Here is a 50,073-nt window from a genome sequence, read left to right as displayed (position 1 = left end):
CTGAACAATCGTCCCCGAAAATGTCTTGGCATTAAAACGCCCAATCAAGTATTTTTCGGGATTAACCCATCCGTTGCACTAGTGAGTTGAATCCGCGAACAGCAATAGCCAGTAGTGTTGTAGATAGAAGTCTTTTCATCAGAGAATCACCCCTACACATATTATAGAATGTCCGTTTCTGGCCGAAAGTAGTCATTCACGATTCGTGGTGAGATGTTGGATGGATTGAGATGCGATCCGTACATCAATCCGTACATTGGCGGGCGCTTAAAAAGAAAAAACGCCTATGCATCAAAAGCATAGACGTTATATATGGCGGAGAGTGAGGGATTCGAACCCTCGATGGAATTTCTCCCATACGCCCTTAGCAGGGGCGCGCCTTCAGCCACTCGGCCAACTCTCCGTAATTCTCTCTATTGTTTGCTCCTGTTCAATGACCCTTCGGGCCATGCAGGGACGCGCGTATATTCGGGACTTCGTCCCTCACCCCTTCGGGGCCAAGCTTCGCCTGCGGCTTCGCTGTTCTTCGCAGCCTTTGGCTGCTTCGTCAGCCACTCGGCCAACTCTCCGGTATTCGGTATTTTTTGATTTCCCGAATTGAAAAACCGGAGGAGTTTGTGACCCCTGTCCGGTTCAACGGGTGCGGATTATCGCATTAATCTTCGTCCTGCGCTACCTCTTCATCACCATCATGTTCACGCTGGATACGATCGTAAATTTCTTCGCGATGTACTGAGACGTCGCGTGGTGCATTGATGCCGATTCTGACCTGGTTGCCCTTGACACCAAGTACGGTTACGCTGATTTCATCGCCAATCATAAGCGTTTCGCCGACACGTCGAGTGAGTATTAACATTTCCTTAGTCCCTGTTACTTTATTATCTAAATTGATCTTCTGATGAAGATCACCACCAATTTGTCCCCGACTATCCGGGAGAGCGCCACCCATTGTATGTCGCCGGGTAAAGTCTAGCACAATTCCAAGTGCTTTTAGACAGCCGGGTCAATTCATCCAACCGTTGCAACTTCATCCTGTGCGAGGTTAAACGCCTCGTGCAGTGAGCGCACTGCTAGTTCGAGGTATTTTTCATCAACGACTACCGACACCTTGATCTCAGAGGTCGAAATCAACCTGATATTGATCCCCTCCCGGGCGAGTGTTTCGAACATGGTGCTGGCAATGCCCGCATGCGAACGCATGCCGACTCCTACCAGTGAAACCTTGACGATTTTGTCATCGCCGTCAATCTCTTCACCGCCCAGCGTACTTGTCAGCTCAGTCAGGATTGCAGCCGCACGCTCATAATCATTTCGATGAACGGTGAATGTGAAGTCGGTTGTGCCATCTTTAGAGATGTTCTGCACGATCATGTCGACCTCGATATTGGCGTCCGCAATCGGGCCAAGAATCTTATACGCCACGCCCGGTTCGTCAGGAACGCCCTTGATGGTCAACTTAGCTTCATCGCGACTAAACGCTATACCGGAAATTTTCGCCTGTTCCACGCCTGTATCCTCAAAGGTAATCAGGGTGCCTTCACCCTCTTCAAAACTGGATAGTACCCGTAAAGGGACATTGTATTTGCCAGCAAACTCTACTGACCGGATCTGCAGCACCTTGGAACCGAGGCTTGCCATCTCGAGCATCTCCTCGAAGGTGATGCGATCGAGTTTGCGCGCCTTTGGCTCAACTCGCGGATCAGTCGTATAGACACCGTCAACATCTGTATAGATCTGGCACTCGTCTGCCTTCAGCGCAGCAGCCAGTGCAACTGCCGTGGTATCGGAACCACCGCGACCGAGTGTAGTGATATTTCCATCTGTGTCGACACCCTGAAAACCGGCGACCACAACCACACGTCCTGCATCAAGGTCCTTGCGAATACGTTCGTCGTCGATACGCTTGATGCGCGCCTTCATGTGCGAATGATCCGTGAGAATACGAACCTGGCTGCCGGTATAGGAACGCGCGTCCACACCGATCTTGTGCAAAGCCATGCTCAGCAATGCAATGGTGACCTGCTCACCGGTCGTAACCAGCACGTCCATCTCACGCGGGCTGGGCGAAGTTTCATCGACTTCAGCGGCAAGGCCAAGCAAGCGGTTGGTCTCGCCCGACATGGCCGAAACGACGACAATCACCTGGTCGCCGTTAGCCTGAAAGCGTTTGACCTTCTCAGCTACCGTCTTGATTTTTTCGACAGTACCAACCGAGGTGCCGCCATATTTCTGGACAATCAGTGCCATTGTTAATATTCAATCCACAAATTAAAGTGCCCGGAGGCTTTCCGGGCAAGAACGTTGAATTTTATCAGGTATTTACAATTACTGGAATGAGAAATCGATGCTAGTGCCTGTTAAATCGCGGCGAGGCCGTAGCCGTTCCAGACGCCTCCCGGCATTCCCGCCATCCCTGGCGGTCAGGCGCCGCTCCTACAAGAGGCATAGGATCAGTTAATAGTTTCAGCCACCCAGGTTTCAGCCATCGCAAGTGCGTCTGGAATTCCGGCAGGGTTACTACCACCCGCTTGTGCCATGTCGGGTCTGCCACCGCCCTTGCCGCCAACTTTCTCCGCAGCAATACGAACCAGGTCACCGGCACGCAAACGATCAGTCAGATCCTTGGTCACGCCTGCAATCAGGTTAACCTTTTCGCCGTTACTTGCAGCAAGCAGTACAACACCACTGCCAAGCTTATCCTTGAGCTGATCAAGCGTGTCACGCAGACTCTTGGGCTCAACACCCTCGAGGTTAGCTGCCAGTACCTTAATACCGCCAATCTCCACGGCCTGGCTGACAAGGTCAGATCCGGCGGATGCAGCCATTTTTGATTTCAGCCTGTCGAGCTCTTTTTCCAATTCACGGTTACGTGTAAGTAACTGCTCCACCTTGTCTGACACAGTATCAGTGGATGCCTTGAGCATCCCCGAGATTGCCGTGAGCTGGTTCTCCTGCGATTCGGTCAAATCGATTGCAGCCTCACCAGTAACAGCTTCGATACGACGCACACCGGATGCGACACCGCTCTCCGAGGTAATTCGGAACAGACCGATATCACCGGCCGCATCAACATGCGTACCACCGCACAGTTCGACAGAGAAATCACCGATACGCAATACGCGTACCTCATCGTCATACTTTTCACCAAACAGCGCCATGGCACCGGATTGCTTGGCATCCTCAAGTGTCATCAAACGTGTTTCAGTCGTGGCGTTGTCACGTATCTGTGCATTGACAAGGCGCTCAATCGCGGTCAACTCTTCACGCGTTACAGGCTCAAAGTGCGAGAAGTCGAAACGTAAGCGTTCGGGATCGACCAGTGAACCTTTCTGCTGTACGTGGTCACCCAGAATCTCTCTCAGCGCGGCATGCATCAGGTGCGTTGCGGAGTGGTTGAGCTCGGTTGCCATCCTTGCCTGCTTGTCGACATTTGTTACGACCATGTCGCCAAGTGACAGTCCGCCCTCAGCCAGCACACCGATATGACCGAATATATCTCCGTTCTGCTTGCGCGTATCGGTCACGGTGAAAGTCGCACCGCTCTCTGACTTGAGTTCACCGCTGTCGCCAACCTGACCACCTGATTCGGCATAGAAAGGTGTACGGTCGAGAATCACGACACCCTCCTCTCCCTTCTTCAAGCCCTCGACAGATTGACCATCTCGGTAGATCGCCATCACCGTACCCTTGTCTTCGAGCAGTTCATAACCACTGAAACTGGTTGATGAATCAACTTCCCATTTTTCGCCTGTGTCAGTAGCAGAGAAGTTACTCGCATCACGCGCACGCTGGCGCTGTGCTTCCATCTCTTTCTCGAAACCCTCGATATCAACCTGCATCTCCTTTTCACGGGCGACGTCTGCGGTAAGGTCAACGGGGAAACCATAAGTATCATAGAGACGAAAAGCTACCTCACCGGGTATCACTCCATCATTAACCTTCTCAGTCTCGTCTTCGAGAACTTTCATGCCATGCTCGAGCGTCTCTGCGAAACGTTCCTCTTCAAGCTTGAGTACCTTGGCAACCTGATCTTTCATCTTGCGCAGTTCAGGATAGGCTTCCCCCATGGCTTCATCCAGCGCCTCAACCAGGGTGTTGAAAAACGGTTGTGTCTGCCCAAGCTGGTAGCCGTGACGGATCGCACGACGAATAATTCTGCGCAGCACATAACCGCGTCCCTCATTACTTGGCAAGACACCGTCGACAATCATGAATGCCGTTGAACGAATATGGTCTGCTATGACACGCAACGACTTGTTCTCAAGATCAGTTGCGCCGGTTGCATTGGCAGCAGCCTTGATCAGCAACTGGAACAGGTCAATTTCGTAGTTGGAATGAACATGCTGTAGCACTGCCGCAAGACGCTCAAGACCCATGCCGGTATCAACAGACGGCTTCGGCAGTGGTGTCATCTGGCCATCAGCATCACGGTTGTACTGCATGAAAACCAGGTTCCAGATTTCGATGTAACGATCACCATCCTCTTCAGGTGTTCCTGGTGGTCCACCCCAGATTCCCTCACCATGATCGTAAAAGATTTCCGAACAGGGACCACACGGTCCTGTATCACCCATCGACCAGAAGTTATCGCTCTCGTATTGTTTACCACCCGGCTTGTCACCGATGCGTGAGAAAGAGTCCGGATTGACACCGATCTTCTTCAGCCAGATGTCGGCTGCCTCGTCATCATCTTCATAGACGGTAACCCAAAGCTTGTCTGCCGGCAGGCCGAGTGTTTCTGTGAGGAATTCCCATGCATAACGGATTGCATCTTCCTTGAAATAGTCACCGAAGCTGAAGTTACCCAGCATTTCGAAAAAAGTGTGGTGACGCGCGGTATAACCAACATTCTCCAGGTCATTGTGCTTACCACCGGCACGCACACAACGCTGCGAGGTCGTGGCTCGGTTGTAGTCACGTTTCTCCTTGCCGAGGAAAACATCCTTGAACTGCACCATGCCTGCATTCGTAAACAGCAGGGTCGGATCATTCGCCGGCACCAGTGGACTGGAATCAACGATCTGGTGACCGTGCTCGGCAAAATAGTCAAGAAATGCTTGTCGGATTTCTGCGCTGGTTTTCATGAAAATGGAATGTAATCAGAAACAAAGAGCGTATGTTATTCGGGTTGACGGAAGATGTCACGCCGGAAGCACACGAAAACAGCGATTCAATCGCGGCGAGATGCCGTTCCTACAGTACTTGGCGCATTTGTAGGAGCCCCGTCCCCGGGGCGATTCAATCGCGAGTCGGGCCAGGTGCGACAGTTAGAGGGACTAACCAGATCAGGAAAAAAGAAAATCACCAATTAGATAAGTGGGAAAACCGCGGTACTCGAGAAAACGTGCGCGCCGTCCCAGCTCTTTCTGTGTTCGCTCTGTCAGAACACCAAACTTCTGTAGCGCCACTTCTGCCATCTGTTCACGCCAGCGCGGGTCCCGATCATCAACCCAGTCACTGATAATGTCAGGGGCGATGCCTTTCTCGAGTAACTCCTGGCGTATCTTGCAGGGACCAAAACCCTTGCGGGCTCGCATCTCGAGGTAGAGTTCGGTGTAGCGATGATCGTCGAGGTAACCGGCCGTTTCAAACTGCTTCAGTAGCGCACTAATTTCCTCAGATGGAAAGTCACGTGATTCGAGTTTACGAGCAAGTTCTGCCTTGCTGTGTTCACGCACTGCGAGCAGGCGAATGGCCGCCTGCTCGATGTCGTCAGTGACTGGAGTTGATGCTTCTGAAACTTCCGTCATTAGCTACTGCTGCAAAATCAGGCCTCTGCCTCATCCTTGTCGGCGACTTCTGCCTTCACCTCGTCAGAAGCCTCTGGCTTTGGAAAAACGATATCTCTTATTTTAGATTCGATTTCCTGTGCAAGCCCTGGATTTTCCTTGAAATATTTCCTTACATTTTCCTTTCCCTGGCCAATACGTTCACCATTGTAGCTGTACCAGGCACCCGACTTCTCGACGATGTTGTGCTGGACGCCAAGGTTCATTATTTCACCTTCACGCGAGATACCCTCCCCGTAGAGAATCTCGAATTCTACCTGCTTGAAAGGAGGTGCCACCTTGTTCTTGACCACCTTGACGCGGGTGTCGTTACCGACCACTTCGTCACCTCGCTTGATTGCGCCTATACGGCGAATATCGAGTCGTACCGAGGAGTAGAACTTCAGCGCGTTACCACCTGTAGTCGTCTCGGGGCTGCCGAACATGACGCCGATTTTCATACGAATCTGGTTGATAAAAATGACAATACAGTTGGAACGCTTGATGTTCGCTGTCAGCTTACGCAGTGCCTGTGACATCAGGCGTGCCTGCAGGCCAACATGCGAGTCGCCCATATCACCCTCGATCTCCGCCCTTGGCGTCAGAGCCGCAACCGAGTCGATAACCACAACATCAACAGCACCGGAGCGTACCAGCATGTCGGTAATCTCGAGCGCCTGCTCACCGGTATCCGGCTGTGATACCAGCAACTCTTCCATGTTGACGCCAAGCTTTTCTGCATAGGCAGGGTCTAGTGCGTGCTCGGCATCGACAAACGCGGCTGTTCCGCCGGTCTTCTGCACCTCTGCAACTGCGTGCAGTGTCAGCGTGGTTTTACCTGATGATTCCGGACCGTAGATTTCGACCACGCGTCCCTTCGGGATGCCGCCGATACCGAGCACTATGTCCAGACCCAGCGAACCAGTCGATACCGCCTCAACATTATTGATGACGCTACCGTCACCCATGCGCATGACAGAGCCCTTGCCGAACTGCTTTTCAATCTGTGTAAGTGCTGCAGATAGTGCCTTTTTGCGGTTATCGTCCATCTTGGTCATCCCCCTGATGCGTTCAGAATCTGAAGAAATGCTTCAAATCCGTAAATAAGTACAGTGTTCTATTGATGTTCTATATTATGGCATAGCATAGAACTCAATCCGTGAGTCCGTCAATCTTTTTTTCATGAGAATTTATTAATTATTAGAATTCAGCTGCCAGGTCTTTACTCTTCTGTAGCGAGGAACTTCACCATTACCGCTGGATTCAGCCAGTGAGAAGCTCTCCAACTGCCACCTGATGGGCGTTATCTTCTGCTCAGAAGTTAAGCGTGCCTTGCGCTGCAGTGTGACATGCGGTCTGTAGCGGCGCACTTCACGTGCAAGACCACACCCTTCCGCTCCCGTCCATATCTGGTCGACAAGCTGTAACAATCCGTCTGGCGTGGCACTCGGCTCTGCCAGCAGAATACGCGGCCCTTTCCAGTAGCCTATCCTGTCCAGCAGGAGTTCAAATCCCTCCAGGGCAATCTGATCACCCACCTTTTCAAAACAGGATTTCCGGTCACCAGGCTGGATCCCGAGGAAAGCGAGCGTCATGTGCAGATCGAGTGGATGATGTGGTCGCGACAGCAGTTGCTTGTGATCTTGCGACAGTGCAGCCAGCTGCTTGCTTACAGACTCATCCGGAAAGGCGGCAAAGAAGAGTCGGGATTTAGTCGAGGGCATGGCGTATCAGGCCCTCAAGCGCATGAAGAACAGCCGCTTTTCGAATTGCATCACGATCACCATCAAACTGCTCACGTGCAGTAAAAATTTTTTTACCCGAAGCCCACGCAAAACAGACAGTACCGACGGGCTTCTCTTTACTACCGCCACCCGGGCCTGCAATCCCGCTAATAGCCACCGCGAGGTCAGCAGGACTATGCATCAAGGCTCCCGCTGCCATCTCCGCCACAACGGCTTCACTGACCGCACCATTGGCCTTCAGTGTCTCACTGCTAACGCCGAGCATCTGCTGTTTGGCATTATTACTATAGGTGACAAAACCCCTCTCGAACCATTCGCTCGAACCGGCAATATCGGTACAGCTCTTTGCAATCCAGCCGCCGGTACAGGACTCGGCAGCCACCAGCATGCACTTCTGTGCCTTGAGAACCTCTGCCAGCTGCTCAGCCAGTTGTGTACACTTCACATCAAAATCGGTCATAAGAGCATTATCCATAAAATGCGCCGCTTCTGGAATCGGTTACAATAGCACTCTGTTTAATATTAGTAGTTGAAGAAAATGAGTCACGATCAAATCCTGTGCGAAAAACACGCTTCGCCGATGAAAATTGAAGTTCTCGGTGCCTACGACTGGCCGATCTGGAAAAAAGAGATCTCCACTTTTCCGTGGACCTATGCGGAACAGGAGACCTGCTATTTCATTCGCGGCAAGGCTATCGTCACGCCCGATGGCGGTGAGCCGGTCGAGATGGGGCGCGGCGACCTGGTAACTTTCCCGAAGGGTATGTCATGTACCTGGGAGATTCTCAAGGATGTCGAGAAGCACTACCAGCTGGGCTAGAAGGCGAGACACAAGGTACGTCTCGCGATGAAATCTCTATCGCCCCGAGGACGGGGCTCCTACACATTCAAGCTCTTCAGACTCCCTAAGGCACTCCAAACAACCTTCGCTGAAGCATTGCCTCGTACAGGGTAATCGGATAGAAATTAACACTCGCCCCCGGTCCACGCTGAGACAACTGCGCAGCACCGAGTGCGGTGAGGCTGCCAATCTTCGGATAACCGCCAATCGTCTGGCGGTCTTTCATTAATATAATCGGTTGCCCATCTCCCGGCACCTGGATTGCCCCGTAGCAAATGCCTTCTGAAATTATACCGTCCAGACCTGAATCGATTGCCGCGCCACTGAGTCGGTAGCCCATGCGGTCGATGTTTTTCGTCACCTCGTAACTGGAAGAGAAAAACTTCTCCAGTTCGTCATCAGGAAATTGCGCTGCCTGGTAACCGGGAACCACGCCCAACGCCAGTTGAGCATCATAATCGGGTATCGCCCATGTTGGCACAGTTGCACGGGACCTGTGTGCATGCGGATCAAAATTCAGCCTGTCACCTTTCGTCAGATAATCACCCTGCCCCGTGATGCCACCGATACCCTCACGAGCAACAGTCGCACAACTGCCCAGCTTATGTGTGGCACTGAAACCACCAACGACGGCAAGATAGGCACGCAAGCCACTCAGCGGCGTATTAAATTCAAGCCGGTCACCAGCTGCAACGGAATAGCTGAACCAGGGCGCTACATGAATGTCGTTAATGCGCGCGTCGAGATCAGCACCGGTGATTGCAATCATGGCGTCCGTTTCGGCAAGCAAGCTCAGTACACCGTATGTAATTTCAACCTGTGCAACATTCGGAGAGTTTCCAAGCAGGCGGTTTGCCCATGAGAACGCGTGTTCATCCATCGGTCCGCCCGTGGTGATCCCAAGATGCTGGTAACCGACACGACCCAGATCCTGAATACAGGAGAAGTGACCTGGCTTGAGCACCTCAAAGCTCATTTTCACCCTCCTCCAGCTTTCCGCCAAGGTCGAGATACTCCTGCCTGTCGATTGGACGAAAGCGAACCTCTGCACCCACCACAATTTGCGTCAGTGAATCACTCTCCCAGTCAATCATCTGCATTGGTGTTCTGCCGATAATGCGCCAGCCACCTGGCGTTGCTGCCGGATAGACTGCGGTCTGTGCGTCGGCAATTGCGACACTGCCAGCCGGAATCCTGAGCCTCGGCTTTTGCATGCGCGGCATCGCGATGCGTTCATCCACCTTGCCGAGGTAGGCAAAGCCCGGAGCAAATCCAATCGCATAGACACGATAGGAACTGTCACTGTGAATCGAGATAACCTCATCAGGTGATAGTCCGGCATATTCACTTAATAGTTGCAGGTCGGGAGCAACCTCCTCACCGTAATAGACCGGCACTTCAAGCTGTGTGCTGGTAATACTCTCCTGCGTGTTTGCAGTATCACTATCAAGCAGTTCCACAAGACGCTGACGCAACTGATCATGATCAATGCGGTCGGGATCATAATAGAGCAGCAGCGAGGTATAGGATGGGACCAGGTCTATCAGCAGATGACCAAGCGACTGCCGTACGAGAGCCACGGCACGACCAACCCGGGCAGAAACCTCGTCACTGATTTCATCACCCAGGTAAATAATCGAACTGTTTTCGTTAAGTGCCTCGATTCTCATGAAGAGGAGATAATGTCACGAATATGCCTTGCTGAATCGAGCGCATGCTGGCTGTCGCCGTGAACACAGATGGTGTCTGCCTGTATCGGGATGCGTTTACCGCTCAGCGTGGTGACAGACTGTTCATTAATTATCTGCTGTACCTGCTGCCCGATCGTTTCAATATCCTGATGTACTGCGCCTGGTTGCGAACGGTTAACAAGACGACCTTCGTCGTCATAGGCACGATCAGAAAACGCCTCGAACCAGACCTCGATGTCATACTCCCTGCCCTTCGCACTGATCTCTTCAGATCCCGGCGTTGCCAGAACAACCAACGGGCAGTCAGGCGCAAAATCTCTGACCGCCTCCATGATGATCGTCATGGTGGCTTCGTCACGCATCATCTTGTTGTACAGGGCGCCATGCGGTTTCACATACTCAACACGCGTACCGTTGACACGACAAATGCCATCAAGGGCAGCTAACTGGTAAACCAGTCCCGCCTTGAGTTCCTGCGGATGCAACGAAAGGTCGCGACGCCCGAAACCGGCAAGATCCGGATAACCGGGATGTGCACCGATAACCACATCCTCGGCGAGCGCCATCTGCACTGTGTGCTCCATGATGAGTGGATCGGAGGCATGAAAACCACAGGCAATGCTGGCCATGTCGATCAAGGGCATGACTTCTTCATCCATGCCCATGGTCCAGCTGCCGAAACTCTCGCCCATGTCACAATTGATTTTCATTCTTTGCTACTGTCACTATTACTGATCAATAACAGGCTACCGCACCACCGCAGGGACCGCAATCGACAGACACATGTCACTTGAATGAGAGCGCTGCCTTGACAAATACCACACCCATGTAGATACAGCTGACCGCCATCTCCCTCAGAACAGGATTATCTACAAGGCTCGGGACAATCTCTCCCCAGAAGTACCAGGCACACAAGCCAATGATTGCGGCAGAAAGCGCAATTGTGACAAACCACAGCTCGTCCCAAATGATAAGTGCCAAAATAACCCCGAGGACGGCTGGCCATAAATCACCGGTTATATACCAATACAGGAATGCCAGAACTCCCACGGCAATGTTGAACATCTCTCTTCTCCGGTCAGGCCGTTGTTGTCACCCAGGTTCTGAAGACACGCCCATCACGGGACATGCCCACACCCGCATATTGCATGGGCTGCCCACCTCCTGGTGTTACCCAGCGCCAGAACTCGTCACCATCTCTGATTAGATCACGCACAATCCCCCCATTCCGGGTGTCCGCTACCCAGTTCAGCATCCATCTCTGCAAAGCTCAGGTGCTCACACTTCTCCCCACTGAAAGACTGGGCAAACTCGCCGGCATCAAAGGCTTTCAGTTCATCAAGCAGAATCTCCTCGGGCGATTGAATGCAGGGGCCTTTGAGTTGCTGCTCAAACGGATCGTTTATGCTTTCGTCTTTGTCTCTATCTTTATTTGGCATGGTGTCTTATGTCACCTTTTATGCTTCGCCTTCTGCCTGCGAATCTCTTTTCTCTCTTTCTTGCTCGGCACATGTTCACGTGTCGCAAGCACAGATTTCAGTTCAGCGTATGCCTGTTTCCACTCGGGCGTGTCCTTGAACTCGATGTAAGCAGAAGCGATCGGGGGGATAACTGATTGATCGGACAGCTTAAATGATTCATCGCACTTGAGCAGTGCATCCCGACGCTTCATCAAGGATCCGGTATGCATCGCCTCAAGTTGCTCGCGCGTCTTGAATTCTACTCGTGAAGACACCTACCCCTACCTCGCGATTATTTTTTTGATTGAAGTGATTCCAGTATCGCATTCAACGCCTTCAGTGGCGTGTTCTCCCATGCATCCCACTCGTCTTGCTTTTCACCTCCGATCATCCAGTAACAGCCGTAAAAATCTGAAGCGACAATCTGAACGGGGTGCTTGAGATCATCCCGCATGGACTCAATCCAGGCAACAATTCTATCAGCAACATCAAAGGCGGCTGAAATATCAGCTACCGCCTTTTCGTTATTTGTATAGACACCGCCCCATTTCAAATGCAGGAACAGACCCAGGCCTTGCTGTACCAGGTAATACTGGATGGCATATGAATTTATCCCGTGTCCATCATGCGACAGGATGACGTAATCAGTAACCTGCCCGCTTTCGAACTCCTCGGCGTACTGCTGGAGAAAGTAAGGAGGGACCTCGATCTTGCGCGTGGAGAAAAGCCATTTATCACGATGCTCTAATTTCGCTGCCAACGGCTCCGGGATAGTCGGAAACGGAAGCCCGGCAGACTTGAACAGGCTACGCGCTGACTTGGGGCCGGAGGGTGTTAACCACCGTTTGATTATTTCAAGCTGTGCTTTCAAGTTCCCTCGATAAGAAAGTCTCAGGGAACTGTAGATTACCTGACCAGCATCCCCTTGTGTTCAATAAATTCAATAATCTCGGGTAATCCATCCCCGGTTTTCATGTTGGTAAAGACAAACGGGCTGTTCGGGCGCATTTTCAGCGTGTCCTTCTCCATCACCTTGAGGGAGGCACCGACATAGGGTGCAAGATCGGTCTTGTTGATAATCAGCAGATCCGAGCGCGTGATTCCCGGCCCACCCTTGCGCGGCATTTTTTCACCTTCCGCGACATCAAGTACATAGATGGTTAAATCTGCGAGTTCTGGACTGAAAGTCGCACTCAGGTTGTCACCACCGCTCTCGATAAAGACGATGTCGAGATCATTAAACCTGTTGCACAGATCTTCAACTGCCGCGAGGTTCATCGAAGCATCTTCACGTATCGCCGTGTGCGGACAACCACCTGTCTCAACACCGATAATACGGTCCTCATCAAGCGCCTTGCTGCTGATCAGAAAACGGGCGTCTTCCTGGGTGTATATGTCGTTTGTGACAACGGCGAGTTGATACTTGTCGCGCAGCGCCTTGCAGATAGCATCCAGCAAGGCTGTTTTACCGGATCCAACCGGACCGCCAACGCCAACTCGAAGTGGTGAAGCTTTGTTCATAATAATTACTCTCAGGATCTGTATATTCGCGTGTATTGTGTTTCGTGCCTGCTGCTCGCAATCGCTTGCGCCATGCATGAGGCACCAATTTCATCATCAATGCATTCCAGTCCGCGGGTGACTATTGCAGGAATCATGGGCGTGATCTCGGCAAGGATTTGCTGTCCGGCTGTCTGCCCCAACGGTATGATTTTGACACCGGCAAGCGTGATATTTTCACACCAGCCCCAGATGTAACCGGCAGCGGTCTCATTCATCGGGATGTTCCAGTGCTGTGCCGCATGGGCAAACCCGGTCAACTGGCAGGATTCAAAACAGATTCGCTCATCAACAGCGACAGGAATCTCCAGTTTCGGCAGTAGTGCCATCAGGGCTCTTGCCCTGTTCTTCTCCTCTTGACGAAGTTCCATTGTCTCGCGGCTCGCAACCAGGTAATCGCTCCAATAGGCGAGTGACTCTGCATCTTTCTCTTCGCAGGCACGATAGAGACGTGCCAAAACGGGAATTTCGAGACCGGCGAGGTTCGTCAGTGCAATATCCCTGATCCACTCGGCAAGCGATTCCTTGTCGGTTACCCAACCACATTCAACAGCCCACTCCAGTCCCTGTGAGTAGCTGTAAGCCCCCACGGGGAGAGAAGGACTGATCAAGTGCATCAGTCGCAGTTGCGGCAGCATAGTGTCAATGATGGTGATGGCCATGGCTGTGTGAGTGCGCCTTGTCTGCACTGCCGCCATAGGCGCCAGGCTCTGGTTCAAACGGGCTCTGCGATACCGTCACTTCAAGTCCAAGCCCTCTTAGCATATCGTCGAGCACGTGGTCATGCAGATAGCTGACACGATCACGTTCGATCTGTATAGAGACGTGCCGATTACCGAGATGGTAGCAGGCACGAGCTAGCAGATGCGGATCGTCACTAATGACATTCGAGACAGTCTCTTCTGCTGCCTTCACAAGAATTATCCGGCCATCTGCAGTTGAAAGCCGGTCACCATCCTTGAGTGTTGTACCCCGCGGCAAAAACAGGCCTGCATCAGAGCCGTCATCAAGCGTTACCCTTAAACGGCACTTGATACGTTTGTCGAGTGGAAGCGTTAAGGTTGTTATCGGCTCATCTGCCGTGTCAACTTTTTGCGTCAGTTCAATCATGATCAGAAGAGGAAATATCTTTGCGCCATTGGCAGTACAGTGGCTGGCTCGCAGGTCAGCAATTCACCATCGGCACGTACTTCGTAGGTTTGTGAATCCACCTCGATCGTCGGCTGATAGCTGTTCAGAACCATATCAGCCTTTTTTACGCTGCGGCAGTTTTTCACCTCGCCAATCATATTTCTCAGGCCAAGCTGACCTGCAATTCCGGCCTGGATCGCTGCATTCGACATGAAGGTCATGGTAGTTGCAGACCTGGCACCACCGAGTGCGCCGAACATGTTTCGGTAATGCACCGGCTGCGGTGTCGGAATCGATGCATTGGGATCACCCATGGGTGCAGCCGAAATCATACCGCCCTTGATGATCAGGCTCGGTTTGGTGCCGAAAAACGCCGGTTTCCACAGTACCAGGTCAGCCAGCTTGCCAACCTCGACCGAACCAACCTCGTGGGCAATACCGTGCGTAATCGCAGGATTGATCGTGTACTTTGCGATATATCGCTTTGCCCTGAAGTTGTCATGTTCTGCCGGATCCGATTCCAGCGAACCACGCTGCTCTTTCATCTTGTGAGCTGTCTGCCATGTACGGCAGATGACCTCGCCTACACGCCCCATCGCCTGCGAGTCTGATGCAATCATCGAGAAGGCCCCAAGGTCGTGCAATATATCTTCCGCCGCGATGGTCTCACGACGAATGCGTGATTCCGCAAATGCAACATCCTCGGGAATCGCAGGATCAAGATGGTGACACACCATCAACATATCGAGATGCTCATCGACCGTGTTGACAGTATAGGGGCGTGTGGGATTTGTTGATGAAGGCAAAATATTGGCAAAACCGGCTGCCTTGATAATATCAGGCGCATGCCCGCCACCGGCACCTTCCGTATGGTATGTATGAATGGTGCGATCTTTCATTGCAGCAAGCGTGTCTTCGACGAAACCTGACTCGTTGAGCGTGTCAGTATGAATAGCAACCTGCACATCCATCTCTTCTGCGACAGAGAGACAGTTATCAATTGCAGCAGGCGTTGTGCCCCAATCCTCGTGCAGCTTGAGACCGATTGCCCCGGCAGCAACTTGCTCGCTGACAGCATCCGGCAGGCTGGCATTACCCTTGCCGAGAAAACCGAGGTTCATCGGCAGTTCATCCGCTGCCTGCAGCATGCGATGGATGTTCCATGGCCCGGGCGTACAGGTGGTTGCATTGGTTCCGGTTGCCGGTCCGGTTCCTCCACCGAGCATGGTGGTAACACCTGACATCAGTGCTTCCTCAACTTGCTGGGGACAGATGAAGTGGATATGTGAGTCAATGCCGCCGGCTGTCAGTATCTGGCCTTCACCGGCAATTGCCTCGGTTCCCGGCCCGACAATAATCGTCACCCCAGGCTGTACATCCGGATTTCCGGCCTTGCCGATGCCGATGATGCGTCCATCCTTGATTCCGATATCGGCTTTAACAACACCCCAGTGGTCAAGAATCGTCGCATTGGTAATGACGACATCTGCAACCTGTTCAGAAGTGAGCTGACACTGTCCCATACCATCACGGATAACCTTGCCACCGCCAAATTTGACCTCGTCACCATAGATGGTGTGATCCTTCTCTACCTGGATCCACAAGTCGGAATCGCCAAGTCGAACCCTGTCACCTGTTGTCGGGCCGTACATCTCCGCGTAAGCCTGCCTGCTGATTGTTGCCATTACTCTTCTCCCAGGGCGCCCATGACATCGCCCCTGAATCCATACACCTCGCGCTTGCCATCATAGGCGACCAGTTCCACCTCACGCGTCTGCCCGGGCTCAAATCGCACCGCCGTTCCCGCGGGGATATTCAGACGGAAACCACGACTGGCCTCCCTGTCGAATTGCAGGGCGCTGTTGGTTTCATAAAAGTGGTAGTGCGAACCGACCTGTATGGGTCGATCACCATTGTTGGAGACCTGCACGGTAACAGTCTCGCGCCCGACGTTGAGTTCGATTTCACCCTCAGCTGCAATCAATTCACCTGGAATCATCTCAATCCCCTCCTGTTACACAATCGGTTGATGAACAGTGACAAGCTTGGTTCCATCCGGGAATGTCGCTTCGACCTGCACCTCGTGAATCATCTCCGCAACACCTTCCATAACATCGTCCAGTGTCAGAATCGTTCGTCCATAGTCCATTAGCTCTGCAACACTTTTACCGTCACGTGCGCCTTCCATTATTTCGGCACTGATGATTGCCATCGCTTCCGGATAATTAAGCTTGAGCCCACGCGCTTTTCTGCGTTCAGCAACCAGGGCGGCTGTAAACAGCAGCAGTTTGTCTTTTTCTCTTGGTGTCAGTTCCATAGTGAAATCTCTGGTTTAACGGGCATCATGTTGCCCAGATTCTTGGCGCGACAGCATCACGTCCGAGTATCGATGGCCGTATCGCCATCCATGTTTGTATAAAGAGGTTACGAGCTTTCTCGGTACTTTCGCCAAGATAGCGTCCAACAAGAAGTCCATCAACCAGTGTGAAGCCAAGATTTGCATCCGGGTTTTCCTGTGCGATCTTTCTTGCAAGCTCGAGTTCGTCACTTGTCGCGGTGGTCGCAAGCATTGTTGCTACCACGGGGCAGTCTCTCAACGTTGCCGTGCCCTGCTGAGATTCGATGTCGGTAATCACAAGTCGATCAATCAACAGGGGACGCTGGTCTCTGTTGATACGCAGACGCAGGTCAACTTCACCCTGTTCAAAACGCTCGCCAACTGTTGGCCGCCCCAGTGAATTGATTTCCCAGCCAATGAAATGCGCGTCTCCATTCAAATGAATAGTTGTACTCAATTGAATGCGCGCACCGGGAAAAAAGATATTCTCCTGCGGAAACCACTCCATCGAGCCACTATCAATAGCCAGGTTCTGAATTTGCTTTGCTTGTGCACCGGCACTGCGGTAGAACTTGGTCGCACCCGGAGTTGTGATCAAGGCAGCGCTTTTATCAGTAAGATTCGCCTCGATTTCGAGTCGGTCGCCACCGACAACACCACCAGGGGGATGCAGAAGATAGAGATGACAGACATCACCCTCAGGGTGAAAAGTCCTCTGTACCGCGAGTGGTCCGCGTTGTTCACGATGACGCAGGACAGTTTTCCCGCGCGCATGCTCAAAGCCGAGCCTGAGCGATGCAGCCCAGCCGGTTTCATTGACGGATGTTGTTGCAGCTTGTGAGCCCAACTTGCTTGTTCGCGCCGTTAGTGAATTCGACGAATAATCGTTTGCGATGATTTGCCGGAACGCAATCGCTTAATCAACTGCCCCACTCTTGCGGCGACCAGGATGAATGCAACCAGTCCTCCCCCGACAGCAAACAGGTGCTGATTATTCGTGATGGCATGGAGTATCTGTTCCATGGTGGTGAAATATGCATGGCCACCATGCGCCAACAATGGGGATGTCGTCAGAATTGCTCCAATTGCAGTTAATAGCTTCACACTGTTTCGCATTTGTTTCTCCCGGGTCTCATCAATTGTTGAAATGACAGGTCAGACTGTCAGGTATTGTTGAATAATTTCATCGTTGAGATCATCAATCTCACCAGTTGCAACGCTGCGTCCGCGGTCAAGAATTGTGAAGCGGTCAGCAACCTTGCGCGCAAACGGCAATTTCTGTTCTACAAGAATAACAGTCAGGCCGATTTCCCGGTTGAGTTTTCTGATGATATCTCCTATTTCAGCCACCACGTTCGGCTGTATGCCTTCTGTCGGCTCATCCAGTATTAACAGCTTCGGGTCAATCACGAGCGCACGTCCGATTGCCAGCTGCTGCTGTTGTCCACCGGAGAGGTCTCCACCGCGTCTGCCGAGCATCTCCTTCAGGACAGGAAACAGCTCAAAGATAAAGGATGGAACCTCCTTTTTCCTGTCAGAGCGCACGGGCAAACCGATCTGCAAATTCTCCTCAACGCTCAGCAAAGGAAAAATCTGCCGTCCCTGTGGTACATAGCCGATGCCTATCTCTGCGCGTTTTTCTGCATTCGCTGAAGCAATGTCATTACCGAGGTAGTTGATTGCTCCGGATTCCACAGGCAGCAGCCCCATAATGCACTGAAGCAGGGTTGTCTTGCCGACACCATTTCTTCCCATGATGCAGGTGCATTCCCCTTCGGGCGCCTCGAAATCCAGGTCCCACAAGGTGTGGCTCTCGCCATAGTACTGATTGAGTTTTTCGATTTTCAGCATGATTACTCTCCCAGGTAGACTTCGATCACGCGCTGATCGTTTTGTACGTCATCCATGCTGCCCTCTGCGAGGACGCTGCCCTGGTGTAATACAGTCACTTTTCTGGCAATCGATCTGACAAAATCCATGTCGTGCTCTACCACCACGACAGAGCGTTTTCCGGCGAGGGATGTCAACAACTCAGCTGTCCTGTCCATCTCCCGGTGGGTCATGCCCGCGACCGGTTCATCCACCAGCAGCAGGTGTGGCTGCTGTACAAGCAACATGCCGATTTCGAGCCACTGCTTCTGTCCATGTGAAAGAGAACCTGCGAGCTGTTTTGAAAGATCCTGCAAACCGATAATTTCGAGCGCTTCCTCGATGTGATCACGCTGCTCACCGGAAAGATCGGCAAAAAGTGTCGGCCAGACTCTTTTGTCAGACTTGATCGCCAGTTCGAGGTTTTCGAACACGGTATGAAATTCAAACACCGTTGGCTTCTGGAATTTTCTTCCGATACCGGCTTCTGCAATCTCAGGCTCGCTCAGTTTCAGCAGGTCGATTTTCTGGCCAAACCATGCCTGACCTGAATCCGGCGTGGTCTTGCCCGTGATGATATCCATCATGGTTGTCTTACCTGCGCCATTTGGTCCGATAATGCATCTCAACTCACCCGTCTCGATATAGAGAGTCAGGTCATTGATTGCCTTGAAACCGTCAAAGCTGACATTCAGATCTTCGAGATAGAGAATCGGCCCGTGTGATGTATCAAGATCGAGCACTGGCGGCGGAGTCATGAAACTCCACACCTGGTCACGTTCCATAAAGGGGGAAACAATACTCATGCCTTCGCCTCCTTACGCTTCAGAAGCCCTGAGATGCCATACGGCAGGTAGAGCGTTACCAACACGAAGAGCGCACCAAGTGCGAACAGCCATGCATCCGGCATAATTCCGGTAAACACTGTCTTTGCATAGTTGACCAGGATGGCACCAATGACGGCTCCGTAGAGAGTGGCTCGCCCGCCAATGGCGACCCAGATGACAATCTCTATCGAGTTCAGGGGTGAGAACTCACCCGGGTTGATAATCCCGACCTGGGGAACATAAAGCGCACCGGCAACACCTGCCAGTACTGCTGAGAAAGTAAATACCCAGAGCTTGAATTTTTCTACCTTGTACCCGATAAATCGCGTGCGGTCTTCACTGTCTCGAATCGCAACGGTAACGCGTCCGAGTTTCGACGTGATGATAAATCGACACGCGAGGTAACCGATTGCCAATGCAACACTGGATGCAATAAAGAGCCCGATGCGTGTTTCGTCTGATTGCAGGTTAAAACCAAGAATATCCTTGAAATCGGTCAGGCCATTATTTCCGCCAAAACCCATCTCGTTGCGGAAAAATGCCAGCATCAGTGCATAGGTGAGTGCCTGGGTAATAATCGACAGGTAGACGCCGGTTACGCGTGAACGAAACGTCAGCCAGCCAAATACGAATGCGAGCAGTCCCGGTACCAGGCCTATCATGATCGCCGCAAACCAGAACATATCCAGACCCTGCCAGAACCATGGCAGTGAATCCCAGTTCAGGAAGACCATGAAATCGGGTAGAACCGGATCACCATAAACACCGCGGTCACCGATCTGGCGCATCAGGTACATACCCATGACGTAGCCACCGAGAGCAAAGAAAGCGCCGTGCCCGAGTGACAAAATACCGAGATAGCCCCAAACAAGGTCAACAGCAACAGCAAGCAGTGCATATGACAAATATCTACCAAACATCGTTACCGTGTAGGTCGGCACATGCATGGGGCTGTCAGCCGGTACCATCATGTTCAGAACCGGGATCAGAACCGTGATGACAGCAAGAAACAGGATCAGCAGTTGTCCGCCACGGTCATCCTTGAGAATACGATAAAAACCCATGACTTAATCTCCTGCCGCCCGGCCTTTCTGCGGAAAGAGTCCACGCGGGCGCTTCTGGATGAATAGAATGATAAAGACCAGCACCAGGATCTTGGCAAGTACTGCGCCTGACCATGGTTCCAGGATCTTGTTGGCAACGCCGAGTGACAGACCACCAACAAGTGTGCCCCACAAGTTACCGACTCCACCGAATACGACGACCATGAAGGAGTCGACGATATAGGCCTGGCCGAGGTTGGGACCGACATTGGTCAACTGGCTGAGTGCGACACCGGCAATACCGGCAATACCCGAACCCAGTCCGAATGTCAGTGCATCAACACGCTCTGAACGCACACCCATGGCTCTTGCCATGGAACGGTTTTGAGCAACCGCACGCACCTGCAGGCCAAGAGATGTCTTTTTCAGAATCATGAAGAGAACGGCAAAGACAACCAGGCAAAAGGCGATGATGTAGAGCCTGTTCATGGTTAACGAGAGAACACTGTTGATCTCAATCGAACCTGACATCCACTCCGGGTTGGATACCGGCACGTTCTGTGGAGATATCACCGTACGAACCAGCTGTTGCAGGATCAGGCTGACACCGAATGTGGCAAGCAGGGTTTCCAGCGGCCTGCCGTACAAATGGCGGATAATTCCGCGCTCAATGGCGATACCCATCGTGCCTGACACAAGAAAGGCTGCAGGAATCGATAGAATCAATGCAACCCCGGGGTAATCCGGCATCACCGTCTGGACCAGGTAGGTGGTGTAGGCGCCAAGCATGATGAGTTCGCCATGCGCCATGTTAATCACGCCCATGACACCAAAGGTTATGGCGAGGCCGATTGCGGCAAGTACCAGTACTGATCCGAGGCTGATACCGAAAAAGAGTGTTTCTGCCATACTCGACAGCTTGCGGCGATCTTCGATAATTTCGAGTGCCTTCAAAGCCTCTGTGCGGACGGACTCTTCACTATCCGACTCAGAAACTGTTTTAATCTTATTGTAGACATCTGTCTCAAGACTTCCTGACAGATAATCAATAGCATCCAAACGGGTCTGTTTATTATCGCTGTCCAGTTCGGACAAATTAATGGCGATATTGAGCATATCGCGAACATCTGCATTCTCTTCTGTCTCAATGTAGCTATTAAGAAGTGTTGCAGTTTCCGGGCTCACAGAGCCGAGCATTTCGCGTACGGATGCAAGGCGTATTTCTGCATCCGGGTTTTGAAGATTCAATGATGCGATCAGTGATCGCAGCTGGCTTCGCAGCGTATTGTTTATCGATACTTTTTTAACGGCGCGCTTCTTGACTGTTTCACCTTTATCACCTGTCAGCGCATCGAAAGTCAGGTATTTAGAACCCTCCTTCTCGACCAGCAGCAGCTGTTTGCTCTTCTTGTGATAAAAGAGAGAGCCATCAAACATCGACTGCAGAATAAAACTCGCCTTCTCATGCCCGCTACCTGCAATCGTATCGATTGCGCTGCCTTTGACCTTGTAGGATTTCTCCGAAAGCTGTGCAATAGCAGATTCAAAAGTTGGCGTCTCTTCTGCAAAGGCTGTCGAAACAGGAACCAGCAGTGCCAGTAAAAAGAAGATTAATAAAAGAAAAGAGAAACTGCCTGAACGGGCAAAATCTCTTCTCGTTGGTGAAAACCAGGCGTTAATATTCATTATTGTGCCAATTGGTAGTTAATCAGGTGCTGGCAGAGAGCCGGCGCACAAGGCGCCGGCTTCATTTCAGTTATGGGTCAGAAGTTCTGACCTGAACACTTGGCGGATTTAACGTTGTAATTTCCACAAGAGAGAGGCGCTCGCCAGTCAGAGATGATGTCTTTCGAACCTTCAAGGTAGTCAGACCATGCATCGCCAGCAACAAGACCGGAAGTTTCCCATACAACGTCGAACTGACCGTCATCCTGGATCTCACCGATCAGGACAGGCTTTGTGACATGATGGTTAGGCAACATTGCCGAGTAGCCACCAGTCAGGTTTGGAACAGTCACACCGATAATTGCATCCTGAACAGCAGCTGGCTCAGTTGTGCCGGCTTTCTTGACTGCTTCAGCCCACATGTTGAAACCGATATAGTGTGCTTCCATCGGATCATTGGTGACACGCTCTTCATTCTTGATGAAGCCCTGCCAGTTTTCGATGAAGCTGTCGTTCACTTCAGAATCAACACTCATGAAGTAGTTCCATGCAGCCAGGTGACCAACAAGAGGCTTGGTGTCGATACCGCTCAGCTCCTCTTCACCAACAGAGAATGCTACGACTGGAATATCTTCAGATGAAACGCCCTGGTTACCGAGTTCCTTATAGAAAGGTACGTTTGCATCACCATTGATTGTTGAAACAACAGCTGTCTTCTTGCCTGCAGAACCAAATTTCTTGATATCAGAAACAATTGACTGCCAGTCAGAGTGGCCAAAAGGTGTGTAGTTGATCATGATGTCTTCTGCTGCGACACCCTTCGCTTTCAGATAGGCCTCAAGAATTTTGTTGGTGGTACGTGGATAGACATAGTCAGTACCTGCAAGAACCCAGCGCTTAACACCAAGCTCGTTCATCAGGTAATCAACTGCGGGAACTGCCTGCTGGTTTGGCGCAGCACCAGTGTAGAAAACGTTCTTGGAAGACTCCTCGCCCTCGTACTGAACCGGGTAGAACAGCAGGCTGTCGAGTTCTTCAAATACAGGCAGGACTGATTTACGTGAAACAGAAGTCCAGCAGCCGAAGACCGCGTCAACTTTCTCTTTCTCGATCAGTTCACGTGCCTTTTCAGCAAACAGTGGCCAATCAGATGCAGGATCAACAACAACAGCTTCGAGCTGTTTTCCAAGCAAGCCGCCCTTTTTGTTCTGCTCATCAATCAGCATAAGCATAGTATCTTTCAGCGTGGTTTCACTGATTGCCATGGTGCCTGACAAGGAGTGCAGCACACCAACCTTGATAGTATCGGCTGCTTGAACAATAGAAGTTGCAGTTAATGCCATGGCAGCTGACAGGCCCAGCATCGAGAGTTTAAATTTGCTAGTCGGGGTACTCATATATGTGCTCCAGTGTTTCAGTTGAATAGTCGTAGCGACATATCCTGTAGCACGATGTATGCCAACTCCTGAAATCACTCTGTCACACTGAACTACACTGCAGTAATTCCTTCATCCTCACCCTTCACGCACTATCGTGACGCACAATTCCGCCCACCTCTGGTGTGCCCGTGCCAATCTGGTGCGACATGAAGTATACCCTGCACCATACCTTCAAAAAATATTCAGGTATCTGGCGGAACTTGACAGAGCTTCCGAAGGCAAGTCATAACACCCTTTCCTGTTTTAGCAACGAAAACTGAATTGCGGGATGATCAGATTCGCGTAATTTATTGTTATTCCAATAATAAATAAAATGTACTTATTTCAACTTGTTCTGACTAAACTCTTTATCTGGCATATAATTAGTATAGAGACTCAATATTCATTTATTGAGTGATAATTGTTTCTGCTTGATACGCCGGAGGCGGGATCATGTAGAGCTAGTAATCTGTGAAAGTTGAATATTTTGATGGGACATAGATGATGGTGTTACCGAAGTTCAAAGGCTTTACCTTGATCGAACTAATGATCGTAATGGTAGTGCTTGCTGTCATCCTGATTCTTGCAGTGCCTGCTTTTCAGGAAATCATTGAGCGCCGTCAGCTTCAGCGGGCCGGTGAAAATATTTACAGCGCCATCATGTTCACCAAGTCCGAGGCTGTGAAGCAGGCGACAGATGTTTCAATCACCTTCACCCAGGGGGCTGGTGGTGTCGGCTGGTGTTACGGAATAGATGACGACACATCTACTACCTGTAACTGCATCTCTGCTGCGGCGAATTGCACGCTTTATACCGCCGTAAAGACTTTTAGCAATGGTGTATCAGGAGGAGCAGAGCCTTTCAAAAATGTTGATCTGGATAGCAATGTCTCCCTGACATTCACCGCAGACTATGGCAAGGCAACTGTGAATACCGCGACTGTTTCGCTGGAGTCTGAAAACGGTGATGAGTTCAACGTGGAAATTGATTCAGATGGCCGGCGTATCAGAATAGAGTCAGATTTACCGGGTTATACGGATCCATAGAGATAAAAATGGCAGAGGAAAACAAGATGTATTTCAGTTATTCAGCGAACAAGAGTTACAGGCAGACAGGACTGGCACTGATCGAGTTGCTGGTCGGCCTTGTTGTGGCACTGCTTGCTCTTGCGTTTATCCTGAATATCTACCTCTCAAACCTTCGTTCGACCTCCGAGACAGCCAGTGCCTCGCGACTGGACTCCGATTTGCGCTCGGTGATGACATACATGGTAGAGGAGACTCGCCGGGCAGGTTACTGGTATAACTCCGTTGACGAATCAGGAGGAACGACAGAAATTGCTGATCCAAAGTGCAATCCGTTCACTGTCTATAGCAATGACCTGGACTTTACTGACTGCGATCCTGCAATAGCGACTTATGGAACCAATCTTGCGGTGTCGAAGAAAACCGGGGAAGAGGATGACTCGTGCATCACTTTTACCTATGACCGGGGAAGATCCGGGGACCCTGATAACCCGGACGGAACACTGCAAACCTCGAGCGAGTATTACGGCATTCGACGGGTTGAGAATGGTGATGACATCGGTATTGTCGAGATTTCCAAGAACAGTCCCAACTGTAACAGCGGTACCTGGACCGAACTGACTAATCCGGAAGTCGTTGATATTACAGAGTTGACGTTTGATTTGAGCGATACGGTATGTACTGATGTTAATACCAGCAGTGCAACAAATACAAAGAGTGGTGGCAACTGCATTCAGGACTACCTTGATGTATCACCGGCCCTGAGTGAACATCGCATCGTGCAGAACAAGGTGGTCAGTATCACTCTCGAAGGTGAATTAAAGGGTGATGACGAGGTATCAAAGATACTGGAGCAGACGGTGAATGTCAGAAACCGTACCGTGGCGAAAATTCCTTGACCTGAAAATGGTGGAAAAGAGATGAAACAAGAGCAGAAATTCAGATCAATCAGGCGTCAGGATGGTGTCGCTGTACTGGTAATTGCGCTCATCATGCTGCTGCTGATGACAATGCTTGCCTTCGTTTCCAGCAACAGCGTTCGCCAGGATATTTCCATATCAAATAACGATTACCGCATTCGCCAGGCATTCCAGGCTGCTGAGGCAGGCCTCGCCTATGCCGAAGCTCACTACGTAGCAAATATAAGTGATTACGACATTGATGGTGATGGCACAATAGATTTTCCGACAGAGTACCCTGGTACCAGCGCCACACCAGTGATCCAGTCCTATTACAACACGACAGACAACCCGGGCTTCCAATACGATTCAATACGCTTTGCTACAGGCAGCGACGATATCCTTTATATCGAATCCAGGGGCTGGAGTGATGATCGTACGACTGAGCGCACGGTCAGCAACTTTATTACACTCGCGCCACTTGTTAATACATCACCAGGAGCACCATTGACGGTAAGGGGTGCTGTTGACGTCATGAGTGGCAACCTTACCGTGGAAAACGCTTTTGGAAATCTCACGATCAGGTCGGGAAGCAGTGTAGATACCGGCAGCAGTTTTGAGACCCGCACCTGCAGTGATTGTGGCTCCAGGTATCCGGATACCTATGGCACCCCATCTGAGGGTGGCCCTAGTAATCCCGCGCCCGGGATGTGGCTTGATGATACAGGGGCTGGTAACGAGGCGGATGTGACAATTTACGAGTATGAAGGCGGGACTGCCGACCCGACGATTATCCAGAATGATCCTTATCTTGATATCGATGCCGACGAGTTTTTCAAGGCCTACATGGGCGGAACGATGGAAGAAGTCAAAGGTATCATGACAGTTTATACATCAGCAGACGACCTTGACGGAGTAACAGGCGAGGCGATCTGGCTCGATACAGAAGGTAGCGAATACAAGTTACAAGGCACCGTTGGGACAAGAGATGATCCAGTGATACTTGTCGTGGAAGGAGACTTGCAGCCAAATGCCAATTTTGAGTTCTTTGGCATGCTGTTAGTTATCGGTGATGTAGATTTCAGCGGCGGTGGCGAGTTATACGGCTCTATGGTTGTCAGTAGTGAAGTTTGGAGGCCAGGCACCGGTGGCCCCACAATCTATTATGATCCCCTTACCGCCTCTGGAGGCGGTGCCGGAGGAGGATCCGGGGGCAGTATAGGAGGAACCTGGCGTGACTGGGGTAATTGATTTTATGAATGGAGTCTCTACAAATTGCGAGGCACTGAAATGTTTATAAACAGACCAGCTTCCCAAAAAGGCGTGGTGATTTTAGAAGCGCTGATCGCGTCAGCCATATTTATTGTTGGCCTGGTCGCTCTCAGCCAGTACCAGTCAGTGATTCAGAGAGAGTCGGGCGAAAACAAAGCCCATGATGCTGCTGCCCTGCTCGCACAGGAGAAACTCGACGAGTTCCGACAGGTGACTGACAAGACATCTTTTGAAGCACTGGCAACCGGTAGCGACTCCCCCATTGAACTCGTCAATACCAGCTTTACACGTAGCTGGACAATTACAAACGATGCCAGCGTGGCGACCGACAAGTACATTGTCATTACAGTCTCCTGGACGTCAGCAGACGGCACGGCCGAGTCAGTGGGTCTGACCGGTTTCGTGCGTTGGTCTGATGTTTCACGCCAGGCAATTTACCTCTCCGGCGGTACTTCAATACCCTCATCATCAGGCGGCACTCTGAATCCGGACAAGGAGTATACACCCACAGAATTCGAAGAGCTGAAGCTGGAAGAAGTTGAGGATGAGGAAGGTAATCCGCAAAAACGCCTCATCCAGATTAGTGAGGATATCAGCGTCTATGAGAACGAAGAGGGGCAGGCAGAAGTCATTGTAAAGAAGACAGATGGAGAAACTGTAGTTTATGACGTAGTGTTTATTTCATATAACTCAGGCGTTGTTATGCTCAGGGGTATTGTCACGGTTGGCGAGGGTGCCAGAACAGCAGCTGATTTCTTCCTGAGCGACCCACCAGGCGAGGTACTGACGACCGATGCAGGTTACTGCGTTCACCCAGAAGAGAGTGGTCATGATGTGCGCACACCATTCGGCGATGGAGACATATCGACCTCCGAAACCGAAATCCTTGAGGGTAACCAGGACCGCTTTCACTGCTTTACTGGAAGAACCTGGTACGGCAACATGGGGATGTTCGGTTATGACAAGAAAGACCTGATTTGCCCGCCTCTCTATACCTATCCGCCAACCATTGATGTGCATGACAGTCTGCAGGAGGTATCAAGCATCATCTATGTCGACGATGAATCTGTAGAGCATACCACTAGCGTTCCCCAAGATCGTGTGTGGGCTCTTGATGACCAGAATTTCCGTATACTTTCATTCAAGGACAGCTGTGAAGAGACTGGTAGCGGCACTGTCGATCTGACATTTGCACTTTCAACTTATCCTGGTGCCACATTGGTAACAGATCTTGGAGATACCACGGTTGAAGCAGTCAACCCGATAGGTGAATGCGATCCTCTTCCTGCAACGACAGAAGATGACCCTGTGGGAAGCTGTAGTGTCGATATTGGTGGTGGCGGATATACAGGAAGGGTTGTCCTGGTACCGGATAACAGCCTCAGAATCTGTGGCTCGAATGTGATTGATCCTGACCCGAATCCTTCAACAAGCACCCTCATCGGCGCATTTCAGCTTGCTCTTGCGAGCGAGGAACCGACAGGCTGCGTCAGTAAATATGAGCACCTGATCAATATAACAGTGACAGATGCACAAACAGCAAAGAAAAAAGATCAGCTGGATATTGACTGGGATGCAGTCGAAATCAGTGAAGAGACTTATGACACCAGCTGTCTGCATCTTAGTACTGCAGCCTCAGGCAAGAGTGCAGTCTATAGCTGCGGCGTGGTTGCCGAGTTTGGCGAGACGTTAAACATTACTGCAACCTTTGACACTTTGAGCGATTCTGACACCGTAGATTCCTTCACTTCGCTGAGTGTCGCAAAGGGCAGCAGTTGGGAATTGCCCGATATGGAATTGGGACTGGATTTATAATAACGCGTTAGGCTGACATCTGAAGAGAACCTTATGTACAGATTATCATTAAATAACCACGCAGGCATGACGCTCATCGAACTGCTGATTGTACTCTCCGTGATCGCTATCCTGGCAATTCTTGCCTTGCCTAATTACAGCGATTTCGTTGATCGAGCCAGGCGTGCAGATGCCATGCACGGCCTTGAGAATATCAGGCTTATGCAGGAAAAATGGCGTCGCAACAATACGACTTACGGAACAGCTGTGAATATACGAACTGCTAACCCATGGTACAGCCAGGAGGAGTATTACACCCTGAATATCACTGCGAATACCGCTACCGGATTCACCGCCACAGCGACTCCTCGGGCAGAACAGGTTGGTGATGCATGTGGAACATTTACCACCAATCAGGATGGGCCTGTCTATGGCACACCTCCCGCAGGTGCTGATCAGGATTGCTGGCGCGACTAGAACAGCTATGTAACTACACTACGAGGCCAACCTGCGGGTTGGCCTCGTTTTGTCTGCCAGGGAACCTCTGATCTGTTCCCTTCGAACTCCCTCTTCCTCTCATTTGGTATACTCGCTCTGCCATACCGGCGACAGTTCAAAAAAGGTGAACCAGGGGCAGCCGTATGTATGTCCTCGAATAGAATAATGACCAGACCAACGAAAGAGAAAAAAGCAGGCGCCAACAAGGGAGAGGCTACAGGCAGCAAGAGCCAGCACACTCCGATGATGCATAGGGGGATCTTGTCTTGTTTTTCAATTACTTATATTGTTTTATTATCTTTTACTACACCAGATGCTACACCTATGTTCAAAAGTACTGTGTAATTGGAACGAGAGCAATTGCAATTACAAAGTTTGCGCATATCAGAGAAGCTACAATTTCACTTGAAAATCACCTCTCATAAATTAACGCTATGACAGGTCTCATAGACGATTCTCCTGATCAGCGTTGCTGTTCATCATATTTTGTTTTCCGCCTCTTTATTTCTTCCCAATATCTTTGATCCTGTTCAATATAGCTATGAACTCCTAGATAGTCGATTTGCGCTGCACCTTGAGCAAATAGCTCTTGGTCATCGACAGCATCAAGGGGATCATCCGTCCCTTCTTTCCATTTAGAGAAATCAAATATCACCGCTAGAGACTTTCTGTCGATGTTATCTCCATCAAATAAACGACGATTTGGCATGAAGTAATCAAGAGTGAATCTATCTCTGCAGGAATCGAGAAGTGTGTAGAACTTAAGCCTCATATATTCTTCATTTTCATCCGCAATATGAATATGATCGCTCTCTGTTATAAGACTTTTCATTTTATTGAATCTGAGAAGCATTCTTGCTGTAGATAACCACAATAAACGATCATTATCTGGCGGACTATGTCCACTACGGGTGAAAGTTTCATATGCTCGTTCTAGTAACTCAATCGACTCATTGAGGAAGGTCTCAGATCTTTTCCGATCATCATCTTGTTGATGTCGGTCAGCATTCGATCGGTATAATCGATAGGCAATGATTGCGCTGAAACCAACAGCGATAGACCCTACCGCTTGAATTCCAGCTAAAAATGCGGTGTCGGCAATATATGCCAAGCATAAAGATACAATAATAAGCGTTAACGCAGTGCCGATCAGGAACCCGCTCAAAAGACCTTTTTCCATTTATTACTTCCTCATGGTAGTTCATTGTAGTTTAGCTGCTGATTGTGATTACTTTTTCTTATACTTAAGGGCTAAACTCTTCTGGCGATCTTCCATGTTTTATTACATATTTTATTACCCATCATTATTATCTGAGCCCTGTATCGCCGTATTTACTTGGGCTTCTCCCTGCTCTTGAAAAAACTTTAGCCAGTTCAATCTCGTTTGTTCTCCTAGGTGGTACACAAAGTTATGGTCTCCAGAAGCCACTTTCATGGATTCTACACATACGTTGATATTGTACTCTTTAAAAAACAGATGATAGAAAGAAGAGAATGCAATCGCCGCATCAGCCCAACTAGCTTCCTGCGTATTACCGACTAACGCCCAAAAGCTAGGCTCATCATCTGTATTCATTGCCATTTTAACGCCTGCATCACCTACACATGATGACATGCATATTAGTAAAGTTCCCCGTGTCCCTCGCAGAATAGGCAAAAGCAAACCTCTTAACTCTTGCCACAATAAAAACTCACCGCTCGTTAATTGAATACCTTGCTCATTGCCATGCATAGAAAAATGAAGGATAGGTACTTTGTCATGCTCTCTAGCCGCAGCACGAAGGCGAACATTTATAGCCTCATGGAATGTTTCTAAATCTGTAACGAGGTTATATGCACTAGGTATTTCTGCTAATGTTAATGCCTCTACCAACATGCGCCCTTCGGTACGCCCATCAAGAAGATCTCGACTTGAAGGAGATTCAATAACGTTTACAAATGCGTTAATCATGTTCTTTTCTCATGTAGTACTTTACAACGTATATATTTTGAATATCCGCTTAGGCTTCTACCTGAAGCTGAACAATATTGAACAGAATTGATATTAGTGTGTAGCGATAGCTGTTAATATCCTCTTCTGATTTTCAATTGGGAAAGTGACAAATATATCATGCTGGCTACATATCCTTGCTGGAAAATATACTAATGTTAATTGCGTTCCTTCACGCAATTTTCGGTACGCTTCATTTGAAATATTGAAAACCAAGCCAAACGATTTTTCATCACTTGCAACAAAATAATCCTCTATTAAGTACGAGTACTCATCCTTACCGAATCTGAGGTCTATGTCATACCCAACTGAAAACTGATCAGGAGGAGGAGCATCATTTGATAGGCGTTTTAAACATGAGCTATTATCTTTGAAGAGAGGGTACGGAACAGTAGTTATTGCCACTCCTACAAACATGTCGTTATTTTTATAGACCAATAATGTATGCTGATACTCACTATCTGTATCGCTAGGCTGTGAAACTTTAGCAACTAATTTATTCCTTTCATCAACGGCTATTTCCCACCTTTGCTTAATATACTTCCGTGTAGTAATAACATTTAAAGCTTCCAGCGCCCTTCCATCAAGAGAGGTCATGCTTTCACTTGCTGTAGCCGAGGCGACTGTTAGCAGCTCTGACGCAACTCCCATCTCAACAAGGTATTCACCCAATACAGCTGAAATTAATTGAGTAGTACTCTCTAATGAGATACCAAGGTCAGATTTAAACTGATGTATGCCAAATGACGAATCGGAATCAATTGTCCTATCTCGACCGCCAAGAAAAGCGTATGCACATGCTGAATAACACACAGGGTCTTCAACTATTGCCAAAGAATCCCTAGAGGCATATTGGTACTTTGTGGATTTATACAGCACCTCAGTAGAATATGACCTCTCTATATGCGTATTGAGATTGTTGTGCCTTATCATGCGACCCATTTCTATTCCTGCTATTAGATTCCCACCGAGGCTATGGAACATTACATCTTTTACCCATGGATTCTCATTTATCGCAGCTTCGAGTTTTTGCGGGCTATCTTCAGTAATAAGACCAATTGCGAGTATATATTCTCTACAACTACTACCACTACATGGCAGGATTGCCTTAAAGATCATTGGCTCGGTAATTAGTTTTTCTGAATTATTTGCAAATTCCTCTATAGCATGATCAGTTTCACTAACCACTAAGTGAGAGCATTTTTCATCTGATTCTTGCTTCTGTTTAGCAAGTTTTTGTAAATTGATAGCCCATGCATTATCCCTATCCAATTCTAGAACTTTACCGACCCAAATCAGACTGGGAAAATAATTGCAGACAGTAAAAAATAATTGAGCTTTTGCACCTGCTGCCTTAATCTTCTCTTCATTTGTTGTTGCATTATCATAGGCTCGACTATACGAAGATATTGCCTTGTCATATTGATTTTGTTCTGTAAATAGGTCGCCATCAGTGTAGTGGTCAATGAATGCAGAGTCAGAATCAACTGCGTGTGACGTATTAGCTATAAGTGTTATATAGACAAATAAGGCTACCAGCTTTATTATTTTCATTGGAGTTTTGTTGACCTTAATATTTTCGATACTAACTTTCTGAATTGAAGAGATGCTTTTGTGTGGTAACCGTGTTTGATTTTCGGATTGATTGCTCCAGTGTTTTTTCCACCGTGATACCGGCATCTTCCATTTTTCATGGCAAAATGTCCACATGGATGACCTTGGCGAGTGTTTGCGCCACATCTTACTATTTCCCCATGGGGTCGACCTTTCCATTTACCTACTGCGCTGCTCCTTAATACTCTAATGATGTCCGTTGCTTAAACAATAGTCGACATTAGACCATGAAGTTTTTACGTCCTTCGCTACTTTTATGCGTTGAATTCAGCTTAGAAAGCTTCTCATGCGCGGTCTCCTGTATGTGGCTTTCCGGTGAATCGTCACGCAACTTTCTCATCTGATCCGGTCTTGCCGCAACCACCCTTGCTGGATTCATGAGCACTTTCACGACGTACGTCCATTCCCAGCGTTTCTCAACAGTCCTCAGATCGATTGCATAACGATTTGCATATGGTTCAATCACCACCGCTAACATACCGTCATGTTCAAGCCAATAATCAGCCTTCTGCATAATGACGAGTTCGCCAACTTTGAATTGATTGCTCATGATTGTGTCTCCAGTTTGTTGCCTCAATCACACCCAGCAGGCGCTGGTCATGAGGCTGAAGACCATCCCGCTTTAGCTGATTTTCTATCCCGCCCGCAAGTTGGTACTTAAATCGGCGGCGTTTCACAAATTTATTATAGTCGATATTGTTGTTGATTGTTTCTAATAAATGACTATCGGCTTAGGGTGGTATGCTGCAAAAAGAACTCTAATTATTATGCATATTTATTAGGTGGGTTTATGAGTGATGATGCTACGTTGATCGTTGGTATTTTGGCTTATTCATTTGCGTGTGGTGCAATTGGCTGGTCATTCGGGAACAACAAAAGAGAAGAATTATCGAAGAAATTGAGAGAGTCTGAGATTACAGCTAGTCTTGCTGAGAAATCAATACTCGAAGAGGCTGGTTCAATAATTACAGACCTCAAGCAAAAATTGAAAGAAGCAAAGAGCCTTGCATATAAGACATATAGCTACCAGAAAGATCGGTACATTAAGGAAGAAATTCTAAAGCGGGAACTACAAGAATCAACGTTAAGTAATAATGTCCAGAACAATCATCAAACACGAGATATTAATAAGTTAAAGTCCGATCTCAACCAAGCAAGATTAGAAACCTCCGATCTAAGGGATAAACTTTTAGAAACCTCCGATCTAAAAGATAAACTTAAAGAAGCCAATAACGTAGTTGAAGATTGGCGCGAACGGTATCAATCATCAGTCATATCTGTGTCACGACGTAACAGCGAACTAGTAGAGGCATATGACGAAATCAAGACGCAGAATATATTGCTTCAGGACATATATTCAAATGCCATAGAAAAAATAATGAAAGACGGCGCACTTCTCCCATCACTCATTGAGTGGGCTGATTTTTTCCAAAAAACCATCGATGAGAGAAAAGTTAATTATTTACAAACTAAAAAACACCCTGCATTTAAAGCCGCGGAAGATATTAAAGAAGTTAGGGCAGCAGCAAGAGAGTTGAGGCAAGAAGTGAACATTCTTAAGAATCGTGTTGCTTTATATGAAGCGCAAGCACCATGGTTAGTTGAGTATGAGGACTTTTCTGTTGAAGACGTGGTAGAAGGCTTGCGACAAGAGAAAGAGATTAAAAAATTGACCGCTAATGGAGATGATCCTATTCGTGTTTTTGTTTCTGCAGCAGAGTGGAAAGAAATGTCGGCAACTGAAAGGAATCAATTGGCATTAGAGAGATACTGGAACTACAGGCAAAGGAACGCATGGGCTGCGGGGATTCAGTATGAGCGTTATGTTGGATACAATTATGAGCAAGATGGTTACGATGTGATTTACCACGGAGCAGTCAAGGGACTAAATGACTTAGGCATAGACCTTGTTTGTTCGAAAAACGGACAAACTCAAGTAATTCAATGTAAACGGCTTTCATCTAACAAGGGCAGACCTGTACGTGAAAATACAGTAGCACAAATTTTTGGTGCTTCACTGTATTACGCTCATATCAAGAATATTGACATGGATTCCATCACACCAATCATCATGACGACTTTCGAACTTTCACCAGAAGCTAAGCAGTTTGCATCAGTACTAGGCGTAGAGTTCACAGAAAATGATCAAATTAAGCAATACCCTTGTATTAAGTGCAATATCTCAGGAAAGGATGGCGCACGTATATATCACCTCCCTTTTGATCAACAATACGATACGACAAAAATTGAACAGCATCGGGGAGAGTGTTATAAATTGACAGTCGCAGAAGCAGAGGCAGAAGGATTTCGGAGGGCTTTTCGATGGACTGGCGCAACTAATGCATAGGCGTTACTTCGCTAGTAATTGTCGTTACCTCGATGTGATACAAGCGTAACTGTAGATTCTAGATATGACCATTGTAGATGGACAAATAGAGCCTCTTAAAAAACTGAAAGAAACCTTAAATAAAAGTGGTGTATCCAGATTTAATTCAATTGGTGAGATAAATCGCTTTCTTAAGGAATATGAGGCTGAGAAAAATCAACTGCCGAGTCGTATTGAGGATGCATTTGATGAAGAAATACAAGGCAAACAGTCTACCTTGATTGCTCATCAACAGTCCTATGATGAGTTAAGAGCTGAGATTCGAAATGAATTAAATCAGAAAATACGAAATCTCGACGTAGAAACTAAGCAGGTAAGCGACAAGAGTAATAGAAACTTATTCTTTAGAGCATTCTACTACTTTAAAATCAAATCTTTATCTCGTCAGAAGACTAGCCTAGAAAATAATTTAGATAGCATTCTCAAGAAGAAAACAAGTGGTGCAAAAAATACAGTGGTTCAATTACAGAATGAAATCGATGATTCCCTAAAGAATAAAGAAGCTATTATTTCAGGGCGCTGCAAAAAGTCTCTTGATGATTTGATTTATACAAAAGAGGTTATTGATGGGCTTTACCCAGTAATCGCTGGTGCAATTGGGGAAAGCTCTGTTGTGAGAGAGCTTCAGCAGCTACCTGATGATTGCTATTTGATAAACGACTTTTCATTAAAATTTGATACGCCAATTTACAATAAAAAAGAAAATGACAGAATATTCAGCATTCAGATTGATCATCTTCTAATTAGTCGGGCAGGAGTATTTCTACTTGAAACAAAAAACTGGAATAAAGCTTCAGTAAACAGCCTTGACCTTAGATCACCTGTCAAACAAATCTCAAGAACTAGCTTCGCACTTTTTGTATTGCTGAATAGTGATTCAAAACGTAACGATATTAAGCTTGTACGCCATCATTGGGGCGACAAGAAAATACCAATCAGAAATATTATCGTAATGACTAATGAAAAGCCTAAAGAAGAATTCAAACATGTAAAAATCTTATCTCTAAATGAGTTAATCGGTTACATACAGTATTTTGATCAAATGTTTAATGGTGAAGAAGCCAAAGGTATCTACGAATATTTAAAGAAAAGAATGTGAAAATACACATAACAAATTCTTAATGAAGAATCTTAGTATTAGAGAATGTGTTCTAGATGAAGCCGAGGCACTGGCATCAGCGTTCAATGGATTTATTGCACAAGGTGATTACTCAGATAGGCAGAAGGATGATGCCCAGTCAATCTTAATTGCCTGCCTAAGCATGTCTGGCGAGGAAATAATCGAGCAATTTGGTACTGCTTGTACGCTAACTAGAGACGATATGACCACGCTGATCGGTCTTTATGTCTGGATGAGAAAGAGTGAGACATATCACTGAAGAAGGAAATATTGGACGCTTCTAGCCGAAGCAGACATTTTCTCATTTAGAGTCCGAATCATACCTACCGGCAACACATCTAGGCACTTATGATCCGGTCATACTCCTTCAGGGTTTTCACGACAGCACCGCGCTTGCGCCCTGAGCGCGAGCTTCATAAAATCCCCCGCGTACTTGGAATTCCTCCCGATCTGCATGAAAGCGCTCTGCGGTGTGTGGCTTCTAATTTGATATTAAATTGGTCACTATTTGTCGAATAACTGCGAAATCAATTTGCGAAATACTTTCGATTCTTTGGTGTAGTAGCCGTGTTTTAGTCTCGGATTCTTCGCACCAGTACTCTTCCCACCATGATACCGACACCTGCCATTATTCATAGCGTAATGACCACAAGAATGCCCCTGACGCGTCTTAGCCCCACATCTGACAATTTCCCCATGGGGTCGTCCTTTCCATTTACCCACTCACCTTCTCCTGCCCCCTTGGGTGGATATCCCCTACGACTGCCTGACCGCCAGATTCCACGTTGACGTGTTGCACTGTCACGGTTTGTTTTCCACCATTGCGCAACTTGTGCAAGGTCAGCAGTGACTGTTGATAGCTGGATGTAACACGAGCGTAACTGTTTAGGAGTCTGCCGCAGTGAATTGAAGCTTGTTCACGCTCACTTGAGTTATAGCTATTCAATTTATTCAATCGAGCCATCGCCTGATTCATCAGCTCCATACTTGCAATATGACTAGCTGATGCCTGATGAAGGAGCATTTTCTCAAGACTATTGGGATCATCTAGACTATTTGTCGCATCAATTCCGATCGCCAACACATCGAGATGATCCTGCAGTAAGAGGTTCGTCCTCGCCAGACTGGCATCAAGTGCTGCACTATCTAGGTTTTTAAGTGTGTCACGGATGAAAATGTCTTTTGTTTCTTTTCCATCAGGAATAACTTCTCCGTTACTAACCGTCACCGAGCTATCAGGCTGCATTAGTTCATCGTAGCGCTGCTCCTCAAGGTTTGCCATCTGGTGGCATTGGTACGCCTCAACATGATTACCATGTTCTTCATGGCAGCCTGCTGTTCTGCGTTCTATCTGAGAGGACTTGAGTGCCTCGATAGCCTCATTGGTTCTTGTCTTTTCTGACATATGCTTACTCCACCATCCCAATCACTATGGGTAGTGGTATATATGTAGTGGTATGAGTTAGGTGCATGACAACTGCCTCTCTTTGGTATGAGTTAGGTGCATATTTAACCAGCCACAGAAATCTTCTTTGGTATGTGTTGGGTGCATGTGCTGTATGAGTTAGGTGCATCAGTATTTTTATTCAGGTGGTCAAATATTGGGCTACCTTTCTCGTCGAACCAGCTAAATGCATAGATGTGCCCCTCAACGTGATCTAGCAGTCCTGTATGGCGAAATTTATCTATATACTCAGGCAAGCGGTTTCTGTGGATGCCAAACTCGACTAATGCGCCGCCACTAAGTGTCAGTCGGTTGATTTTTCGATGGTGATGGACGTGTAAAAGAATCAGAACAGCTTGTTCTGTGATCGACAAATTCAGGAATGCATCTGAAGTCAGAAGCCCCCAGTATACAAATATTTTCCGTCCTTTAGCAGGCATCCAATTTGGTCGATATTTCGTTCCCTGAGCACCGTTCTTTGAATAGTGACCCTTTGACGTCACCTCTAGTTGGTTAGTGCCTAGTAGATCGATTAAAGCATCATAAATGGTACTCTCCGAGTAGCCAAACTCCTGATGCATCCAACGTTTCGTCATCAATACGTCTTGGCGTGGAATGTGTCTCGATTTTCTGTCATTGCGCCCAGTCCAGCCATCCCAAAGACTGCTGATCCAGACTGCCACAACAATTGAGCGATATTTCTTACGCCCAAGAGGCACGAGGTCTTGGAGGATGCCCATTGGAATAACTGCAAAAGTGTGAGGCTTGCGACGAAAGCGTCCAATTTTATTACGCTCTTGAATTCGCGCTTCCGCCAATGCCGTGACGTTTTCCGCAATTTCCAGATCAGAATTCAGCATGAGAGAAGCTAGCCATACTTACTGACAGGTCTTACGTCAAATAACGGGCAGCTCGAAGAAGTGCATTGTTCGACCTGCTTTCGCCATGATCCTTCTGAGCAAGGGTCATAGATACATTCACAGCACTTAGCATCAATTTTAGCTCTGAAACCGCCCTTTTTGACCAATCTACAGATGGTCTGGGCACGTTGGTCATCCCTGCTCATTCCGCACCACCTGCCAACTGATCAATATTTTTCAGCCGCTTACTATGAGCTATCATTGCCTTGTTGATCTCAATAACAGCAGCATCGGTCTGACTGGGCATGATTTCGATCAGAGTAGACACATTCATATCTTCGGCAGTTGGTACAAGAATGATCTCGCCCAACAGTCGCCAGACACCTACAGATAATTCGCTATCATCGTGCTTGATCCTACTGGTGCAGATTGTCACACCAGCCTGTCTGAGGTTAGAGATACCCTTGCGAATCTCGTAGCGACTACTTTTCAAGTCAGTACTCTCAACCCAATAATTACGCTGTAACACCTTGAGTATCAGCCTTTCAGTATCGCTGACAAGAAAAGAGTACACATCTCCAGTTGGTCTAGTGTAGACCACTGAGTTATACGTTTCTTTAGATGCTACACGGTTTCTGTAAAGCACCAGCGCTCTGAGCGGTGAAACTGAGTCAATGTTGATATTGATGCGATCATCGAGTGCCGCAACATGTTCCGCCCACTCCGGCATATTCCGGATGTCGGCAACTTTCATAATCTTAAATTTCATGCTGATTATCCTTTTGTCGATAATCTGCACAGGTAGCCAGAAGCAGTTATAATTACTCGTGTCTTGTCGAGACAAAAAAGAACCTGCATTCGGAAGCCGTCCGGTGCAGGTTTCTTTATGCTGCGCTATTTCTCAGCGCCTCGATTGATTCACGATTGATGCGGGCACAACCCCCAGTTTTGTATTTCTTGAGGATGCCCTTCTTGCACAACCGCCAAACTGTTGCAGGTGATACTTGCAGGATTTCACTAGTTTGTTTAAGAGTGGGGTCTTGAAGTACTTGTAAGTGTTCAGGTAATGCCATCAGTCTTGCCTCTTGCTTGTGGTTTCAACAAGCAGAAAGCCAGTTACTATTGTCTGAAACTTCCTGCTATTTACATGCAAGTTAAGCAGGTCAATGTGGGTGATAATCTAATACTTTCTTTCGTCACCCGTAGGTGTTCACCCATGTAGTACTTACCAAATTAATTGAAGAATATAGCGCTGATGGGTGGTGGGATTTTTTTGGCATAATTACTTTTGTAGGCGGGTGATCACCCGTAGGTGACCACCCGTATACGCATCATTTAGTAATGACTGCACCTTGCTTTTTGTTATCAGGGCGAATAATCATATCTATCGCCTGAGCTTTCCTCGAACCAGCTTTCAATTCCTCGTCTGAGAGACCAAACTCCTCGTCTAGCCATGGAATGATCGTCTTGGCTAGCGGCTTATCTCCCAGTTCTTTGTCCACCCAGACCCGCTGCCAAGCATTAATAGCGATACTCAACAGCTTTGGCATTCCATCCTCATCTTCTCCAGAGAATAGAGAAGCAAAATCTTCGGGCTTAAATGGGAAATCATCATAGCGCTTGCTTGCCCATGCAGTGACTACTTTCGGCTTAAATAATTTATCCGCATCAAAGACTCTATCGCCTTTACTAACTCCGGATTTCTCTATGCACTCCAAGGTTTCAGCCCGCACAGCACGATTGATGGTTTCCTTAACCTTTTTAATTGCAACGTAGAGTTTCTCAATCTGTTCATCGTCTTTTCCGTCAACCCCTCTAGATTCATCTGGATCATGACCACAACAAAGTTGTGCGCACTCATCAAGTGTCCATAATGGCTCATTCAGCCATCTCTCTTTGTTCATGCCGTACCTCCCAGTGAGTCAAAATACTCGCCCAATTTAGTCAGCCATACTCGCTTCTCGCTGTTGTAAGTATGTCGGTTATATAGACCAGCAACACCAGAGAGTTTGTGATGCAGGATTGATTCGGCGACCTCCAAAGGACAACCTAGCGCTGCAAGGTGTGTACGCGCTGTCTTGCGCAGATCGTTCGGTGACCATTTAGTCACAGGACAAATTGTGTGATTTTTGTAGTTATCTGATTGTGACCGACCAGAATGGGCATAGACATCAACCCCCAATACCTTCTGTTGTATTGAACCACCAGTACGGGACGGAAACCACAATCCATTACCAGACCTTCTATTTGCGATAGCAAGTGCAGTACCAGTCAGAGGTACAAGATGGTCAGAGTGGTGCTTTTTCATCTCTTTGGCAGGTATGACCAGCCACCAGCCATCCATATCCTGCGTGAACCACTCATCCCTCAGCTTGCATACTTCGCCACTTCTCAGACCAAGGTATAGTGTCAATGTAAGTGCATCCTGAACGGTACGAGAGTAATGATGCATCCAAGGCAGTAACTTCCTGAGTTCCTCCTCCTTGAGAAAACGCTCACGCTTGCCTTGTGTGAGCTTACCTCCGGTATCGGTGTTGATCTGACAAGCGGCTTTGGTACGTCCGGTATTGATGGAATAACGCCATGCCCTAGCCAACTCCTGACGGAATACCCGTGCTACATCAGGTGCACGTTTTGCGATCGAAAGGATATGTTCATGCAGATATTCCGGCTCTACATCCATAACAGGAAGAATTGCCAATTCACCGAGATCACGTTCAAGTAGACGCCTCACTTCTTTTGCGCCTTTTGGTTTTCGCTCTTTCTCAACACGCTCCGAAAGATACTGCTCAACCATCACAGCAAAGACGAATAAGCCTTTCTCTGCCTCACGGGCTTGGTGGCGAGCTTGCTCCTTCTTCTGATCTGCTACCAGCCGAGGGTCTAGATGCTGCTCCCGCAGCTTACGCTGCGCTAATAGAGCCTCACGAGCCTCGGATAGCTCCATTGCAGGATAAGTGCCTAGTTTGATCTGTTTGAGTTTGTCGTCAGCCCTGTAGCGATACATCCAAGTCTTCGTACCATTCTTGTTCGCTCTGAGTCTCAGTCCACGGTACGGGTGTGCGTCTGATATGACACCGGACTTGAGGTTTTTAACCTTCAGTGCGGTCAGGGGCTTTGCAGGTATTGGTTTGCGTCTGCGTGATGGCAGCTCTACAATATCAGCAGTCACATTAACCTCCTTCTCAGGTTTGCGTGGTCAGCAAACCCAGTGTTAGCGCACTGGGTTTTGTGCTTCAACAGAAGGAAATACTACACTTCCTTTGTTAAAGTGTAGCATATTACACTATATGCTACACTAAAAACTGAGATTCATTGATGTTCATTGAAACCTGTAGAACGGAATTGAAAAGACAGATACACATGAAGAAGCCTTGTTAATACTGATGAAAAAAGACGATAACAACATCAAAGCTAGTCAGAACAAGGCACAAAAGAACACCCAGAAAAATTCTCATACCCCGATGATGCAGCAATACCTGCATTTGAAAGCAGAAGTTGGAGATATGCTGCTCTTTTATCGTATGGGTGATTTCTACGAACTTTTCTATGGTGATGCAGAAAAAGCCGCTCGTTTGCTCGACATAACACTGACAAAGCGCGGCAAATCTGCCGGAGGCGTTATACCGATGTGTGGCGTGCCCTATCACGCCGCGGAGAACTATCTTGCTCGCCTGGTGCGTGCCGGTGAGTCTGTCGCTATCGCCGAGCAGATCGGTGACCCGGCAACCAGTAAAGGACCGGTTGAACGCAAGGTGGTACGCGTCGTCACACCAGGAACAGTCACCGACGAGGCGTTGCTTGAAGAGCGACGCGACAACCTGATTGCAGCCCTTTGCCACAACGATGATTATGGGCTCGCAGTGCTGGACATCAGCAGCGGGCGATTCTTTCTTCAGCAACTCGACAACAGGACAGATCTCAGCGCGGAGCTTGAGCGCCTGCAGCCGCAGGAGTTGCTCGTCTCCGAAAGCCTGAATACTGAAGAGAGCCTGGGACAGCAAACCGGCATCACACGCAGGCCTGAGTGGCATTTCGAATTCGACACTGCAACTGCAGAACTGACGCGTCATTTCAGCACCCGCGATCTGAGCGGTTTTGGGTGTGACGATGTGCCGCTGGCGGTCGCGGCAGCGGGTTGCCTGCTGCAGTATGTCGAGGAGACTCAGAAAGGCACACTGCCGCATCTGCGTGGCATGACGATCGAGCGTCACGATGACGCCATCATTATCGATGCGGCAACTCGTCGTAATCTTGAAATCGAACAGACGGTATCCGGTGACAGGAAAAATACCCTTGCCGGCATTCTCGATCACACCACTACACCGATGGGTAGCCGCCTGCTTCGTCGCTGGCTCAACCGTCCGCTACGTGATCGCCTCATCGTCAGCAACCGTCATGATGCAACCGAGGAGCTGACCCGCTCCGGCTGTGATGCAGAAATCAGCGAATTGCTGCGTGCCTGCGGTGATATTGAACGTATCCTTGCACGTGTTGCACTGAGAAGTGCACGCCCGCGCGATTTTGCCACCCTGCGTGATTCGCTGCATCTGCTGCCAGAACTGCAGCAACTGCTGCAGCCGTTCAGCGAGGGCCTGCTGACTGAGCTGGCGTGCATGGCAAAGCCCCGCCCTGAAACAGCCGCCCTGCTGCAGAGAGCGATTATCGACAATCCTCCCGTGGTACTACGCGACGGTGGTGTCATTGCAGTCGGTTATGATGCAGAACTGGATGAGCTGCGTGACCTGTCACAGAATGCAGACCAGTTCCTGCTCGATCTCGAAATGCGCGAAAAGGAGCGTACCGGTATCGCCACGCTCAAGGTCGCCTATAACCGGGTGCATGGCTATTACATCGAGATCAGCAAGGCACAGGCTGAATCCGCACCAGACGAATATGTACGCCGCCAGACACTGAAAAACGTTGAGCGCTTCATCACCCCGGAACTGAAAAAGTTCGAGGACAAGGTACTGAGTGCACGTGAACGTTCGCTGGCACGTGAAAAGGCACTCTACGATGAGCTGTTTGATCTGCTTGCAGCAGAAATCAGCAGCCTGCAGGAAGCAGCTGAAGCCGTCGCCACTCTCGACGTACTGGCCAACCTAGCCGAGCGCTCAATGACACTCGGTCTGACGCGTCCGCAGCTGACAGAAGAGAGAGAAATCTCGATCAAGGCAGGTCGCCACCCGGTGGTGGAATCGGTCAATGATACGCCATTCATCCCGAACGGTGCCGAGCTCGGTGACGCACGCACCATGCTGATCATCACCGGTCCCAACATGGGCGGTAAATCGACCTACATGCGCCAGAATGCGCTGATCGTGCTGATGGCCTACGCAGGATGTTTTGTGCCTGCTGAGGCGGCAAGTATCGGCGCGATCGACAGGATATTCACTCGCATTGGCGCATCGGACGATCTAGCCGGTGGACGCTCGACCTTCATGGTTGAAATGGAAGAGACAGCCAACATACTGCATAACGCGACCGAATACTCACTTGTGCTGATGGATGAGATCGGGCGTGGCACCAGCACATTCGACGGCCTCTCACTGGCTTGGGCGTGCGCGGTTGAACTGGCAACAGGGCTGCGCTCGCTGACCCTTTTCGCTACCCACTATTTTGAACTCACTTCCCTCCCGGAAGAGTTTGACGGTATTGTCAACGTACACCTCGATGCTGTTGAACAGGGAGAATCCATCGTATTTCTGCATGCAGTCATGGAAGGGCCTGCAAACCAGAGCTACGGTTTACAAGTTGCCCAGCTAGCCGGTGTGCCGAGAGCCGTGATTCATCGTGCACGTACCAAGCTGGTGAGCCTGGAACAGGGCGATGCCGCAAAGTCAGACTTGTCCAGTAGCCAGCTGCCGCTGTTCAGCCCGGATCCGGAGCCTGATAGCAGAATTGAGAAGGAGATTGAGGAGATTGATCCTGATGAGCTGACACCGCGAGAGGCGCTGAGCCTGCTGTATACACTGAAGGCACTGCAGCGGGAGAGTTGAATCGCCCCTGGGATGAGGCTCCTGCATGGTTTGTGCGGTGTTCGGATCCCGGGCCTTCGCCTTTCTTCGTCCGGGATGACGATGTTTGTGCATTATACAATTCCGTCATCCCCGCGAAGGTGGGGATCCGGGTATTGCATCATTCTGTAGGAGCGGCGCCATCGCCGCGATTGTCACCACGAGCTCGACCCGGGGTTCATCAGGAACAGTGCACACACTCCTGGATGTTGGCTCAAGGCCGGCATGACGAGGGTGGGTGTGGATACCGGCTCAAGGCCGGTATAACAATGGCCTGAATGCGTCTTCTGCTCTCTTAGTTCTCGAGTTCATCCAGCGCAGCAGCAATCTCGCCACCACTCATTTTTGTCCAGTTGAGGCTCGACTTGGAACCATCGGCAAGGAAAATCGTCGGGGTTGAATTGATGCCCAACTCACGTCCAATTTCCATGTGCTTGTCGATTGGCGTATCACAAGATGCCGTTGCCATCTTTTTGCCTGCCTTGGCTTCGGTCAGCGCCTTGTTTCTGTCAGCTGCACACCAGACAGACTTGGCATTTTCATAAGAGCTCGGCGTGATAACCGGCAGAAAAACATACTTAACGCGAATATCGGCGGCTGTCATTTCACCCATCTTCTTGTGAAAGAGCTGGCAGAAAGAGCAGTTCACATCGGTGAAGACAGTCAGCGTGTGCTTCGCATTTTTCTTGCCATAGATGATCATCTCTTCATCGCTGACTGTATCCAGTACAGGCTTGCGAATTTTTCCGAGTGTTTGCTCAGCAAGGTTGCGCATGCCCTCGTCGATTGAAAGCACATTGCCGAGAACAATATATTTGCCATCTTCGGTCAAAAAGAAGACTTCCTGCCCGAGAACTACCTCGCGCAAGCCACTGGCAGAAGATTCATTAATTGTGAATTCCGCACCCTTGGCGTCAAATTTCTCCAGTATTTTTTCTACCTGCTTTTGCAGTTGAGCATCCGATGCTGGCGCGGCAGACACCATGGCAACCTGGCCCAGCAGCAGTGAGGCGAAGATGCTCGAGAGAATCAGTTTCAATTTCATTTCTATTCCTGTTGTTTGATTTCCACCTGGTAGAGACCCTGCTTTTGACAGAAAACTTGCAAAAAAATTCGCTACCAGGCGACATAAATAACATCGCGCATCATACGCGAAATCAGGGCAAACATCTTCCCCGGGATTTATCGGTTTGCTCGCCCTTCAGGCACGCGGATGGTGCTTTTTATAGAGATTTTCCAGGCGCTCCCTGGCGACGTGGGTGTAGATCTGGGTGGTGGAAAGGTCACTGTGCCCGAGCAGCATCTGCACAACACGCAGGTCGGCGCCATGGTTGACCAGGTGGGTTGCAAAGGCGTGGCGCAGCGTATGGGGCGAGAGATGGCTCTTGATATCCGCCGTCTGAGCATGCTTGCGAATTCGATACCAGAAGGCCTGGCGTGTCATGCCCCCTCCCCGCCGTGTCGGAAACAGGGCGCTACTGACCTGTTTTTTCAGCAGTTCGCCGCGATGCTCTGCGACAAAGCGCTGAATCCAGTCAACGGCCACCTCTCCGAGAGGTACAAGGCGCTCCTTGTCACCCTTGCCAATCACGCGTACAAGTCCCTGGTTGAGGCTGACCGACTCCATGCCAAGACCAACCAGCTCGGAAACACGCAGCCCGGTCGCATAGAGCAGTTCCAGCATGGTGCGATCACGAAATCCTTCCGGCGTAGACAGATCAGGCGCCTCGAGCAGCGCCTCAACCTCGCCCTCGGTGAGCGACTTGGGCAATGGCCGTCCCAGCCTTGGCGCCTCGATCTGCGCAGTGGGATCAGTCTGAATGCGCCCCTCCCTGCTCAGCCACTGGTAAAACTGGCGCGCCGCGGAGAGAAAACGTGCCACGCTGCGACTGCTGTGGCTGCTACCGGCGAGTTTCGCGAGGTATGACTGCAACTGGTCACGGCGTACGTTAACCAGCTCACACTGCCCGCTTGCACTCAACCATTCAGAGAGTTTACGCAGGTCAGTCTGATACGCCGACAGTGTATTGCGACTGAGGCCGCGCTCAAGCCACAGGGCATCCGCGAACGCCTCTATCTGTGTCTGATCGGCCGCGCGCACGGTTTTCAAATTTCGACACCCTCATGTTTCAGCAGCCATGACTTGATTTGCGGCCAGCTGCCGTTACTATGCCCGTGAAACCCCCCCCTGCCATTGGCGGCTACCACGCGATGACATGGCACTAGCAATGAGCAGGGGTTGGTTCGACATGCCTGTCCTATCGCGCGTGGGCCGCTGCCAAGTGACTTTGCCAACTCACCATAGGTCACCACCTCGCCGCTGCCGAGTTCACGCAGGGCACTCCAGACACGCTGTTGGTAATCTGTTCCGGAGAGTGAAACCGGCAGCGCCGACCAGTTTGATGCATCTTCGAAATAGGAGTCGAGCCACTCTTTCAGCCAGGCGTGCTGCGCAGGCGTTTTTGCGCGGCTGACGTCAGGCTGGAGAGTGACATCAAAAGCCTGCTTGCCATCGAGGTTGATGCCAACCTTGCCAACTGGCGTATTCACGACGAGATCAAAGTTCATTCTTTTCTCTCCACCAGGTTAATCCAGACGCAGCTCATCTTTAAGTGCAATTGGTGTCGGCAGTTTCTGCACGATCCAGTAGGACGAACCAATGAAACTGAACAGGGTTGCAAACTGAATCAGGTAGGCAGCCTTGTGGCCGATCACGGATGCCTCGAGTGCCACCACTGAAACCAGCAGGGAAAACTCGCTCAACTGGCCAAGGCGTATACCGATCTCCGAGGCGCGTTTTTTCGACTCGCCGAGGCGTTCAATCAGCCAGCGGAACACCGGTGGTTTGAGCGACAGGCTCAGTGCAGCAAGAATCAGCGCTGGCAGCAACACCGGCATGGCGACTGACAAGTCCATTTTTGCACCCAGGGCAAAAAAGAAGAGTACCAGGAAAAAATCACGCAGCGGCTTGAGGCTCTCGGAGACAAACAGCGCAATCGGACTGGAGGCAAGCGCAACGCCGGCAATGAAGGCACCAATCTCGGCAGAGAGCCCCATGGCAAGCGCCAGCTCGGCAAGACCGAGACACCAGCCGATGGCAGTGAGAAAAATATACTCCTGAATTTTGTCGAAACGCCTGATCAGCCTAATCAGCAGGTAGCGGGTAATCAACCAGGCAATCAGTCCGAGCAGCGGCAATTTCAGAATCAGCAGCAGTGGCGTCCACACGGATTCAATACCGCTGCCACGTCCCTGGATATAGATCAACAGCCCGATTGCCAGCAAGTCCTGCAATAGCAGGATGCTGATGATGAATTCTCCGGTACGCTGGTGGTGAAGCACACTGGTTGGCAGCAATTTGAGGCCAATGATTGTACTCGAGAAGGTCATTACGGCACCGATCAGCAAGGCCTCTTCAAAACCAAAGCTGAACACCAGCGCGACCAGCATGCCACCGAGACCGAAGAGCAGAGAGCTCACCAGTGTAATCCAGGAGGTTTTGCGCATCATGTGCAGCAATTCTGCAGGATTCAGGTTCAGACCCAGCAGGAAAAGCAGGAAGATGATTCCGATATGCGAGATATCCTCGACCAGTCCTGCATGCCCTACCCATCCAAGCACCGAGGGTCCGAGCAGAATGCCAAGAACAACGTAGGCGACTAGCAGAGACTGGCGCGCATAGAGGGCCAGTGTCGCCATCACGGCAGCACCGGTGAAAATCAAAAAAATGGTAAAAACAAAGGGATCCTGTTCCACGCCAACTACTATTTTCAGTTGCAAACTATTAACATACCATACTGCTGAATCAGGGTTTTTTCCTGTTTTTTGCATGCAACTCTTTTCGTTTCATGAATTATCAGGTAACGTATTTTGCTTGTCTGAAAAGAGAGTTTCTGCTATAGATAGCGCGCTTGAATATTTATCGTGCTGAATTTGGGCCCGACTTGACGATTTCAACGGGCCGATAACGAGCGCAAATGATCCCGGATCAGGAGAACCCTATGCCCGCAAAGAAAAAAGCTGCGGCAAAGAAAAAGGCAACAGTTAAAAAGAAAGTTGCCCTGAAGAAAAAAGTTGCTGTGAAAAAGAAAGCAGTAGCCAAGAAAAAAGTTGCTGTAAAAAAGAAGGCAGTAGCCAAGAAAAAAGTTGTGGCAAAAAAGAAGGCCGCGACAAAGAAAAAAGCGACCGCTGCCCAGGCAAATGACAGCTCGCTCCTCGGTACCTTTGGTTTCGCTCCCTACGAGCCGACCAAAAAAGAGGAGTACATGAATGAGGCCCAGGAAGAACACTTCCGTGCCATTCTCAACGCCTGGAAAGCGAGCCTGATGGAAGAGGTCGACCGTACCGTGCATCACATGCAGGATGATGCGGCCAACTTTCCTGATCCGAATGACCGCGCTTCACAGGAGTCGGAGTTCAGCCTCGAACTGCGCACACGTGATCGCGAGCGCAAGCTGATCAAGAAAATCACTTCCACTCTCGACCGCCTGGATGCGGGAGATTACGGCTGGTGTGACTCATGTGGTGTCGAGATCGGCATTCGCCGCCTCGAGGCAAGGCCAACAGCTGACCTTTGCGTCGACTGCAAGACACTCGAAGAGATCAAGGAAAAACAGATGGCCTGAGGCCACTGGCTTGGCAGCATGCCCGAATCAGCGGCATGCTGCCCCATCTGAACGATGCGCCACTATCGCGGACGTTTCGCCCCTACCCCATCCGGACCACTTCACTTTGGCTCGCTGGTTGCAGCAGTCGCCAGTTATCTCGATGCCCGTCATCACCAGGGTGATTGGTTCGTACGTATCGATGACCTTGACCAGCCCCGTCAGAAACCCGGATCTGTTGAATCCATTCTTGCCACGCTCGAAGCACTGGGTTTCGAATGGGATGACGAGATACAGTACCAGTCTCGCCGAACCGAACGTTACCAGGCACTGCTCGATGAACTGAGTAACAGGCAACTCGTCTACCCATGCAGTTGCAGCCGCAAGGAGATCGCAGCCGAGGCAAAAGCTGGAGTCGACGGACTTGTCTACCCGGGCACTTGCCGCAGCGGTATGCGTGAAGGTGCAACCCAGTTTTCATTCAGGATCATTACTGACGAGAGTGTGATTCAGTTCAACGACCGTATACAGGGAACTTACACCCAGCAGCTGGACAGGGATATCGGTGATTTTGTCCTCAAACGGGCCGATGGCCTGTTCGCCTACCAGCTGGCAATCGTCGCTGATGACCATGATCAGAAAATTAACTCCATCGTGCGTGGGCGTGACCTGCTGGTCTCCACACCCAGGCAGATCTACCTGCAACAGCTGCTGGCCATGGAAACACCCGATTATGCACACGTGCCCCTGGTGATGGATGACAACGGAAACAAACTCAGCAAGAGTGATGCGGCACACCCTGTTGATACTAAACGACCACTTGAAACGCTTAATCTCACACTCGATTTTCTCGGACAAGCTGCGGTTGAAGCCGATACAATCGACAGCTTCTGGCAACAGGCAACCAGAAACTGGTTAATAGAACAGGTCCCGAAATGAACATACAGGATGAAACGCCTTACGTACTCCTTGGCGGTGAAGAGAGAGTGCGTGAACTGGTCGATCGCTTCTACGACTACATGGATGAACTGGAAGAAGTTGAACCGGTCCGTGAGATGCATGCGAAGAGTTTGCGCGTGTCACGAGACAAGCTTTTCAAATTTCTCAGCGGCTGGCTCGGTGGTCCAGGACTCTACGAAGCCGAGTATGGTCACCCCCGGCTGCGCCGTCGTCACATGCCCTTTACGGTCACG

Annotated in this window: 57 protein-coding genes and 1 tRNA gene (1 of these 58 cut by a window edge); 13 read left to right on the top strand and 45 right to left on the bottom strand. The window is 49.4% G+C overall.

The window, feature by feature from the left end; all coding sequences use genetic code 11:
• Positions 1-313: 313 nt before the first annotated feature.
• From BOW06_RS07440 to pncC, 8 genes are all read right to left on the bottom strand, one after another.
• Positions 314-403: transfer RNA gene (locus BOW06_RS07440), tRNA-Ser, on the bottom strand.
• A 252-nt stretch (positions 404-655) separates the two neighbouring features.
• Entirely contained in the window at positions 656-856 is a 201-nt protein-coding gene (gene csrA, locus BOW06_RS07435; protein WP_043118684.1) for a carbon storage regulator CsrA, read from the bottom strand.
• 152 nt (positions 857-1,008) lie between these two features.
• A complete protein-coding gene (locus BOW06_RS07430) occupies positions 1,009-2,247 on the bottom strand; it encodes an aspartate kinase (protein WP_043118683.1) in 1,239 nt (412 codons plus the stop codon).
• Positions 2,248-2,450: 203 nt separating this feature from the next.
• The gene (alaS, locus tag BOW06_RS07425) at positions 2,451-5,084 is read right to left on the bottom strand and encodes an alanine--tRNA ligase (protein WP_078454596.1); all 2,634 of its coding nucleotides are present in this window, start codon (positions 5,082-5,084) and stop codon (positions 2,451-2,453) included.
• A 201-nt stretch (positions 5,085-5,285) separates the two neighbouring features.
• Positions 5,286-5,750 carry a regulatory protein RecX gene (locus BOW06_RS07420; protein WP_052132333.1) on the bottom strand — a complete coding sequence of 155 codons (465 nt, stop codon included), beginning with the start codon at positions 5,748-5,750 and terminating at the stop codon, positions 5,286-5,288.
• A 17-nt stretch (positions 5,751-5,767) separates the two neighbouring features.
• Positions 5,768-6,817: a recombinase RecA gene (recA, locus tag BOW06_RS07415; protein WP_078454601.1), complete on the bottom strand. Its 1,050-nt coding sequence runs from the start codon at positions 6,815-6,817 to the stop codon at positions 5,768-5,770.
• A gap of 144 nt (positions 6,818-6,961) precedes the next feature.
• Positions 6,962-7,492: an RNA 2',3'-cyclic phosphodiesterase gene (thpR, locus tag BOW06_RS07410; protein WP_043118679.1), complete on the bottom strand. Its 531-nt coding sequence runs from the start codon at positions 7,490-7,492 to the stop codon at positions 6,962-6,964.
• Entirely contained in the window at positions 7,479-7,988 is a 510-nt protein-coding gene (gene pncC / locus BOW06_RS07405) for a nicotinamide-nucleotide amidase (RefSeq protein WP_370606719.1), read from the bottom strand. Before pncC ends, thpR begins: the two co-directional genes overlap by 14 nt.
• 63 nt (positions 7,989-8,051) lie before the next feature.
• Here pncC and BOW06_RS07400 point away from each other — a divergent pair, with 63 nt between their 5' ends.
• Positions 8,052-8,333 carry a cupin domain-containing protein gene (locus BOW06_RS07400; RefSeq protein WP_043118881.1) on the top strand — a complete coding sequence of 94 codons (282 nt, stop codon included), beginning with the start codon at positions 8,052-8,054 and terminating at the stop codon, positions 8,331-8,333.
• 85 nt (positions 8,334-8,418) lie between these two features.
• Here the strand turns inward: BOW06_RS07400 and BOW06_RS07395 are convergent, their stop codons facing one another.
• From BOW06_RS07395 to urtA, 21 genes are all read right to left on the bottom strand, one after another.
• A complete protein-coding gene (locus BOW06_RS07395; RefSeq protein WP_043118678.1) occupies positions 8,419-9,330 on the bottom strand; it encodes a 5-oxoprolinase subunit C family protein in 912 nt (303 codons plus the stop codon).
• Entirely contained in the window at positions 9,320-10,024 is a 705-nt protein-coding gene (pxpB, locus tag BOW06_RS07390; RefSeq protein WP_043118676.1) for a 5-oxoprolinase subunit PxpB, read from the bottom strand. The genes BOW06_RS07395 and pxpB overlap by 11 nt, the downstream gene beginning before the upstream one ends.
• Complete coding sequence (locus tag BOW06_RS07385) at positions 10,021-10,755, bottom strand: 5-oxoprolinase subunit PxpA (RefSeq protein ID WP_043118675.1); 735 nt, start codon at positions 10,753-10,755, stop codon at positions 10,021-10,023. Before BOW06_RS07385 ends, pxpB begins: the two co-directional genes overlap by 4 nt.
• 76 nt (positions 10,756-10,831) lie before the next feature.
• Positions 10,832-11,110, bottom strand: a complete 279-nt coding sequence (locus tag BOW06_RS07380; RefSeq protein ID WP_043118674.1) for a hypothetical protein — start codon at positions 11,108-11,110, stop codon at positions 10,832-10,834.
• Positions 11,111-11,123: 13 nt separating this feature from the next.
• A complete protein-coding gene (locus tag BOW06_RS13085; RefSeq protein ID WP_155276185.1) occupies positions 11,124-11,261 on the bottom strand; it encodes a hypothetical protein in 138 nt (45 codons plus the stop codon).
• Positions 11,254-11,484: a hypothetical protein gene (locus BOW06_RS07375; RefSeq protein WP_043118673.1), complete on the bottom strand. Its 231-nt coding sequence runs from the start codon at positions 11,482-11,484 to the stop codon at positions 11,254-11,256. The genes BOW06_RS13085 and BOW06_RS07375 overlap by 8 nt, the downstream gene beginning before the upstream one ends.
• Positions 11,485-11,495: 11 nt before the next feature.
• Entirely contained in the window at positions 11,496-11,780 is a 285-nt protein-coding gene (locus tag BOW06_RS07370) for a hypothetical protein (protein WP_143555858.1), read from the bottom strand.
• 17 nt (positions 11,781-11,797) lie between these two features.
• On the bottom strand, positions 11,798-12,376 hold the full coding sequence (locus BOW06_RS07365; RefSeq protein ID WP_078453505.1) for a hypothetical protein: 579 nt from the start codon (positions 12,374-12,376) through the stop codon (positions 11,798-11,800).
• A gap of 35 nt (positions 12,377-12,411) precedes the next feature.
• Positions 12,412-13,026 carry an urease accessory protein UreG gene (gene ureG, locus BOW06_RS07360; RefSeq protein WP_043118667.1) on the bottom strand — a complete coding sequence of 205 codons (615 nt, stop codon included), beginning with the start codon at positions 13,024-13,026 and terminating at the stop codon, positions 12,412-12,414.
• A gap of 11 nt (positions 13,027-13,037) precedes the next feature.
• Entirely contained in the window at positions 13,038-13,784 is a 747-nt protein-coding gene (locus BOW06_RS07355) for an urease accessory protein UreF (protein WP_230209601.1), read from the bottom strand.
• Positions 13,708-14,175, bottom strand: coding sequence for an urease accessory protein UreE (gene ureE / locus BOW06_RS07350; protein WP_043118665.1), 468 nt, complete (start codon positions 14,173-14,175; stop codon positions 13,708-13,710). The genes BOW06_RS07355 and ureE overlap by 77 nt, the downstream gene beginning before the upstream one ends.
• Before the next feature lie 2 nt (positions 14,176-14,177).
• Positions 14,178-15,881, bottom strand: a complete 1,704-nt coding sequence (ureC, locus tag BOW06_RS07345; protein ID WP_043118664.1) for an urease subunit alpha — start codon at positions 15,879-15,881, stop codon at positions 14,178-14,180.
• On the bottom strand, positions 15,881-16,195 hold the full coding sequence (locus BOW06_RS07340; protein WP_043118663.1) for an urease subunit beta: 315 nt from the start codon (positions 16,193-16,195) through the stop codon (positions 15,881-15,883). The genes ureC and BOW06_RS07340 overlap by 1 nt, the downstream gene beginning before the upstream one ends.
• Before the next feature lie 15 nt (positions 16,196-16,210).
• On the bottom strand, positions 16,211-16,513 hold the full coding sequence (gene ureA / locus BOW06_RS07335) for an urease subunit gamma (RefSeq protein WP_043118661.1): 303 nt from the start codon (positions 16,511-16,513) through the stop codon (positions 16,211-16,213).
• A gap of 25 nt (positions 16,514-16,538) precedes the next feature.
• Positions 16,539-17,381, bottom strand: coding sequence for an urease accessory protein UreD (locus BOW06_RS07330; RefSeq protein WP_043118660.1), 843 nt, complete (start codon positions 17,379-17,381; stop codon positions 16,539-16,541).
• A gap of 17 nt (positions 17,382-17,398) precedes the next feature.
• Positions 17,399-17,650, bottom strand: coding sequence for a hypothetical protein (locus BOW06_RS07325; protein WP_043118658.1), 252 nt, complete (start codon positions 17,648-17,650; stop codon positions 17,399-17,401).
• Between the two features lie 39 nt (positions 17,651-17,689).
• Positions 17,690-18,385 carry an urea ABC transporter ATP-binding subunit UrtE gene (gene urtE, locus BOW06_RS07320; RefSeq protein WP_078453828.1) on the bottom strand — a complete coding sequence of 232 codons (696 nt, stop codon included), beginning with the start codon at positions 18,383-18,385 and terminating at the stop codon, positions 17,690-17,692.
• 2 nt (positions 18,386-18,387) lie between these two features.
• Positions 18,388-19,161, bottom strand: a complete 774-nt coding sequence (urtD, locus tag BOW06_RS07315) for an urea ABC transporter ATP-binding protein UrtD (RefSeq protein ID WP_370602463.1) — start codon at positions 19,159-19,161, stop codon at positions 18,388-18,390.
• A 44-nt stretch (positions 19,162-19,205) separates the two neighbouring features.
• Positions 19,206-20,294, bottom strand: a complete 1,089-nt coding sequence (gene urtC, locus BOW06_RS07310) for an urea ABC transporter permease subunit UrtC (RefSeq protein WP_078454594.1) — start codon at positions 20,292-20,294, stop codon at positions 19,206-19,208.
• Positions 20,295-20,297: 3 nt separating this feature from the next.
• Entirely contained in the window at positions 20,298-21,959 is a 1,662-nt protein-coding gene (gene urtB, locus BOW06_RS07305) for an urea ABC transporter permease subunit UrtB (protein WP_078453499.1), read from the bottom strand.
• Positions 21,960-22,036: 77 nt separating this feature from the next.
• Positions 22,037-23,302 (bottom strand): urea ABC transporter substrate-binding protein, encoded by a 1,266-nt coding sequence (urtA, locus tag BOW06_RS07300; protein WP_143556071.1) that lies wholly within the window; start codon positions 23,300-23,302, stop codon positions 22,037-22,039.
• Positions 23,303-23,857: 555 nt separating this feature from the next.
• Here urtA and BOW06_RS07295 point away from each other — a divergent pair.
• From BOW06_RS07295 to BOW06_RS07275, 5 genes are read left to right on the top strand one after another with little or no spacing between them, the layout of a single operon-like run.
• On the top strand, positions 23,858-24,403 hold the full coding sequence (locus BOW06_RS07295) for a GspH/FimT family pseudopilin (RefSeq protein WP_052132330.1): 546 nt from the start codon (positions 23,858-23,860) through the stop codon (positions 24,401-24,403).
• 8 nt (positions 24,404-24,411) lie between these two features.
• Positions 24,412-25,281, top strand: coding sequence for a PilW family protein (locus tag BOW06_RS07290; protein ID WP_078453496.1), 870 nt, complete (start codon positions 24,412-24,414; stop codon positions 25,279-25,281).
• Between the two features lie 21 nt (positions 25,282-25,302).
• The gene (locus BOW06_RS07285) at positions 25,303-26,532 is read left to right on the top strand and encodes a PilX N-terminal domain-containing pilus assembly protein (protein WP_043118649.1); all 1,230 of its coding nucleotides are present in this window, start codon (positions 25,303-25,305) and stop codon (positions 26,530-26,532) included.
• 39 nt (positions 26,533-26,571) lie between these two features.
• Positions 26,572-28,368 (top strand): type IV pilus modification PilV family protein, encoded by a 1,797-nt coding sequence (locus tag BOW06_RS07280; RefSeq protein WP_078455007.1) that lies wholly within the window; start codon positions 26,572-26,574, stop codon positions 28,366-28,368.
• Between the two features lie 33 nt (positions 28,369-28,401).
• Positions 28,402-28,824 carry a type IV pilin protein gene (locus BOW06_RS07275; RefSeq protein ID WP_043118646.1) on the top strand — a complete coding sequence of 141 codons (423 nt, stop codon included), beginning with the start codon at positions 28,402-28,404 and terminating at the stop codon, positions 28,822-28,824.
• A 484-nt stretch (positions 28,825-29,308) separates the two neighbouring features.
• On the opposite strand, the gene BOW06_RS07270 is transcribed toward BOW06_RS07275, so the two are convergent.
• From BOW06_RS07270 to BOW06_RS07250, 5 genes are all read right to left on the bottom strand, one after another.
• Entirely contained in the window at positions 29,309-30,025 is a 717-nt protein-coding gene (locus BOW06_RS07270) for a hypothetical protein (protein WP_078462845.1), read from the bottom strand.
• A gap of 114 nt (positions 30,026-30,139) precedes the next feature.
• Positions 30,140-30,796, bottom strand: a complete 657-nt coding sequence (locus BOW06_RS07265; RefSeq protein WP_078453492.1) for a hypothetical protein — start codon at positions 30,794-30,796, stop codon at positions 30,140-30,142.
• A 93-nt stretch (positions 30,797-30,889) separates the two neighbouring features.
• Positions 30,890-32,389, bottom strand: a complete 1,500-nt coding sequence (locus BOW06_RS07260) for a COG3904 family protein (RefSeq protein ID WP_078462844.1) — start codon at positions 32,387-32,389, stop codon at positions 30,890-30,892.
• A complete protein-coding gene (locus BOW06_RS13340) occupies positions 32,386-32,583 on the bottom strand; it encodes an HGGxSTG domain-containing protein (protein WP_078453488.1) in 198 nt (65 codons plus the stop codon). The genes BOW06_RS07260 and BOW06_RS13340 overlap by 4 nt, the downstream gene beginning before the upstream one ends.
• 86 nt (positions 32,584-32,669) lie before the next feature.
• Positions 32,670-32,999 (bottom strand): hypothetical protein, encoded by a 330-nt coding sequence (locus BOW06_RS07250; RefSeq protein WP_144077456.1) that lies wholly within the window; start codon positions 32,997-32,999, stop codon positions 32,670-32,672.
• Between the two features lie 240 nt (positions 33,000-33,239).
• Between BOW06_RS07250 and BOW06_RS07245 the strand changes: the two genes are divergently transcribed.
• From BOW06_RS07245 to BOW06_RS07235, 3 genes are all read left to right on the top strand, one after another.
• On the top strand, positions 33,240-34,796 hold the full coding sequence (locus BOW06_RS07245) for a restriction endonuclease (protein WP_078462843.1): 1,557 nt from the start codon (positions 33,240-33,242) through the stop codon (positions 34,794-34,796).
• A 64-nt stretch (positions 34,797-34,860) separates the two neighbouring features.
• Complete coding sequence (locus BOW06_RS07240) at positions 34,861-35,934, top strand: nuclease-related domain-containing protein (protein WP_078462842.1); 1,074 nt, start codon at positions 34,861-34,863, stop codon at positions 35,932-35,934.
• A 22-nt stretch (positions 35,935-35,956) separates the two neighbouring features.
• Complete coding sequence (locus BOW06_RS07235) at positions 35,957-36,214, top strand: hypothetical protein (protein ID WP_078462841.1); 258 nt, start codon at positions 35,957-35,959, stop codon at positions 36,212-36,214.
• Positions 36,215-36,459: 245 nt separating this feature from the next.
• On the opposite strand, the gene BOW06_RS13335 is transcribed toward BOW06_RS07235, so the two are convergent.
• From BOW06_RS13335 to BOW06_RS07200, 7 genes are all read right to left on the bottom strand, one after another.
• The gene (locus BOW06_RS13335) at positions 36,460-36,678 is read right to left on the bottom strand and encodes an HGGxSTG domain-containing protein (RefSeq protein WP_306292348.1); all 219 of its coding nucleotides are present in this window, start codon (positions 36,676-36,678) and stop codon (positions 36,460-36,462) included.
• Positions 36,671-37,360 (bottom strand): hypothetical protein, encoded by a 690-nt coding sequence (locus BOW06_RS07225; RefSeq protein WP_078462840.1) that lies wholly within the window; start codon positions 37,358-37,360, stop codon positions 36,671-36,673. The genes BOW06_RS13335 and BOW06_RS07225 overlap by 8 nt, the downstream gene beginning before the upstream one ends.
• 104 nt (positions 37,361-37,464) lie before the next feature.
• Positions 37,465-38,259: a hypothetical protein gene (locus BOW06_RS07220; protein WP_078462839.1), complete on the bottom strand. Its 795-nt coding sequence runs from the start codon at positions 38,257-38,259 to the stop codon at positions 37,465-37,467.
• A gap of 202 nt (positions 38,260-38,461) precedes the next feature.
• Positions 38,462-39,028: a hypothetical protein gene (locus BOW06_RS07215; RefSeq protein ID WP_078453188.1), complete on the bottom strand. Its 567-nt coding sequence runs from the start codon at positions 39,026-39,028 to the stop codon at positions 38,462-38,464.
• Positions 39,029-39,143: 115 nt separating this feature from the next.
• Positions 39,144-39,332 carry a helix-turn-helix domain-containing protein gene (locus BOW06_RS07210; protein ID WP_078453189.1) on the bottom strand — a complete coding sequence of 63 codons (189 nt, stop codon included), beginning with the start codon at positions 39,330-39,332 and terminating at the stop codon, positions 39,144-39,146.
• Between the two features lie 258 nt (positions 39,333-39,590).
• Complete coding sequence (locus BOW06_RS07205) at positions 39,591-40,163, bottom strand: hypothetical protein (RefSeq protein WP_078453190.1); 573 nt, start codon at positions 40,161-40,163, stop codon at positions 39,591-39,593.
• A complete protein-coding gene (locus BOW06_RS07200) occupies positions 40,160-41,431 on the bottom strand; it encodes a tyrosine-type recombinase/integrase (RefSeq protein WP_078453191.1) in 1,272 nt (423 codons plus the stop codon). Before BOW06_RS07200 ends, BOW06_RS07205 begins: the two co-directional genes overlap by 4 nt.
• Before the next feature lie 214 nt (positions 41,432-41,645).
• On the opposite strand from BOW06_RS07200, the gene mutS reads away from it, so the two are divergent.
• Entirely contained in the window at positions 41,646-44,258 is a 2,613-nt protein-coding gene (gene mutS / locus BOW06_RS07195; protein WP_078462838.1) for a DNA mismatch repair protein MutS, read from the top strand.
• A 313-nt stretch (positions 44,259-44,571) separates the two neighbouring features.
• Here mutS and BOW06_RS07190 read toward each other — a convergent pair whose 3' ends face one another.
• The 4 genes from BOW06_RS07190 to BOW06_RS07175 form a co-directional block, all read right to left on the bottom strand.
• Entirely contained in the window at positions 44,572-45,321 is a 750-nt protein-coding gene (locus tag BOW06_RS07190; protein ID WP_043118643.1) for a DsbC family protein, read from the bottom strand.
• Between the two features lie 156 nt (positions 45,322-45,477).
• Positions 45,478-46,377: a site-specific tyrosine recombinase XerD gene (gene xerD, locus BOW06_RS07185; protein ID WP_078453215.1), complete on the bottom strand. Its 900-nt coding sequence runs from the start codon at positions 46,375-46,377 to the stop codon at positions 45,478-45,480.
• Between the two features lie 5 nt (positions 46,378-46,382).
• Positions 46,383-46,844 (bottom strand): methylated-DNA--[protein]-cysteine S-methyltransferase, encoded by a 462-nt coding sequence (locus BOW06_RS07180; RefSeq protein WP_078454591.1) that lies wholly within the window; start codon positions 46,842-46,844, stop codon positions 46,383-46,385.
• An 18-nt stretch (positions 46,845-46,862) separates the two neighbouring features.
• Positions 46,863-48,032, bottom strand: coding sequence for a cation:proton antiporter domain-containing protein (locus BOW06_RS07175; protein WP_043118639.1), 1,170 nt, complete (start codon positions 48,030-48,032; stop codon positions 46,863-46,865).
• 245 nt (positions 48,033-48,277) lie between these two features.
• Here BOW06_RS07175 and dksA point away from each other — a divergent pair, with 245 nt between their 5' ends.
• The 3 genes in view from dksA to BOW06_RS07155 are tightly spaced (at most 54 nt apart) and all read left to right on the top strand, a layout consistent with a single transcriptional unit that may run on beyond the window.
• Complete coding sequence (gene dksA / locus BOW06_RS13240) at positions 48,278-48,901, top strand: RNA polymerase-binding protein DksA (RefSeq protein WP_230209670.1); 624 nt, start codon at positions 48,278-48,280, stop codon at positions 48,899-48,901.
• A 54-nt stretch (positions 48,902-48,955) separates the two neighbouring features.
• Positions 48,956-49,819: a tRNA glutamyl-Q(34) synthetase GluQRS gene (gene gluQRS / locus BOW06_RS07160; RefSeq protein ID WP_043118636.1), complete on the top strand. Its 864-nt coding sequence runs from the start codon at positions 48,956-48,958 to the stop codon at positions 49,817-49,819.
• Positions 49,816-50,073 carry the 5' portion of a group II truncated hemoglobin gene (locus BOW06_RS07155; RefSeq protein ID WP_179115140.1) on the top strand. 135 nt of this gene lie beyond the right edge of the window, so the window shows 258 of its 393 coding nt (coding positions 1-258); its start codon is at positions 49,816-49,818; its stop codon lies off the right edge, out of view. The genes gluQRS and BOW06_RS07155 overlap by 4 nt, the downstream gene beginning before the upstream one ends.

The sequence above is a fragment of the Solemya velum gill symbiont genome, from assembly GCF_002020255.1.
In the GTDB taxonomy this organism is placed as follows: domain Bacteria; phylum Pseudomonadota; class Gammaproteobacteria; order Chromatiales; family Chromatiaceae.
The sequence above is the reverse complement of the archived record's forward strand: the minus strand, read 5'-3'. Positions and strand labels throughout refer to the sequence as shown.

What these genes read in the sequence shown, in the direction of transcription:
- csrA (WP_043118684.1), bottom strand. Translation starts at nt 856, where the DNA reads ATGTTAATACTCACTCGACGTGTCGGCGAAACGCTTATGATTGGCGAT.
- BOW06_RS07430 (WP_043118683.1), bottom strand. Translation starts at nt 2,247, where the DNA reads ATGGCACTGATTGTCCAGAAATATGGCGGCACCTCGGTTGGTACTGTC.
- alaS (WP_078454596.1), bottom strand. Translation starts at nt 5,084, where the DNA reads ATGAAAACCAGCGCAGAAATCCGACAAGCATTTCTTGACTATTTTGCC.
- BOW06_RS07420 (WP_052132333.1), bottom strand. Translation starts at nt 5,750, where the DNA reads ATGACGGAAGTTTCAGAAGCATCAACTCCAGTCACTGACGACATCGAG.
- recA (WP_078454601.1), bottom strand. Translation starts at nt 6,817, where the DNA reads ATGGACGATAACCGCAAAAAGGCACTATCTGCAGCACTTACACAGATT.
- thpR (WP_043118679.1), bottom strand. Translation starts at nt 7,492, where the DNA reads ATGCCCTCGACTAAATCCCGACTCTTCTTTGCCGCCTTTCCGGATGAG.
- pncC (WP_370606719.1), bottom strand. Translation starts at nt 7,988, where the DNA reads ATGGATAATGCTCTTATGACCGATTTTGATGTGAAGTGTACACAACTG.
- BOW06_RS07400 (WP_043118881.1), top strand. Translation starts at nt 8,052, where the DNA reads ATGAGTCACGATCAAATCCTGTGCGAAAAACACGCTTCGCCGATGAAA.
- BOW06_RS07395 (WP_043118678.1), bottom strand. Translation starts at nt 9,330, where the DNA reads ATGAGCTTTGAGGTGCTCAAGCCAGGTCACTTCTCCTGTATTCAGGAT.
- pxpB (WP_043118676.1), bottom strand. Translation starts at nt 10,024, where the DNA reads ATGAGAATCGAGGCACTTAACGAAAACAGTTCGATTATTTACCTGGGT.
- BOW06_RS07385 (WP_043118675.1), bottom strand. Translation starts at nt 10,755, where the DNA reads ATGAAAATCAATTGTGACATGGGCGAGAGTTTCGGCAGCTGGACCATG.
- BOW06_RS07380 (WP_043118674.1), bottom strand. Translation starts at nt 11,110, where the DNA reads ATGTTCAACATTGCCGTGGGAGTTCTGGCATTCCTGTATTGGTATATA.
- BOW06_RS07375 (WP_043118673.1), bottom strand. Translation starts at nt 11,484, where the DNA reads ATGCCAAATAAAGATAGAGACAAAGACGAAAGCATAAACGATCCGTTT.
- ureG (WP_043118667.1), bottom strand. Translation starts at nt 13,026, where the DNA reads ATGAACAAAGCTTCACCACTTCGAGTTGGCGTTGGCGGTCCGGTTGGA.
- ureE (WP_043118665.1), bottom strand. Translation starts at nt 14,175, where the DNA reads ATGATTGAACTGACGCAAAAAGTTGACACGGCAGATGAGCCGATAACA.
- ureC (WP_043118664.1), bottom strand. Translation starts at nt 15,881, where the DNA reads ATGGCAACAATCAGCAGGCAGGCTTACGCGGAGATGTACGGCCCGACA.
- BOW06_RS07340 (WP_043118663.1), bottom strand. Translation starts at nt 16,195, where the DNA reads ATGATTCCAGGTGAATTGATTGCAGCTGAGGGTGAAATCGAACTCAAC.
- ureA (WP_043118661.1), bottom strand. Translation starts at nt 16,513, where the DNA reads ATGGAACTGACACCAAGAGAAAAAGACAAACTGCTGCTGTTTACAGCC.
- BOW06_RS07325 (WP_043118658.1), bottom strand. Translation starts at nt 17,650, where the DNA reads ATGCGAAACAGTGTGAAGCTATTAACTGCAATTGGAGCAATTCTGACG.
- urtE (WP_078453828.1), bottom strand. Translation starts at nt 18,385, where the DNA reads ATGCTGAAAATCGAAAAACTCAATCAGTACTATGGCGAGAGCCACACC.
- urtD (WP_370602463.1), bottom strand. Translation starts at nt 19,161, where the DNA reads ATGACTCCGCCGCCAGTGCTCGATCTTGATACATCACACGGGCCGATT.
- urtC (WP_078454594.1), bottom strand. Translation starts at nt 20,294, where the DNA reads ATGGGTTTTTATCGTATTCTCAAGGATGACCGTGGCGGACAACTGCTG.
- urtB (WP_078453499.1), bottom strand. Translation starts at nt 21,959, where the DNA reads ATGAATATTAACGCCTGGTTTTCACCAACGAGAAGAGATTTTGCCCGT.
- urtA (WP_143556071.1), bottom strand. Translation starts at nt 23,302, where the DNA reads ATGCTGGGCCTGTCAGCTGCCATGGCATTAACTGCAACTTCTATTGTT.
- BOW06_RS07295 (WP_052132330.1), top strand. Translation starts at nt 23,858, where the DNA reads ATGATGGTGTTACCGAAGTTCAAAGGCTTTACCTTGATCGAACTAATG.
- BOW06_RS07290 (WP_078453496.1), top strand. Translation starts at nt 24,412, where the DNA reads ATGGCAGAGGAAAACAAGATGTATTTCAGTTATTCAGCGAACAAGAGT.
- BOW06_RS07285 (WP_043118649.1), top strand. Translation starts at nt 25,303, where the DNA reads ATGAAACAAGAGCAGAAATTCAGATCAATCAGGCGTCAGGATGGTGTC.
- BOW06_RS07280 (WP_078455007.1), top strand. Translation starts at nt 26,572, where the DNA reads ATGTTTATAAACAGACCAGCTTCCCAAAAAGGCGTGGTGATTTTAGAA.
- BOW06_RS07275 (WP_043118646.1), top strand. Translation starts at nt 28,402, where the DNA reads ATGTACAGATTATCATTAAATAACCACGCAGGCATGACGCTCATCGAA.
- BOW06_RS07270 (WP_078462845.1), bottom strand. Translation starts at nt 30,025, where the DNA reads ATGGAAAAAGGTCTTTTGAGCGGGTTCCTGATCGGCACTGCGTTAACG.
- BOW06_RS07265 (WP_078453492.1), bottom strand. Translation starts at nt 30,796, where the DNA reads ATGATTAACGCATTTGTAAACGTTATTGAATCTCCTTCAAGTCGAGAT.
- BOW06_RS07260 (WP_078462844.1), bottom strand. Translation starts at nt 32,389, where the DNA reads ATGAAAATAATAAAGCTGGTAGCCTTATTTGTCTATATAACACTTATA.
- BOW06_RS07250 (WP_144077456.1), bottom strand. Translation starts at nt 32,999, where the DNA reads ATGAGCAATCAATTCAAAGTTGGCGAACTCGTCATTATGCAGAAGGCT.
- BOW06_RS07245 (WP_078462843.1), top strand. Translation starts at nt 33,240, where the DNA reads ATGAGTGATGATGCTACGTTGATCGTTGGTATTTTGGCTTATTCATTT.
- BOW06_RS07240 (WP_078462842.1), top strand. Translation starts at nt 34,861, where the DNA reads ATGACCATTGTAGATGGACAAATAGAGCCTCTTAAAAAACTGAAAGAA.
- BOW06_RS07235 (WP_078462841.1), top strand. Translation starts at nt 35,957, where the DNA reads ATGAAGAATCTTAGTATTAGAGAATGTGTTCTAGATGAAGCCGAGGCA.
- BOW06_RS07225 (WP_078462840.1), bottom strand. Translation starts at nt 37,360, where the DNA reads ATGTCAGAAAAGACAAGAACCAATGAGGCTATCGAGGCACTCAAGTCC.
- BOW06_RS07220 (WP_078462839.1), bottom strand. Translation starts at nt 38,259, where the DNA reads ATGCTGAATTCTGATCTGGAAATTGCGGAAAACGTCACGGCATTGGCG.
- BOW06_RS07215 (WP_078453188.1), bottom strand. Translation starts at nt 39,028, where the DNA reads ATGAAATTTAAGATTATGAAAGTTGCCGACATCCGGAATATGCCGGAG.
- BOW06_RS07210 (WP_078453189.1), bottom strand. Translation starts at nt 39,332, where the DNA reads ATGGCATTACCTGAACACTTACAAGTACTTCAAGACCCCACTCTTAAA.
- BOW06_RS07205 (WP_078453190.1), bottom strand. Translation starts at nt 40,163, where the DNA reads ATGAACAAAGAGAGATGGCTGAATGAGCCATTATGGACACTTGATGAG.
- mutS (WP_078462838.1), top strand. Translation starts at nt 41,646, where the DNA reads ATGAAAAAAGACGATAACAACATCAAAGCTAGTCAGAACAAGGCACAA.
- BOW06_RS07190 (WP_043118643.1), bottom strand. Translation starts at nt 45,321, where the DNA reads ATGAAATTGAAACTGATTCTCTCGAGCATCTTCGCCTCACTGCTGCTG.
- BOW06_RS07180 (WP_078454591.1), bottom strand. Translation starts at nt 46,844, where the DNA reads ATGAACTTTGATCTCGTCGTGAATACGCCAGTTGGCAAGGTTGGCATC.
- dksA (WP_230209670.1), top strand. Translation starts at nt 48,278, where the DNA reads ATGCCCGCAAAGAAAAAAGCTGCGGCAAAGAAAAAGGCAACAGTTAAA.
- gluQRS (WP_043118636.1), top strand. Translation starts at nt 48,956, where the DNA reads ATGCGCCACTATCGCGGACGTTTCGCCCCTACCCCATCCGGACCACTT.